Genomic DNA, 44,071 nt, shown 5'->3' with positions numbered 1-44,071 from the left:
GCACAAGGCCTGCAGCCATCAGCGCAAGCGCCTGTACAAGCTCTCTGCCGCCCCCTGACACCGGCACCTCCCCACCCGACGCAACCAGCAGATCCACGGCCAATAAAAATGCCCTGGCCTTGCGACCAGGGCATTTCGCCATCATCGAGCCCCTATATAGATAGAAGCCCAGTGCCAGGAACTTAGTGCGACACCGCCCCACTGGCACCGAGGCCGGTCTGCGAACGCACGAACTGCGGGAAGAACAGCGCCCGCTCATTGGCCGCCGCCGCCGACTTGTCGGTGATGGAGAAGAACCAGATACCGACGAAGGCGATGATCATCGAGAACAGCGCCGGGTACTCGTACGGATAGATCGGCTTCTCATGATGCAGGATCTGCACCCAGATGGTCGGACCGAGGATCATCAGTGCCACTGCGCTCACCAGGCCCATCCAGCCACCGATCATGGCGCCACGGGTAGTGAGTTTCTTCCAGTACATGGAAAGCAGCAGTACCGGGAAGTTGCAGCTGGCAGCGATGGAGAACGCCAGGCCCACCATGAACGCGATGTTCTGGCTCTCGAACAGGATGCCCAGGCCGATGGCCAGCACGCCCAGGGTCACAGTGGTGATCTTGGAGACGCGGATCTCGTCCTTCTCGTTGGCCTTGCCCTTCTTGATCACGCTGGCATACAGGTCATGGGACACCGCCGAAGCACCGGCCAGGGTCAGGCCCGCCACCACAGCCAGGATGGTGGCGAAGGCCACCGCCGAGATGAAGCCCAGGAATACGCTGCCGCCCACCGCATTGGCCAGGTGCACCGCCGCCATGTTGTTACCGCCCAGCAAGGCGCCTGCAGCGTCCTTGAAGTCCGGATTGGTGCTCACCAGCAAGATCGCGCCAAAACCGATGATGAAGGTCAGGATGTAGAAGTAGCCGATGAAACCAGTGGCATAGAGCACGCTCTTGCGAGCTTCCTTGGCGTCGCTCACGGTGAAGAAGCGCATCAGGATATGCGGCAGGCCGGCGGTACCGAACATCAGCGCCAGGCCCAGGGAGAACGCCGAGATCGGATCCTTCACCAGGCCGCCCGGGCTCATGATCGCCTCACCCTTGGGGTGGACCTTGATCGCTTCGGAGAACAGCACGTTGAAGTCGAAGCCCACGTGCTTCATCACCATCAACGCCATGAACGATGCGCCGGAGAGCAACAGCACCGCCTTGATGATCTGTACCCAGGTAGTGGCCAGCATGCCGCCGAACAATACGTACAGGCACATCAGGATGCCCACCAGGATCACCGCCACGTGGTAATCGAGACCGAACAGCAGCTGGATCAGCTTGCCGGCACCCACCATCTGCGCAATCAGGTAGAACGCCACCACCACCAGCGAACCACAGGCCGACAGGGTGCGGATCTGGGTTTGCCCGAGGCGATAGGACGCCACGTCGGCGAAGGTGTACTTGCCCAGGTTGCGCAAGCGTTCGGCGATCAGGAACAGGATGATCGGCCAGCCCACCAAAAAGCCGATGGAGTAGATCAGCCCGTCATAGCCGGAGGTGAACACCAGAGCGGAAATCCCCAGGAAGGACGCCGCCGACATGTAGTCGCCGGCAATTGCCAGGCCGTTCTGGAAGCCGGTGATCTTGCCGCCCGCCGCGTAATAGTCGGCAGCCGACTTGTTGCGCTTGGAAGCCCAGTAGGTGATGCACAGGGTGGCACCGACGAACACCACGAACATCACGATCGCCGATACGTTGAGAGGTTGCTTGTGGACTTCTCCCGTCAGGGCGTCTGCGGCCCACAGGGCGGGAGCGAAAGCGGCCAGGCCGAGCGCTGCGAATAGACGGCGGATCATTGCTGAGCCTCCTTCAGGATCGCGTTGTTCAGCTCGTCGAACTCACCGTTGGCGCGCCGCACATAGATGGCCGTCAGGATGAAGGCCGAGACAATCAAGCCGACACCGATGGGAATGCCCCAGGTGATGGATGATGAAGGACTGAGTTTGCTCCCCAGGATCTGGGGTCCATAGGCGATCAACAGGATGAAAGCCGAGTAAAGCCCAAGCATGATCGCCGAAAGAATCCAGGCGAACCGCTCCCGTTTGCTCACCAGCTCCTTGAAGCGCGGGCTGTTTTGAATCGAGAGGTAAATGCTGTCGTTCATTGTTTTTATCCTCGCAGCACAGATTTTAGGTGGAACCTAATCCACTCTATGCAGCTCTCAAACGCGTTCTAGACGACCTTAGTATTAGAACGACATTAACTCCCGCGCCAATTCTCCCCCACAAAAAAACGGGGGCATCCGCAACGCCGTCGCAGACACCCCCAAGACCCTTGAAATAGACGCCGCGCTACTATTTAGCGGTCCACTCGGCCACCCGCTCCGGGTGCTTGCCCACCCAGTCCTTGGCCGCCGCATCAGGCTTGGCGCCCTCCTGGATAGCCAGCATCACTTCGCCGATTTCGTCTTTGGACGCCCACTGGAACTTCTTCAGGAACGCCGCCACCTCAGGCGCCTTCTTCTCCAGTTCCTTGCTGCCGATGCTGTTGACGGTCTCGGCGGCGCCATACACGCCCTTGGGATCCTCGAGGAAGCGCAGTTTCCATTTGGCGAACATCCAGTGCGGCACCCAGCCGGTCACCGCGATGGAATCCTGTTTTTCCTCGGCGCGGGTCAGCTCGGCGATCATCGCCGCCCCGGAACTGGCCTGCAGCTTGTAGTCCAGCCCATAGTCCTTGATCGCCTGGTCGGTCTTGAGCATCACCCCTGAGCCGGCATCGATCCCGACGATCTTGTTCTTGAAGCTGGCATCGCCCTTCAGGTCAGCGATGGACTTGGCCTTGACGTACTCCGGCACGATCAGGCCGATCTTGGCGTCCTTGAAGTTGGGGCCATAGTCCACCACCTTGTCCTTGTTCTTGGCCCAGTACTCGCCATGGGTCACCGGCAACCAGGCCGAGAGCATGGCGTCGAGCTTGCCGGTGGCCACGCCCTGCCACATGATCCCGGTCGCCACGGCCTGCAGCTTGACGTCATAACCGAGCTTCTTGATCACCTCCGCCGCCACATGGGTCGTCGCCACGCTGTCGGACCAGCCGTCGACATAGCCGATGCTCAGGGTCTTGCTGTCGGCGCTGGCCAAGGTGGAGCTGATGGCAAGTACCATTGCGGCACCTGCGCCTAAGAGTCGTCGCATCTTCATCGTTACTTCCCCGAAAAGTGCAGTGCCGGGCAGCTGCCGGGCACATCAACGTATGGTTATGGTGCTCGGCGCCTCCATCACGCCCGACCGCGAACACGTTCGATCATCAGCGGAGTACTGATGCCTGGATCATCAACCCGCCACCGGCGGCGACCTGCTCTGACTGCGACCTCAAGGCAACAGCCAGCGACATCAGAAAGCCAGTAGCCGTCCCTGCTCCCGCGACAACAAGCCTGCGCGAACTTCGCATGGCAGCCCCAAGGCACAGTCGAATACAGGTAAGATGCCCGGCTTTGCCCCCCTGACGGCCTGACCATGCCCGCCACTCCACGCTTCCCCCTCCTTGCCTACCTGTGCGCCTGCCTGATTGCCCTGCTGGCCCTGTGCAGCTACTGGTACGGCCTCGGCCGGCCGGTGCAGTTGCCCGACGTCGCCAGCGCCAGCCACAAGCTGCAATGCGCCTCCTACACTCCGTTCGACAAGGACCAGTCGCCGTTCGACCAGCCGTTCAAGCTGCGCCCCGAGCGCATGGACGCCGACCTGGCGCTGCTGGCGACCCGCTTCGAGTGCATCCGCACCTATTCCATGAGCGGCCTGGAGGCCCTGCCGGAGCTGGCGCGCAAGCACGGCCTGAAGCTGATGATCGGAGCCTGGATCAACAGCAACCCGGCGGATAACGAAAGAGAGGTGGACCTGCTGATCGCCTCGGCCAACGCCAACCCGGATGTGGTCAGCGCGGTGATCGTCGGCAACGAGGCACTGCTGCGCAAGGAAATCACCGGCGCCCAGCTGGCCCGGCTGATCACCAAGGTCAAGCACAACGTCAAGCAGCCAGTGACCTACGCCGATGTCTGGGAGTTCTGGCTCAAGCACCCGGAAGTGGCCCCGGCCGTGGACTTCCTGACCATCCACCTGCTGCCCTACTGGGAAGACGATCCATCGAACATCGACGTGGCCCTGGATCATGTGGCCCAGGTACGCCAGGTGTTCGGCAACCGCTTCGCCCCCAAGGACGTGCTGATCGGCGAGACCGGCTGGCCCAGCGAAGGTCGCCAGCGCGAGACCGCGATCCCCAGCCGGGTCAACGAAGCCCGGTTCATCCGCGGTTTCGTCGCCCTGGCCGAGCAGAATGGCTGGCACTACAACCTGATCGAGGCCTTCGACCAACCCTGGAAACGCGCCAGCGAAGGCGCGGTCGGTGGTTACTGGGGGCTGTTCGACGCCGATCGCCAAGACAAGGGGATCCTCGAAGGTCCGGTATCCAACCTGCCCTACTGGCCCCTGTGGCTGGGCCTGGGAGCGGCGCTCCTGGGCGGTACCCTGCTGCTGGGTGGCAGGGTCGGCAGCACTCGGACGGCCGTCCTTCTGCCACTGCTGGGTGCCGTGGCGGCCTGCAGCATCGGCACCTTCGCCGAGTTGACGCGAGTCACCAGTCGCTTCGCCAGCGAGTGGGCCTGGGCCGCCCTGCTGCTGGGCCTGAACCTGCTGATCCTGGCCCACGCCGCGTTGGCCCTGGGCTCGCGTGAAGGCTGGCGCCGGCGGCTGTTCAGCATCCTGGAAAAGCGTGCCGGCTGGCTCCTGGCGGCAGCCGGTTTCGCCGCGGCGGTGATGATGCTCGAGCTGGTGTTCGATCCGCGCTATCGCAGCTTCCCCAGCGCCGCCCTGCTGGTGCCGGCCCTGGCCTTCCTCTGCCGACCGGTGCGAGTACCACGGCGCGAGGTCGCCCTGCTGACCTTCATCATCGGTGCCAGCATCGCGCCGCAGCTGTACCAGGAAGGCCTGGCCAACCAGCAGGCCTGGGGCTGGGCCCTGGTCGGCCTGCTGATGGTCGCCGCGCTGTGGCGCAGCTTGCGGGCGCGGGTCGGCTGATCCGCCCGGCTAGGGGCGAGGAGCGCGCACCAGGCGCAGGCTGGCGATCACCAGGGCGAACACCGCCAGGCTGGTGTTATACAGCACCAGGGCCGGGATCCCGGCCGCCATGGCCAGCAGCGCCAGCCCCCAGCCCAGCCGCCCTGGCACGACGAAAGCCAGCAGCGCCGCGCCCAGGGCGCTCCAGCCCAATACCTTGAAATGAATCATCCACCCCAGGCTGGAGCGCAACGAGCACTCCCAGCGGCCGGCCTCATCGATGCATACGCCCACCCAGCGGGCATCCTCCATGAAGCCATAGCGCAGGCCATAGCTGGCGGCCAGCCACAGCACCAGGGCCAACAGCAGCAAGAACAGGGGAAAGCGGCGAGACATGGGGCACTCCAGGCAATCAAAACGGCGCCCAGCATAATCCCCCGGAAACACTTGGCAAGCACCATGCACGCATAGCTATTCAGCCAAGGGTGGCAACGTGTATCGTCCGGCTACTATCACCACTACCCCCAGGCCAGACTGCCACGGACGTTATTTGCGCCCGCACATGGCACTTCGGCAGCAGCACGGTGGTCATAGCCTGCGAACCTCATTCGGCACCTTCCTTCTAGGGATACAGTCATGCTTCGTTCCTTGCGCCTCACCGCCCTGTTCGGTGGCCTTATCCTGAGTGCGTCCGCACTGGCGGTCGATGTCGATCCGGCCAGCTACGGCTACCCGTTGACCAATCCCTTCGAAGCCACCATCGCCACCACACCGCCGGACTTGCGCCCGGAGCTGCCCTCGGACGATGACATCCGCCAGTCCGACTACAGCCTGACCCTGCGCCCGGAACGCGAATTCACCCTGCCGGACAATTTCTGGGCAGTGAAGAAACTCACCTACCGCATCGCCACCCAGGACCACGCCGCCCCGTTGATCTTCCTGATCGCCGGTACCGGCGCGCGCTACGACAGCACCCTCAACGAATACCTGAAGAAGCTCTACTACAAGGCCGGCTACCACGTGGTGCAGCTGTCCTCGCCCACCAGCTTCGACTTCATCAGCGCCGCATCGCGCTTCGCCACTCCCGGGGTGACCGCCGAGGACGCCCAGGACATGTACCGGGTGATGCAAGCGGTGCGCGCGCAGAACTCCAAGCTGCCGGTCACCGACTACTACCTCACCGGCTACAGCCTGGGCGCCCTGGATGCGGCGTTCATCAGCAAGCTCGACGAGACCCGGCGCACCTTCAACTTCAAGAAGGTCCTGCTGCTCAACCCGCCGGTCAACCTCTACACCTCGATCAGCAACCTGGACAAGCTGGTACAGACCGAGGTCAAGGGCATCAGCAGCAGCACCACGTTCTACGAGCTGATGCTGGCCAAGCTGACCCGCTACTTCCAGCAGAAGGGCTATATCGATCTCAACGACGCCCTGCTCTATGACCTGCAGCAATCCAAGCAGCACCTGAGCAACGAACAACTGGCGATGCTGATCGGCACCGCCTTCCGCTTCTCGGCGGCGGACATCGCCTTCACCTCGGACCTGATCAACCGGCGCGGCCTGATCACCCCGCCCAAATACCCGATCCGCGAGGGCACCAGTCTCACGCCATTCTTCAAGCGCGCCCTGCAGTGCGACTTCGACTGCTACCTGACCGAGCAGGTGATCCCGATGTGGCGCGCCCGTACCGATGGCGGCAGCCTGCTGCAACTGGTCGACCAGGTGAGCCTCTATGCGCTGCAGGACTACCTCAAGGCCAGCCCGAAGATCGCCGTGATGCACAACGCCGACGACGTCATCCTGGGCCCCGGCGACCTGGGCTTCTTGCGCCAGACCTTTGGCGATCGCCTGACCGTCTACCCCCATGGTGGCCATTGCGGCAACCTCAACTACCGCGTCAACAGCGACGCCATGCTGGAGTTCTTCCGTGGCTAAACATCTCCTGCTTATCGCTGCGTTGCTCTGCGCAGGCTATGTCCACGCCGACGACGGCCATGCCGGCACCATCACCGCGCCCGACGCCGACGGCTTCACCGAGCCGCTGAAACAGCTCAAGTTCAACCCGGGGCTGGACCAGCGCGAGTTCGAACGCTCGACCCTCAGCGCGCTGAACGTCTACGACCCGCTGGAGTCCTGGAACCGCCGGGTCTATCACTTCAACTATCGCTTCGACCAATGGGTGTTCCTGCCCGTGGTGGACGGCTACCGCTACATCACCCCGAGCTTCCTGCGCACCGGAGTGAGCAACTTCTTCAACAACCTGGGCGATGTACCCAGCCTGCTCAACAGCCTGCTGCAGTTCAAGGGCCAGCGCTCCATGGAGACCACCGCCCGCCTGCTGGTCAACACCACCATCGGCATCGCCGGCCTGTGGGACCCGGCCACCAAGATGGGCCTGCCGCGCCAGAGCGAGGACTTCGGCCAGACCCTGGGCTTCTACGGGGTCCCGAGCGGAGCCTACCTGGTGCTGCCGCTCCTGGGCCCCTCGAACCTGCGCGACACCGCGGGCCTGGCGGTGGACTACAGCGCCGAGTCGGCGATCAACTTCCTCAACGTCGCCGAAGTCAGCAAGAACCATCCGGAGCTCTGGCTGTTGCGTGGCGTCGACAAGCGCTACCAGACCAACTTCCGCTATGGCGAGCTGAACTCGCCGTTCGAGTACGAACAAGTGCGCTACGTCTATACCGAAGCGCGCAAACTGCAGATCGCCGAGTAACCTCCCGCCACGGCGAGCCCGGGTCTCCGGGCCCGCCACACGCCCCGCGAAATGCTCTAGCCCGGCACTTCCGGCCTCGACGGCAGCGCGATTCACACTGCCTGCAACCTGCCGTAATCCAGCCGCCATGGCCGTGGAACCCCGGAAAAACCTAGGCCTCGTAGCGCACAAACGAACTTAAAAAAACAAATGTGAATTTTTTATTAACTTATTGTGACGGTCGGTGTAAGCTCCAGCGCAACACAGCTAAGGAAGCAGTAACGTGTTCTACGATAATCAGGGACTGATGTCGTCCATCCTCGCTATTCCTCCCGGGCGTTCATCCGCCAATCTTCAGCACCAACTACCGCACAGGTCGATCATGGTCAACTTGCGCCCGTGATTATTGCTGTGCAGATGTTTGCCCGCTGAACTGCCGGTAACTTCAGCCAATACCAAACGCATTGATTTCCCCAAGTTCCAGGCCATTGCGTGCCGGTTCCCGGAAAGTGCATCGCTATTGCCCGCTGAAAACCAAACAGGCAAATCCCGGCAACTAACGAGGGCTGGTCGATGTATTCGACCGGGCCAGTATTCCGTCAAGTAATCCAGACATCCGTTACCATGAAACTATCGGCCAGACCCCAGTCCCGCGTGCAGCGTTACTTCAGCGAGTTGCCTCTTTTCATCTGGATCCTGTTCATCGGGACCTTCATTACCCGAGCGACCTCGATGATGGTCTGGCCATTCATCTCCGTGGTGCTCTATACCCGCTTCGACTTCAGCCCGACCTTCATCGGGCTGGTGCTGACCCTTTCGATCGCCATCTCCTCGGCAGTCAGCTTCTACAGTGGCTACATCTCGGACAAGATCGGCCGGCTGAAGATCATCATCCTCGGCTGCGTGGTCGCCACCCTGTCCTACTGCCTGCTCGGCCTGTCCGGCAGCGCCCAGGGCTACATTGCCGGTACCTTGCTGGCCAACCTGTCCTGGGCCCTGGTCAACAACCCGATCAAGACCGTGATCGGCGACATCATCGAGTCCCGCCCCCTGGTGGAGCGGGCCATGCACCTGCGCTACTTCTTCCTCAACGCCGGCGCCGCGGTAGGTCCCTATCTCGGCCTGCAACTGGGGATCAGCGCCGGCTCCCTGGCCTTCGTCCTGGTGACCCTGTCCTATGTCCTGCTGCTGCTCGGCGTGGTGGTGTTCGGTCGTGGCATCGTGCTCAAGGCCATCAACAGCACCAGCTTCGCCAACACCATGAAGGTCCTGTCCCGGGACCACATCTTCCTCGCCCTGGTGCTCAACAACATCCTGATGATGTTCATCTTCGGCAACTTCGACTCCAGCCTGCCCCAGCTGATCACCGCCATCGGCTTCGAAGGCTACCTGGGCTTCATCGCCTCGCTGATCGTCCTGCACGCCACCACCATCGTCCTTTTGCAACTGCCGCTGTCCGGCGCGCTGGCATCCTGGAGCCTGGACGCGAAGATCTATGTCGGCAGCGTCCTGCTGATCGCCAGCGAATTCATCTTCGCCCTGGCCGCCCACCACTATGAAACCAAGGCCCTGTGGTACAGCGCCGTATTACTCATGAGCATCAGCCAGACCATTCTGTTCCCCTGTATCAACATGTTCGTCGACAGCCTGGCTCCCAACAACTTGCGGGGAGCCTACTTCGGTGCCGCTTCTTTGTATGGAGTTGGATTTTCCCTGTCGCCCATCGTTGGCGGGCTCTTCATACAATGGCTCGACGGTACTGCGCTATTCATCTTCCTGGGCATTGCCAGCAGCCTCATGACTTATATCTTCTTCAGCATCTTCAAACATGCCGGCAAGCCCCGCCAAACAGCAGATGACAGTTCCGGCACGGCATCCCCCGTATCCAGCGGCTGAATAAAGTCGGCGCGACAAACGACTTCTATATCAACTCCTAAACTTCAACTGATATCTCAGCGGCCCAGCCTCGCCTGCAACTTCTATCGCTTATATAACTTCAACCAGGAGCATTAGATGCCCATCCAGAACTATGACGTGATCTTGTGCGGTGCCGGCCCAGCCAATATTTCGCTGCTGCCGGAGCTGATTCGGAACGAACAAGCCGGCCGCTGCCTGATCCTGGAAAAGAACCATGTCGTAGGCGCCGGGGAAATCGGCCAGTACCGGATCACCGCCAACTCCCTGGGGGGCGTATTCCTGGAAAAATTCCAGGACCAGGAAGATCGGCTCAGCCGCTTCCTCAAGGACACCCCGCAATGGCGCTATTTGCGCGAAAACCAGGATCGGGCCGTCGAGCTGAGCCAGGTCGGCGCCTTCCTTGAACAGATCGCTGCCTTCGTCATGGCCGACAAGGCCCTGCGCCAGCGCTTCGTGTTCTCCACCGATAGCTGCGTCCAGGCGATCCGCCAATTGCCCGAGGGCGGCTACCTGGTCAGCTACAGCCTGGACGGCGTGCTGATGCAGGCCCAGTGCCGCAAGGTCATTTGCAACCTCGGCGGGCAGCCCCAGCAACGCGGCCCGCGCCACGCCTCTTGCAACATCAACTCCGACGAGTTCATCAAGGGGCTGCACGACCGGCAATTTTGCACATCGGCCCCGGACTCGGTGGCCATCCTCGGCTCGTCCCACAGTGCGGTGTCCTGCCTGATACGCCTGGTGGAGCAACTGGATTACCGGGGCCCCATCACCCTGCTGGCCAAGCGCGACTTCAAGCTGTTCTTCGACTGTGCCGAGAGCGCCCGGGCCCAGGGCTATCACTTCACCGACGCTGACGTGTGCAACGCCAGCGGGCGGATCAACCGCTACTCGGGGCTGCGCTACGACTCCTTCGAGTTCGCCCGCAAGGTGCAGCAAGGGCAGATCGACAACCTCCAGGTGGTGGATATCTCCACCCGGTCCCCGGAGCAGGTCGACGCCTTGATCAACGCCAGCGCCGTCTTGCTCAACAGCACCGGCTACAGCGCCAGGGCCGTGGAGTTGCTGGACGCCGACAGCCGCCCGATCCAGTTGCAGCAGGACGCCCACGGCCTGCTGACCAATGCCCGCCTCAACCCCCTGGCCGCGGATGGCCGGGCGCTGGAGGACTTCCATACCTTCGGCCTCGGCTCAGGCATCAAGACCGGTGGCGACAGTGGCGGCGAAGAAAGCTTTTCCGGGCGGATCGACGGCGTATGGGTCTACCAGCACGTAGTGCCCGGATTGATATTTGGTAAATAAGGAAATTCCAATGAATAACAATACAGCCATCCTGCTTTGCGCGGGCCGAGGCAGCCGCCTGGCCAACCGAACCGAAAATACTCCGAAGCCGTTGGTCCAGACCAACGACATCGCCTTCATCGACAACGCCCTGGCCAACCTGGAACGGCTCGGCGCCGGCAAGGTGGTGGTCGTGGTCGGCTACCAGGCCGAGACCATCACCGCGCACCTGGAGCAGATGAACACCAGCCTTTGCTTCGAGTTCGTCTACAACCCGGACTGGGCCACCACCAACAACATCTATTCGCTGTACCTGGCCCGGGAACATATCGGCCGGGACACGCTGATCATCGAAGGCGACATCTACTTTTCCCAGCAATGCCTGGAACAGCTGATGGCCAAGTCGGCTGACCTGGTCACCCTGGTGTCCGCCCTCGGGCCGAACATGGAAGGCACCTACACCACCATCGAGAACGACCGGCTGCTGGGTTTCGGCTCCACCAAGGAGGCTGGGCACCAGACCCTGGACAGCCACTACAAGACCGTCAACCTGTACAAGATCGGTACGCAGGAGTTCGCCCGCCATGTGGTCCGCCAACTGGACCTGTACATCGCCCGGGGCGACAAGAACACCTACTACGAAGATGTCTTCAAGCAGGCCTCGCTGGACAGCCAGTGGAACATCCAGCCGGTGATCGTCGACAACACCCAGTGGTACGAAGTCGACAACTACTACGACCTGACCATCTGCAACTACATCTCCCACCAGGATCGCCTGGGCTTCGTGCAGAACCGCCACGGCGGCTACTGGCGCTACCCGCTGCGCGACTTCGCGCTGATCTACAACTTCCATTTCCCGCCGCAACAGCTCAAGGACAAGATCAAGGACAACTTCGAGCACATCCTGCTCAACTACCCGGGCGGCCGCCGGCTGATCGAGGAGTCGCTGGCCGAGTTCATCGATGTCCCGGCCCAACGGCTGTGCGTGGCCAACGGCGCGGCGGAGATCATCAAGATCCTGCCGGACCTGTACCCGGGCAAGGTGCTGGTCACCGTGCCCTCGTTCAACGAGTACGCCAACGTCTTCGGCGAAGACCGCACCCTGTGCCTGCACACTCGCGAAGCCGAGGCATTCGCCATCGACACCCAGGCGCTGTTGGCGCTCTGCCACGAACAGCGCCCCTCGGTGGTGGTGATCGAGTCGCCGAACAACCCCACGGGCGCCCTCACCCCGGCGGCCGCGCTCCAGGCCCTGGCCCGCGAGCTGCAGGCGCTGCAGATCGCGTTGATCGTCGACGAATCGTTCCTGGACTTCTCCCGGCATGCCGACCAGACCCTGCTCCACGCCCTGGACGAACACCCCAACCTGGTGGTGATCCGCAGCATGAGCAAGACCTTCGGCATCGGCGGCATTCGCATCGGCTACCTGGCCAGCGCCGACCAGGCGCTGCTCAAGGCCCTGAACGCGCAGTTGCCGATCTGGAACCTCAACGGCTTCGCCGAGGAATTCCTGCTGCACCTGCCGCAGTACAAGGACCAGTACCTGGCAAGTTGCCAGACGGTGATCGGCGACACCCTGGACCTGCAGATCGCTCTGAACGACATCGACGGCCTCAGCAGCTTCGAAACCGAATCGAACTTCGTCTATTGCAAGACTCACTACGCCGACGCCCGGACCCTCTGCCGCCTGCTCCTGGAGCAGCATCACATCTACGTCAAGGAATGCTCGGGCAAACGCAACGAGGGTTCCGACCAGTACCTGAGGATTTCCTGCCGCACCCGCGAGGAAAACATCGAGCTGCTCCTGGCCCTCAAGAACGTCATGGCACAACTGGCCCGTCATCATGGCCATGCCCATCAACAGGAGAACGACCATGCATTCGCCTAAGCGCGTGGTGATCTGCGGCAAGGGCGAACTGGCGATCTTCGCCTGCCGCTACTTCCAGGATCACCCGGACTACCTGCTCAGCCACGTGGTCGCCGACCCGTTCGAACCGGTGAGCAGCGAACAGACGCTGATCGACTACTGCCACCAGCAGCAGATCCCGGTGGTCGAGGACGGGCGTTTCGAGAACCTGCCGGGATACGCCGAGCAGGCGTTCTCCTGCGACCTGTGCCTGGTGATCTTCCACAAGCGGATCCTGCCCAGGGCCTTCATCGATTGCTGCGCCAAGATCCTCAACCTGCACCTGTCCTACCTGCCCCACTACCGGGGCGTGCGTCCGGTGAACTGGGCACTGAAGAACGGCGAGCGGCGCCACGGCGTGACCCTCCACGAAATCAACGAGGGCATCGACGACGGCCCGATCCTCAGCCAGGTGGCGTTCGATATCTTTCCCGAGTTCGAAGAGGTCGGCGACACCTACCAGCGCGCCATGGGGTATGCCCGGCAACTGCTCAGCGACAGCCTGCCGCTGATCTACCGCATCACCCCGGTGCCCCAGGACCATGGGCAGATGAGCATCTACTACGAGCGGGACAATCTGCGCCTTGAGGAGCGCATGACCTTCACCAAGGCCAAGTCCCTGGAGCTGCTGGCCCAGAGCGCCGCGAAACCCGCCTGAGGCGCATGCCGCCCCTCCCGACGGCCGGGTCGGCCCATTGGCATGACCCGGCCCGTGCCAACCGGAGCCTGCGATGTACGACCTGATAGCGTCCGACCTGGACGGAACCCTGCTGTTGCCAGGGGACCGGATCGGCGACTACACCTGCAATACCCTCTGGCAGCTGCACCAGGCCGGCCGCCAGATAGTGCTGGCCACCGGCCGCCACCAACGCGATGTCCGCTCGCTGATCGGCAAGCGGCTACCGCCGGTGCACTTGATCACCGCCAATGGCGCCAGCATCGCCAGCGCCTGCGGCAACCTGCGCCTGGTCCAGGAACTGGACAACGAACTGGTGCGCGAGCTGATCGCCAGCGCCACGGACCGCCAGTGGGTGATCAACGCCTACTGCCAGGCACAGTGGCTGATCAGCGACCACTACCCGAACCTGGACAACTTCAGCCAGAACCCGGCATTCCAACCGACGCTCTGCGCGCCGGCGGATTTTCTCGAGCAAGGGGTACAGAAGCTGTTCTTTTTCCATCACGACCAGGACCACGCGGCGTTGGCGCGCCTGCAATCGCACCTCGACGCCTGCTTCGGCGCGCGGATCAGCAGCGTCTTCTCCTTTCCCTGGTGCCTGGAGGTGATGGCCGGCGGGGTCAGCAAAGGCCATGCCCTGCAGCGCCTGGCGCAGCTGCTGGGGGTTGCCCTCAAGCGCTGCGTGGCCTTTGGCGATGGCATGAACGATGTGTCGATGCTGGCCAAGGCCGGACAAGCGGTGGTGATGGACAGCGCCCACCACGATGTCCGGCGGGCCTTGCCGGAGGCCGCAGTGATCGGTCACTGCGGCGAGGAAGCCGTGGCCCGCTACCTGGCCACGCTGCTGCCGGCCTAGGCCGCTTGGCCGCGGACGGCGCGCCAGGCCTTGCTGGCCAGGGTCACGCCGAGCAAGACCACGGCACCGGCGACGATCCCGGCCACGGCATTGAGCAGGGTCGGCATAAGCAACGAAAAACCACCCACCAGGCTGGCGCTGCGCGCGGTGAGCTCTTCGATCAGGTGGTGGGCCGCCGGCACGCCGTGGGTGAGGATGCCGCCGCCGACCATGAACATGGCCGCAGTACCGATCACCGACAGGCTCTTCATCATGTAGGGCGCGGCCCGCAGGATCGCCCCACCCACGCTCCTGGCCAGTTGTCCCGGCTTGCGCGCCAGCCACAGGCCCAGGTCATCGAGCTTGACGATGCCGGCCACCAAGCCATAGACGCCGACGGTCATCACGATGGCGATACCCGACAGCACCACCACTTGCTGGGCCAGCGGCGCGTCGGCCACGGTACCCAGGGTAATGGCGATGATTTCGGCGGAGAGGATGAAGTCAGTGCGCACCGCGCCCTTGATCTTGTCCTTTTCGAAGGCCACCAGGTCGGTGGCCGGATCCGCCACGGCCTCGATCAGCTGGTCATGGGCCGCCTGGTCCTGGGCCTTGCTGTGGAGAAACTTGTGGGCCAGCTTCTCGAAACCCTCGAAGCACAGGTAGGCGCCTCCGAGCATCAGCAGTGGAATCACCAGCCAGGGAGCGAAGGCGCTGATGGCCAGGGCCGCCGGCACCAGGATCAACTTGTTGCGAAACGAGCCCTTGGCCACGGCCCAGACCACCGGGACCTCCCGTTCGGCGCGAACCCCGGACACCTGCTGGGCATTGAGGGCCAGGTCATCGCCCAGCACACCGGCGGTCTTCTTCGCCGCCATCTTGGTCATCAGGGCCACGTCGTCCAGCACCGCGGCGATATCGTCGAGCAAAACCAGCAAACTGCTTCCTGCCATGGGCCAGGCTTCCCTGCGTGAGATGAGGCGCGCAGCATACCGCGCCGCAGGAGGACCAAGCGAGATGCCGGCAAACGGTCGCCCCCCCTCTCGAATGCTGGCAAGACCACGGCCAATGGGCATTCTTGAGCCTTTCGCGAGCCCGGTGCTACCATGCGCAACCGCCGAACAGGCAAGGAATCCCCCGGTTTATGAGCACCATCCGCGAGCGCAATAAAGAACTGATCCTGCGGGCCGCCAGTGAAGAATTCGCCGACAAGGGCTTCGCCGCGACCAAGACCAGCGATATCGCCGCCAAGGCCGGGCTGCCCAAGCCCAACGTCTACTACTACTTCAAGTCCAAGGAAAACCTCTACCGCGAGGTGCTCGAAAGCATCATCGAGCCGATTCTCCAGGCCTCCACTCCATTCAACGCCGACGGCGTACCCAGCGAAGTGCTCAGCGGCTATATCCGCTCGAAGATCCGCATCTCCCGCGACCTGCCCTTCGCCTCCAAGGTGTTCGCCAGCGAGATCATGCATGGTGCCCCGCACCTGAGCCCGGACCAGGTGGAACAGCTCAACGCCCAGGCCAAGCACAACATCGAGTGCATCCAGACCTGGATCGACCGTGGCCAGATCGCCCCTCTGGACCCGCACCACCTGATGTTCAGCATCTGGGCCGCGACCCAGACCTACGCCGACTTCGACTGGCAGATCTCGGTGGTCACCGGCAAGGCCAAGCTGGCTGACGAAGATTACGAAGCCGCCGCCCAGACCATCATCCGCCTGGTGCTCAAGGGCTGCGAACCCGAATCCGCATAACCCACCCTCATGACGTCGCCCGGTTCACGGGCGCCAAGGGGTTCGTGTGGCCGCTGCCCCAGGCTGCGCACGACCCGGCACGAGCCGCCTGGTGGCTATCGGCAATCAACCCGAGGTACCGCGTCGCCCGGTTTGGCGGGCGCTGCGCACCCGATCGCAGCCTCGCAGGCTCGACAGCGGCTACACGTACTGCGCGACCTAGGCGCTGACACCGGCATCCGCGGCCAGGCCCTGGGCTTCGATGGCGCTGATGGCGCACTGCTCATCGATGTCCGAGGTATCGCCACTGATGCCGATGGCGCCAATCACCAGGCCCGCCTGATCACGAATCAATACCCCGCCCGGTGCCGGCACCACACTGCCCTGCCCCAGGCTGTTGAGCGCGCCGATGAAGGCCGGGCGCTGCTGGGCATCCAGCGCCAGCAGGCGCGAGCCCTTGCCCAGGGCGATCGCCCCCCAGGCCTTGCCGATGGCGATCTGCGGGCGCAGCAGGCTGGCGCCATCCTCCCTTTGCAAGGTCACCAGATGACCACCGGCATCGAGTACCGCGATGGCCAGTGGCGCGGCACTGATGTTGCGCCCCGCCTGGATGGCCTGGTTGGCCAGGTTGACTGCGACTTTCAAGGTTAAAGCGCTCATGGGTGCCGTCCTCATCTTGTTATTGGAAAGCCTGGTGGAGCTCCTTTAAGGAGAAGCTCGATACAACAAATAGAACACAATGAGTTGTATTTTTGTATACAATATTTATTGAAATATAGCCCATGCGACAAAATGACACCGGTTTATCAGGGCTCAAAGCGCAGCCGATAGCTTCCAAGAAAAGCCATTGACCTGTGCTGCTCGCCATGAATACACTCTTCGCAAAGCCACTTGTATACAATTACAAAACGTAAGAGGCACAAAACCATGAGCAAAATGAGAGCAATCGAAGCCGCCGTTCTGGTGATGCGCCGTGAAGGGGTCGACACCGCCTTTGGCATCCCGGGCGCCGCCATCAACCCGCTGTACTCTGCCTTGCAGAAGGTCGGCGGCATCGATCATGTGCTCGCTCGCCACGTCGAAGGCGCCTCGCACATGGCCGAGGGCTACACACGCACCAAGGCCGGCAACATCGGTGTGTGCATCGGCACCTCGGGCCCCGCCGGCACCGACATGGTCACCGGCCTGTACAGTGCCTCGGCCGACTCCATCCCGATCCTCTGCATCACCGGCCAGGCTCCCCGTGCCCGCCTGCACAAGGAAGACTTCCAGGCCGTGGACATCACCAGCATCGTCAAGCCGGTGACCAAGTGGGCCACCACCGTGCTGGAGCCGGGCCAGGTGCCCTACGCCTTCCAGAAAGCCTTCCATGAAATGCGCTCCGGCCGCCCTGGCCCGGTACTGATCGACCTGCCGTTCGACGTGCAGATGGCGGAAATCGAATTCGATATCGACGCCTACCAGCCCCTGCCCCTGGCTAAGCCCTCGGCCACCCGGGTCCAGGCCGAGAAAGTCCTGGCCATGCTGGCACAGGCCGAGCGGCCGCTGCTGGTGGCCGGCGGCGGGGTGATCAACGCCGATGCCAGCGAACTGCTGGTGGAGTTCGCCGAACTCACCGGCATCCCGGTGATCCCGACCCTGATGGGCTGGGGCAGCATTCCCGACGATCACCCGCAGATGGTGGGCATGGTCGGCCTGCAAACCTCCCATCGCTACGGCAACGCCACCCTGCTCAAGTCCGATGTGGTGCTGGGCATCGGCAACCGCTGGGCCAATCGCCACACCGGCTCGGTGGACGTCTATACCGAAGGCCGCAAGTTCATCCACGTGGACATCGAGCCGACCCAGATCGGCCGGGTCTTCACTCCCGACCTGGGCATCGTTTCCGACGCTGGCAGCGCCCTCACCGTACTGCTGGAAGTGGCCCGCGAGTGGCAGGCGGCCGGCAAGCTCAAGGACCGCAGCGCCTGGTTGCACGACTGCCAGCAACGCAAGGCCAGCCTGCAACGCAAGACCCACTTCGACAACGTGCCGGTCAAGCCGCAGCGGGTCTACGAGGAAATGAACCAGGTGTTCGGCAAGGACACCTGCTACGTCAGCACCATCGGCCTGTCGCAGATCGCCGGCGCGCAGTTCCTCCACGTCTACAAGCCGCGCCATTGGATCAACTGCGGCCAGGCCGGCCCGCTGGGCTGGACCATTCCGGCAGCCCTGGGGGTGGTCAAGGCCGACCCGAGCCGCAAGGTGGTGGCACTGTCCGGCGACTATGACTTCCAGTTCATGATCGAAGAGCTGGCGGTGGGTGCGCAGTTCAACCTGCCGTATATCCACGTGGTGGTGAACAACTCCTACCTGGGGCTGATCCGCCAGGCCCAGCGCGGCTTCGACATGGACTATTGCGTACAGCTGTCCTTCGACAACCTCAACGCTCCCGAGCTCAATGGCTACGGCGTGGACCATGTCGCGGTGGCCGAAGGCCTGGGCTGCAAGGCCCTGCGAGTATTCGAGCCCAAGGACATCCAACCGGCCCTGCGCCAGGCCCAGGAACTGGTCGAAACCTTCAAGGTGCCAGTGGTGGTGGAGATCATCCTGGAAAGGGTGACCAATATCTCCATGGGTACCGAGATCAACGCCGTCAACGAGTTCGAGGACCTGGCGCTGGTGGGCAACGACGCCCCCACCGCCATCGCCCTGCTCGACTAACCAGCCAGCACAACTCCCGTAGCCGCCCAGGACCGCGCTCGAGCGCCAAGCCAACGCCGTCTTCGCGAGCCGCCAGGGTCCACCGGACCTTGGCGCCTACTGCCCCGGCGACTACAGGACTTGATAGATCCACAGGAGACCACCATGCCGCGTTTTGCCGCCAACCTGTCCATGCTGTTCACCGAGCAGGATTTCCTCGCTCGCTTCAAGGCTGCCGCCGATGCCGGCTTCAGCGGAGTCGAGTACCTGTTTCCCTATGAATTCAGCTCGGCCGAGATCAAGGCCCAGCTCGACGCCCACGACCTGACCCAGGTGCTGTTCAACCTGCCGGCCGGCGACTGGGCCAAGGGCGAGCGCGGCATCGCCTGCCTGCCCGACCGGGTCGCGGAGTTCCGCGCCGGGGTCGACCTGGCCATCGCCTATGCCCAGGTCCTGGGCAATACCCAGGTCAACTGCCTGGCCGGCATCCGCCCCCAGGGCGTGGACGAGGCCCTGGTGCAAAAGACTTTCGTCGACAACCTCAGGTACGCCGCCGACAAGCTCCAGGCCGTGGGCATCAAGCTGGTGATGGAAGCCATCAACACTCGCGACATTCCCGGCTTCTACCTCAACAACACCGCCCAGGCGCTGTCGATCCGCGAACAGGTCGGCAGTGCCAACCTGTTCCTGCAGTACGACATCTATCACATGCAGGTCATGGAAGGAGACCTGGCCCGGACCCTGGCCAACCATCTGGAGCAGATCAACCACGTGCAGCTGGCGGACAACCCCGGGCGCAACGAACCGGGCACCGGCGAGATCAACTACCGCTTCCTCTTCGAGCACCTGGAGCGCATCGGCTACCAGGGCTGGGTCGGCTGCGAGTACAAGCCGCTGACCACCACCGAAGCGGGCCTGGGCTGGCTCAAGAGCCACAACGCTATCTGATCGGCCACCGCGTCATCGTTCATCTGGGGCCAGTCGGATCGCCGCCGGCTCGCTCCTACGGTAGGAGCCAGGCTGCCCGCGAGACGAATGCCTTGGCACCCGCAACCTTATAGAGCAATAAAAAGAGGATTTTCCCCATGGCTAAAATCGGATTCATCGGCACCGGCATCATGGGCCACCCCATGGCCGCCAACCTGCAGAAGGCCGGCCACAGCCTGCTGCTCTCGGAACACCACGGCAAGGCCCCGGCCGACCTGATCGCTGCCGGCGCCGTGGCCCTGGCCTCCCCCAAGGAGGTGGCCCAGGAAGCCGAGTTCGTGATCATCATGGTGCCCGACACCCCCCAGGTCGAAGACGTGCTGCTGCGCGCCGACGGCGTGGCCGCCGGGATCGGCAAGGGCAAGATCGTCATCGACATGAGTTCGATCTCGCCCACCGCGACCAAAGCCTTCGCCGCCAAGATCAACGAAAAAGGCGCGCAATACCTGGACGCCCCGGTGTCCGGCGGTGAAGTCGGGGCCAAGGCCGCGACCCTGAGCATCATGGTCGGCGGCGACAGCCAGGCTTTCGAACGCGCCCTGCCGCTGTTCCAGAGCATGGGCAAGAACATCACCCTGGTCGGCGGCAACGGCGACGGCCAGACCGCCAAGGTGGCCAACCAGATCATCGTCGCCCTGAACATCCAGGCCGTGGCCGAAGCGCTGCTGTTCGCCGCGAAGAACGGCGCCGACCCGGCCAAGGTGCGCGAAGCGCTGATGGGCGGCTTCGCCTCCTCGCGCATCCTGGAGGTGCATGGCGAACGCATGATCAAGGGCACCTTCGACCCGGGCTTCCGTATCAACCTGCACCAGAAGGACCTCAACCTGGCCCTCAGCGGCGCCCGCGAGCTGGGCATCAACCTGCCCAACACCGCCAACGCCCAGCAGGTGTTCAGCACCTGCAACGCCATCGGTGGCGGCAACTGGGACCACTCGGCCCTGATCAAGGGCCTGGAGCACATGGCCAACTTCTCGATCCGCGACAAACACTAAGCAGCATTCGTAGCCACCGCCCCGGGCTGTGCGAAGGTCCGCAGGAAACGCATCACTGCGGGCCACGGACAGGCCCTGCCGACCCTGACACCGCCCTTGGCGGTGGCTACACCTGTTCCACGCCCCCCATAACAAGAATCCGGGAGCCCGCCATGTCGGTCGATCCGCAACAATTGCTGCGTGAGCTGTTCGCCACAGCCATCGACGCCGCCCATCCGCAACATGTCCTCGAAGCCCACCTGCCCAGCGACCGCAGCGGCCGAGTCATCGTCATCGGCGCCGGCAAAGCCGCCGCGGCCATGGCCCAGGTGGTCGAACGCAACTGGCAGGGCGAAGTCCGCGGGCTGGTGGTCACTCGCTATGGCCACGGCGCCCCTTGCCACAAGATCGAGGTGGTCGAGGCCGCCCACCCGGTGCCCGATGCCGCCGGCCTGGCCGTGGCTCGGCGCGTGCTGGAGATGGTCAGCGACCTGACGGAACAGGACCGGGTGATTTTCCTGCTGTCCGGCGGTGGCTCGGCGCTACTGGCCCTGCCCGCCGCCGGCATCACCCTGGCCGACAAGCAAGCGCTCAACAAGGCCCTGCTCAAGTCCGGCGCCACCATCGGCGAGATGAATTGCGTGCGCAAGCACCTCTCGGCGATCAAGGGCGGGCGCCTGGCCAAGGCCTGCTGGCCGGCCACAGTGCACACCTACGCGATTTCCGATGTGCCCGGCGATTTGGCGACGGTCATCGCCTCCGGGCCTACCGTGGCCGATCCCAGCACTTCGGCCCAGGCCCTGGCGATTCTCCAGCGCTACGCCATCGAGGTACCGTCGGCGGTGCGCGCCTGGCTGCAGAGCCCCGAGTCGGAAACCGTCAAGCCCGGCGACCCGTGCCTGGCCCGCAGCCATTTCCAGCTGATCGCCCGGCCCCAGCAATCCCTGGAGGCGGCGGCAGTCAAGGCGCGCCAGGCGGGTTTCAGCCCGTTGATCCTCGGCGACCTGGAGGGCGAGTCCCGCGAGGTGGCCAAGGTCCACGCCGGCATCGCCCGCCAGGTGGCCCTGCATGGCCAACCCCTGGCCGCGCCCTGCGTGATCCTGTCCGGCGGCGAGACCACGGTCACGGTACGCGGCAACGGCCGTGGCGGACGCAATGCCGAGTTCCTGCTGAGCCTGACCGACAGTCTCAAGGGCCATCCCGGCATCTACGCCCTGGCTGGCGACACCGACGGCATCGACGGCTCCGAGGACAACGCCGGGGCCATCATGACCCCGGACAGCTTCGCCCGTGCCACGGCCCTGGGCCTGAACGCCGGCGACGAGCTGGACAACAACAATGGCTACGGCTACTTCGCGGCCCTGGACAGCTTGATCGTCACCGAGCCGACCCGTACCAATGTCAACGACTTGCGCGCCATCCTGATTCTCGAGACCACCAAACATGACGCCTGACAAAAAGGTCAAGATCCTCGCCACCCTGGGCCCGGCCACCGACGGTATCGAGGATATCCGTGAGCTGGTGCAAGCCGGGGTGAATATCTTCCGCCTCAACTTCAGCCACGGCAGCCATGCCGACCACGCCCAGCGCCACGCCTGGATCCGCCAGGTGGAAAGCGAGCTGAACCAACCCCTGGGGATTCTCATGGACCTGCAGGGGCCGAAGCTGCGGGTCGGCACCTTCAGCGCCGGCAAGGTCCAGTTGATACGCGGCCAGGCCCTGCGCCTGGACCTGGACCCGACCCCGGGCGATGCCCGGCGGGTCAACCTGCCCCATCCGGAAATCATCGCCGCGCTGGAGCCCGGCATGGACCTGCTGCTGGATGACGGCAAGCTGCGCCTGCGGGTCGACGCCAGGCATGCCGAGGCCATCGATACCACGGTGCTGGCCGGTGGCGAGCTGTCGGATCGCAAGGGCGTCAACGTGCCCCAGGCGGTGCTGGAGCTGAGCCCGCTGACCGCCAAGGACCGCCGCGACCTGAGCTTCGGCCTGGAACTGGGAGTGGATTGGGTGGCGCTGTCGTTCGTACAGCGCGCGCAGGATATTCGCGAAGCCCGGGAACTGATCGGCAACCAGGCCTTGTTGATGGCCAAGATCGAGAAACCCTCGGCGGTGGCCCAACTGCGGGACATCGCCGAACTCAGCGACGCGATCATGGTGGCCCGGGGCGACCTGGGGGTCGAGGTGCCGGCCGAAGCCGTGCCGCAGATCCAGAAGGACATCATCGCCACCTGCCGCCAGCTGGGCCGGCCGGTGGTGGTGGCCACGCAGATGCTGGAGTCCATGCGCTTCTCCCCGGCGCCCACCCGGGCCGAAGTCACCGATGTGGCCAATGCCGTGGCCGAAGGCACCGACGCCGTGATGCTGTCGGCGGAAACCGCTTCCGGGGAATACCCGCTGGAGGCCGTGCAGATGATGAGCAAGATCATCCGCCAGGTGGAAACCGGGCCGGACTACCAAACCCAACTGGACGTCAACCGGCCCCAGGCCGAAGCCACGGTGTCCGATGCCATCAGCTGCGCGATCCGGCGTATCTGCAGCATCCTGCCGGTGGCGGTACTGGTGAATTACAGCGAGTCCGGCAGCTCGACCCTGCGCGCCGCCCGGGAACGGCCGTCGGTGCCGATCCTCAACCTGACCCCCAACCTGCAGGCCGCGCACCGCCTTTCCCTGGCCTGGGGCGTGCACTCGGTGGTCAACGACCGCCTGCGCCAGGTCGATGAAGTCTGCAGTACGGCCCTGGAGATCGCCCAGGCCCAAGGCCTGGCGCAGCGTGGGGACACGGTAGTGATCACCGCCGGTGTGCCGTTCGGCCAGCCGGGGACGACTAACTCCTTGCGTGTCGAAACCCTTCTCTGACCTGCCCCCCTGCCGGTGCTGCGGCCCCGGTCCATTCAGAGCTCTCCAGAGAGGGAGCCTGATGGCCCGGACGCAGCCAACCAGCGGCCGCACTGACCGATATCCATCATGCCGTCACAGTCGTTCAACGCTTTCTGCCCCGATTGGGCCACTGCCCTGCTCAATGGCTTCAGCCAGATCTTTCTCCAGCGCGACCCGCTGTGCGGCTTGCTGTGCCTGCTGGCGATCCTGGCCTGCGCCCCGGCGCTGCTCGGTGGCGCCCTGCTCGGCGCCCTGGCCGGGCTGCTGACGGCCCAGCAACGGGGCTACGCCAAGGCCGATCGGCAAGCCGGGCTGTTCAGCTACAACGGCGTGTTGCTCGGGCTGCTGCTGAGCCTGTACCTGCCCTGGACGATCTTGCTGCCGCCCTTGATCATCGCCGCCGGCGGCCTGAGCGCGATCATCACCCAGCAGTGGCTCAAGCGCGCCCGGCAACCCGCCCGGCTGCCGGCCTACACCGCGCCCTTCGTCGGCCTCGGCTGGCTCCTGGCCGGCCTGTTCACGCCGCTGGCCGCCAACCCGGCGCCCACCGGGCTATCGCCCATGGGGCTGCTGGGCGGCCTGTTCCAGGGCCTGGGCCAGGTGATGTTCCTCGGCGACTGGCTGGCGGGGCTGCTGGTCTTCGCCGGCCTGTTGCTGGCCAACCGCCGGGCGGCGATCTGGGCCCTGGGCGGCTCGGGGTTCGGCCTGGGTGTGGCGGTCATGCTGCAGGAGCCCGGCCAGGCGCTCTCGGGACTGGCCGGCTATAACTGCGCGCTGGTGGCCCTGGCACTGGGCCAGATCGGCCTGCGCCCCTGGTGGCCGCTGCTGGGCATGGTCCTGGCGCTGCTGATCACCCCGGGCATCGCCGCGATAGGCCTACCCCCACTTACCGGCCCCTTCGTCCTCGCCTGTTGGCTGGTGCTGGCCTGCAACCGGGTGTTGGGCCGCACCCCGCGCCGCGACGCGCCTTGCGCTAGCGCAACGAATCCACCTAGGCTTCGCTGATCTTCGATTCAGGCGATTTCCATGGGTAACAGCGACAACTGGCGGCAACGCCTCTACGTGATGATCTTCCAGACCGACACCGTGGCTGGAAGACGCTTCGATACCACCTTGCTGCTGATCATCCTCGCCAGCCTGGTGATCGTGATCCTCGACAGCATCGACCAGGTGCACCGCGACTACGCCAACGTCCTGGCGTACATCGAATGGGGCTTCACCCTGATCTTCGCCATCGAGTACGGGCTGCGCCTGTACTGCTCGCCCAAGCCGCTGCGCTACGCCTTCAGCTTCTACGGGCTGGTGGACCTGCTGGCGATCGTCCCCGGGATCCTCGCCCTGTACTACAGCGACGCCCAGTACCTGTTGATCATCCGCATCATCCGCATGCTGCGGATCTTCCGCGTGCTCAAGCTGGCGCCCTACCTCAAGCAGGCCCACTACCTGCTCGACGCCCTGCGCGGCAGCAAGCAGAAGATCCTGGTGTTCCTGCTCAGCGTCTGCACCCTGGTCACGGTGTTCGGCACCCTGATGTACGTGGTCGAAGGTCCGGAGCACGGCTTCACCAGCATTCCCAAGGGCATCTACTGGGCCATCGTCACCCTGACCACCGTGGGCTACGGCGATATCGTGCCCAAGACGGTGATCGGCCAGGTGATCTCGTCCATGGTGATGATCACCGGTTACTCGATCATCGCCGTGCCCACTGGGATCTTCACCGCCGAGCTGGCCAGCGCCATGCGCGGCGAGCAGCAGAAGCACGACTGCCCGGTGTGCCGCAAGAACAGCCACGAGCCGGCCGCCGCCTTCTGCTCACGCTGCGGTAATGCCCTTTTTAAGAAAATGGAATAAGCAAAGTACTTTTCAATCTTTAAAGAGATATAGCGCCCCGGCTATAGTCGGCGGCAAATTGCCTTCACTCTCGAATAAAAGGAAATGTGCAGTGAAAAAACTCTTCAGCGCTTCGCTCCTGGCCGCCGGCCTGGCCCTGGCTGGCGCCGCCCAGGCCGCACCGACCCTGCTCAACGTTTCCTACGACGTGATGCGCGACTTCTACAAGGACTACAACGCCGCGTTCCAGAAACACTGGAAGGCCGAGCATAACGAAAACATCACCCTGCAGATGTCCTTCGGCGGCTCCAGCAAGCAAGCGCGCTCGGTGATCGACGGCCTGCCGGCGGACGTCATCACCATGAACATGGCCACCGACATCAACGCCCTGGCGGACAACGGCAAGCTGGTCCCGGACACCTGGGTCACCCGCCTGCCGGACAACAGCGCCCCCTTCACCTCGGCCACGGTGTTCATCGTGCGCAAGGGCAACCCCAAGGCATTGAAGGACTGGCCGGACCTGCTCAAGGACGGCGTACAGGTGATCGTGCCCAACCCCAAGACCTCGGGTAACGGTCGCTACACCTACCTCTCGGCCTGGGGCTACGTGCTCAAGAACGGCGGCGACGAGAACAAGGCCAAGGACTTCGTCGGCAAGCTGTTCAAGCAGGCGCCGGTGCTGGACACCGGTGGCCGCGCCGCCACCACGACCTTCATGACCAACCAGATCGGCGACGTGCTGGTGACCTTCGAGAACGAGGCGGAAATGATCGCCCGCGAATTCGGCCGCGATCAGTTCGAGGTGATCTACCCGAGCGTCTCCGCCGAAGCCGAGCCTCCGGTGTCGGTAGTGGACAAGGTGGTGGAGAAGAAAGGCACCCGCGCCGCCGCCGAGGAATACCTGAAGTACCTGTGGTCGCCGGAAGGCCAGGAGATCGCCGCCAACAACTACCTGCGCCCACGGGATCCGAAGGTGCTGGCCAAGTTCACCGACCGCTTCCCGAAAGTCGACTTCCTCTCGGTGGAGAAGACCTTCGGCGACTGGCGCAGCGTACAGAAGACCCACTTCAACGATGGCGGGATCTTCGACCAGATCTACACCAACGCCAAGTGATCCCTCGCGGGTGAATGAAAAAAGCGACCTGTGCGGTTAATGCCGATCAGTCAAGGCAATGGCAGAGAATCACCTCTGCTTGACTGACCGGCACCCATCAACCTCCACGGTCGCTTTTTTTATGCTTCAGGTGGCAGTCAGAGGGCCAGCGCCGGATTGAACAGCGCCGCTTCGGCGGCCTGATGCCGCTCCTCCAGCACCGCCTCGGCCTCGACTTCGATCAGCCACTCGGGCAGCGACAGGCCGCTGACGATGATCCATGAAGACGCCGGCGGCTGGCTGGCGAAGCGCTCCAGCAAGACCGCGCTGATGTGCTCCTGCTGATCGCGGGCCGCTTCGGCGATATAGATCCGCAACATCACCACATCCGCCAGCGTCCCTCCGGCCTCGGCCAGCACCCGCTGGATATTGTCGAAGGCCTGCTCGGTCTGCTCCCGCAGGCCCGGGCCTACGGTGCGTTCATGTTCATCCACTCCCACCTGGCCGGACAGCAGCAGGCGCCGCCCGCCCCGCACTTCCACGGCCTGGCTGAAGCCGTACTGCAGTGAATCGAACACGCTGCCGGGATTGAACGTCGACTTTTGCATAAGGACCTCCGCCTCGATGAACGACCGCAAACCCTAAACCAGGGCCCCGCGGACTTCCAGCACCAGCCCGGCGCAGCAACATCCGGCAACGCAACAGCGGATGGCGGACCTACATCGGAGGCGTCACCCCGTCCTTGCCGGCGGAAATCGATTGCGCGATCAGCTTGCCGTCGGCGCCCTGGGTGACGAACATCACCACCTTGACCCCGGTCTTGAGCAAGCTGCGATCCCCCGGCACCAGGTTGACGATGGGCACATCGTCAGGCACCAGGATCTTCTGCTGGCCGCCCTTGTAGTTGACGGTCAGGGTCCGGCCATTGCTCACCACCAGGTCGCCGACGCTACCGTTGGTCATGCTGCTGCCCTTGGCCAGGTCGAAAGGCCGGTGGCCGTCGCCGGTGCCGGCCATCTGCGGCGGGAACACATGCACTTCCAGGGCCTTGAGGGTGCCATCGGCCATGGGCACCGCCGCCGAGCCGATGTAGCTGCCCGGTTTGATGTCCTCGATATTGGCCAGGGTCACGGCACGCACCTGGGTCTGCGGCGTCAACTCGATGCTGACGTTCTCCCCGCTATTGGCATGCACCCGCAGCACATCGCCGCTAATGCCGGTGATTTCCCCCCGCACGCCGATGCGCATGCCGGGCGCATCCTGGGCCAGGGCACTGCCGAGCAGGGCCATCAGGGCGAAGCATTGGATAACGCACAACACACCAGGCAGAGATCGTTTCATGGCAACAAGGTCCTCGGCTGAGCGAAGCGGTACAGGGCCGAGCCAGCAGCCGGCCCGCAAAGACCACCAGCCTGCTACCAGGCGCGAGCCAAGTAAATGCCTGGCCAGCGCCTGGGCCGACTGGCGGCCAGGCACGTCCCGCTTTTGCCGTTGATCCAGATGCCTTGCACCCGGGCTCAGCTCGCATCGATGTCTTCACCGGTTCGATCGCGAACCCACAGCAACACCAGGGTGGACAAGGCGACCGTCACCATCATGTACCAGGCCGGGGCCAGGGGCTGTTCGGTCACCTGCAACAACCAGGTCACGAAGAACTGGGCGAAGCCGCCGAACACCGAGACGCCGATGCCATAAGCCGCAGCCATGCCGGAGGTACGTACAGACTTGGGGAACATCTCCGGCAGCATGGTGATCCCCGGCACGGTCTGCAGCGTCAGCAACACCGACAACAAACCGATGATCAGCAACAGGCTGGCCAGGCTGGGGGCGGCGATCAACCACTGGAAGCACGGGACGATCGCCACCAGGGTCCACAGCCGCGAATGGAAGATCACCCGCTTGCGCCCCCAGCGATCGGCTACCCAGCCCACCAGCGGCGACAAGAGGAAGCACACGGCCCCCACCACCACGCTGGCCAGCAGGCTGGAGGTGGTAGGCAAGCCCAGCACCCGGGCGGCATAGGCCGGCATGTAGAACGCGATGATCTGGGTCGAGACCATCGCGCCCAGCATCAGCAACACGCTCTTGCCCAAGGTGGCCTTGTGCTGGCCGAACAATTCGCGCAACGGGCTGCTGTGGGCGGCCCGCTCCATGGCCTGCCGGCTATGGGCGCTGGATACGCCGGCCACGAGCGTGTCTTCCAGGTGCCGGCGGATGTACCAACCCACCGGCGCGGTGAGCATGCCGATGAAGAACGGGATGCGCCACCCCCATTCAGCCATCGCCGCCTGGCCCAGGCCGGCCACCAGGGCGGCGACCATGATCGCCCCGAGGAAAATCCCCAGGGACTGGCTGCCGAATTGCCAGCTGGCATAGAAGCCCCGCTGCGATGCCGGTGCATGCTCGACCAGCAAGGTGGTCGCCGCCCCCACCTCGCCCCCGGCGGCGAAACCCTGGATCAGCCGCGCCAGGACCATCACCAGCGGCGCAGCCATGCCAACCTGGGCGTAGGTCGGGGCCAGGGCCATCATCGCGCAACCCAGACCCATGAGGAGCAACGTCAAGGTCAACGCCGAACGCCGGCCGAAACGATCGGAATAGGAACCGATCAGCAACGCACCCACCGGACGCATCAGGAACCCCACGCCGAAGGTGGCGGTGGTCAAGAGCAACTGGCCGTAGGAAGAAGCAGCGGGAAAGAACAACGGGCCGATGAACAGCATCAGGAAACTGAACACCGTGAAGTCGAAGAACTCCAGGGCGTTGCCAATAGTGGTACCGACAATCACCCGGCGACGGGATACGGGGAGATCAGGCGCCAGCAGCGGCGCATAGGACTGCTGAACAATGCTCATGACATTCTCCTGGGCACGAGGCAATAGGCACTCACCACCGGCCAGCCCGGGCAGGCCCGGCCGGATCACGGTCAATGGCTACGGATCAGTCGTCCGTCCCCAGGAAAGTGCTCACCAGCTTCACCCAGTAGGTGGCGCCATAGGGCAGGCTGGTATCGTTGAAGTCATAACCGGGGTTGTGCAGCAGGCAGCCGCCCTCACTGCCCTCGCCGTTGCCCATGACCAGGTAGCTGCCGGGGCAGGCCTGCAACATGAAGGAGAAATCCTCGCTGCAGGTCATCGGCTGCATATCGGCCACCAAACCCTCATCGCCCAGCCAATCCTGGACCACCCCCCGGGCCAGCGCGGTTTCGCGCGGATGGTTGTACAGCACCGGAAAGGCATTGGGGCTGACCAGCACTTCGGCCCTGGCGCCATAGGCCTGGGCCTGGGCGTGGGCCAGCTCTTCGATACGCCTGAGCAGCAGGTCGCGGGTGCAGTTCTTCAAGGCCCGGACCGTCACTGCCAGTTCGACACTGGCGGGTACCACCGACGAACTGCTGCCGCCGTGGATCGCCCCGACCCCGACGACGCCCATGTCCAGCGGTGGTACGTTGCGTGCCACCACCGTCTGCAAGGCCATGACCAGTGAAGCGGCGGCGACTACCGGATCAACCGTGTCGTGGGGGATGGCGCCATCCCCACCACGACCGTGGATGCGGATAGTGACGGTATCGGCCGAGGCCATGAACGGCCCGGCCAGGAAACCGAAGCGCCCCACCGGCAGGCCCGGCCAGTTGTGCATGGCGAACACCGCATCACAGGGGAACAGCTGGAACAGGCCATCCTCGATCATCTTGCGTGCCCCCACATGCCCCTCTTCGGCGGGCTGGAAAATCAGGCGCACAGTGCCCTCGAAGTCGATATCCCGAGCCAGACACTGGCCGGCGGCGAGCAGCATCGCCGTATGCCCGTCGTGGCCACAGGCGTGCATCTTGCCCTCATGGCGGCTGGCATAGGGCAAGCCGCTGGTCTCCAGGATCGGCAGCGCGTCCATGTCCGCACGCAGGCCGATGACCCGACCGCTGCGGCCCTTGCGCAGCGAGCCGACCACACCTGTGCCGGCCAGCCCCTGGTGGACTTCGTAGCCCCACTCGCGCAACTTGGCGGCTACCAGGCGGCTGGTTTCGAATTCTTCATAGCTCAGTTCGGGATGGGCATGCAGGTGTTGGCGCAGGGCAATCATGGCGGGGGTCAACGCATGTACTTCAGGCAGGATCGCTTGGTTCGGCATGGGTTACTCCTCAGCGGTGTCGTACGGCCCGATCGTCGGCTCAGACGCTGTCAGGCTCTTGTAGGATGTCGCCGGTACGCCAGGGCGGACCCGGTCGCTACGGCACGCTGACTATCGCCCCAGGTCCTGGGAAAAATAAAATAATATGTTCCGATCTGGCTCCTCGGAATTTCTTATGAAGATCAGCCTGCGCCACCTTCGATATGCCCTGGCGGTCACTCGTCACAACAACATCACCCAGGCCGCCGAACACCTGAGCGTGTCCCAGCCGGCGATTTCGGCGGCGATCAGCGAACTGGAGGGCCACCTGGGGCAGATGCTGTTCATCCGCCAACGCGGGCAAGGGATGACCCTCACCCCCTTCGGCCGCTTGGCGATGGACAAGGCCCGGCAGATCCTGGCCGGCGTACATGAGCTGGAACATCTGGCGGACAGCGGCCATTCGCTGTCCGGCGAACTGATGCTGGCGTGCTTCGAAGACCTGGCTCCCTACTGCCTGCCGCAACTGCTGCGCGGCCTGCAACAGCGCCATCCAGGGATCAAGGTGGGGATCCGCGAGTGCGGGTTCGACCAGATCGGCAAGCAGTTGGGCAACGGCAGCCTGGATGCCGCGCTGAGCTATGACCTGGGCCTGCCGGATGGCGTGCAGACCACCGTGTTATGCGAGCTGGCGGCCCATGCCTTATTGCCGTCCGGGCATCCCCTGGCTGCCCAGCAAGCGGTCAGCCTGGGCCAGCTGTGCAAGCATCCCCTGGTCTTGACCGGGCAGGCCTACAGTTGGCAGCACTTCCTGGACCTGCTGCGCTTCCATGGGCTGCAGCCCCAGAGCCTGACCAAGACCCAATCCTTCGAACTGCAACGCGGGCTGGTGGCCAACGGCCTGGGCGTGGGCTTGGCCTATACCCGGCCATTTGGCGATCACAGCTACGACGGCCAACCATTGGCGGTGCGCCCCATCAGCGAAGCCTTGCCGCTGCAGCGTATCGTCCTGGCGCAGTTGCAGAGCCATAGCGACTCGCAGCTGGTCAACGCCTTGCGGGAACAGGCGCTGCAATGGTTCGGCCAAAGCCCGGTGTTCGGCTGGTAACCCGGGCTTTGGCATGGCCAAGGCTCAGATGCGCTCGCGGATCAGCACCTCGATGTTCGCCGCCGCGCCCCAGCGGCGAACCAGCGCGAGCAGTTGCGGATCGGTTTCGCCCACCAGGTAGAGGGTGTCGATGACCTGGGTGGCCGCCCACTCGACGAACTCGCTGCCATCGAAGTCGGCCGCGCTGGCGAGGTGGAATTCGTTCTCGTAGAAGCCGGCGCTCACCGCCACCGGGGTGTCCTGGGGGCCGGCCGCGGTGATGAAGTCGCAGGCCAGGTGCACCACGCCCCACCCCGCCACCCGCCAGTTGCCCAGCGCCTCGTCGAGCCGGGCCCGTGCGCCCCGGGCAAATCCCAGGCCGTCGAGCACTACACGGCGGTTGACGATCAGCCACAGCTTGCGCCGCTTCGGCACCTTGAGCCGTACTTCGCCGGTGACCTTCGAGGCCCGCAGGGCAAGGGCGAACACCAGCAGCAAGGGGGCGAAGTAGCTATAGATTTTCTCGGCCCGGCTGGTTTCGGTCAGCGCGCGCAGGCGATCGACCTCCTTGCGCTGGCGCTGCTGTTCGGCGAAGTCTTCGGCCAGGCGCTCCAGCCACTGGCCGACCACGGCCGAGGAGTACTCGCCGCGCAGATCCCCCAGGGCCTGTTGTACCCGGGTCACGGCCAGTATCGACAATCGGCCATCGTCCATGCGCGGCAAGCTGGCAAAACGTTCGCACAGGTTGAGCACCTGGGCGGCATCCTGGGGTTCGTGCAGCTGGGTGGCGGCCCGGCAGTGCTGCTTGCCCAGCAGGTCGTCGATATCCGCCGCGACACCCCGCTGCAATCCGGCCTGGGTGCTCTGCGCCAGGCGATAGCCGCTCTGGAACCAATCCACCCGCACCACCTGGGTGGCACTGATCAGGGCCAGGGACGCCAGCGTCAGCCAGCCGTAGTCCACCTTCTTCCAACCCACCTCGGTGAGCGGGAATACCGAGATGAAGGTCCAGCAGCAGAAGTAATAGAAAAACGCGAAGACCACCAGCAAGGACAGTGGCTGCACCGACAGGTAGATCAGTTCCGGCACTTCGGCCGGGCCCAATCCGTAGAGCAGCAACAGCACACCGCTTAGCGCCAGCCAGAACAGCATCGGCAGGAAATAGGGTTTGTTCAGGGATTTTTTCATCGGTCGCTCAACGGCAGCGGCTCAGGAACACCTCGCTGTATCGGCCAAGGCCCACGAGGCTTAAGCATTTGCGACAAAGGCCCTGGGATGGGCCTTGGCGAGGGTCTGGCGGTACAAGCGCCAGCAGCGTTACTGGAACTGGCGGCCGAGCCCGGCGGGCACGCCATGGATATCGGTATCTTCCCAGGGGCCGTCGGGGCTGATGGAGCGGCTCCAGCCGTTGTTCCAGCGATAGTAGGTGCGCTGGCGGTAGAAGGTGTTGTTTTGGTTGTCCAGCACGTAGACCCCCAGTCGTGGGTCCCAGTGGCTGTGCCCACCCGGAGGCGGAGCGAAGCTGGCCGAAGTGCGTGGCAGGGCCTTGGTTGCAGGTGCTGGTGCATGGGGCGTGGCGGGCTTGCCGGAGGGCGCCGTGGAAGGAGCCGGGCGCGTGCTCGGCTCCGCTGGCGGGATGGGCTCGGAACTGGTGGGTACTGGCCGCTGGACCGTACAAGCGCTCAACCCCAGGACCAGGGACAACAGGGTGATGCGAGCGATGGCGGTCATAGTGGTTTCTCTTTATTTATCCGGGCTGTCGATGGTCAGCTGCTGGGCCGTGGTGGTGCTGCTGGCCAGGGGCTGGCTGTGTCCGACCCATTCACCGGCCGTTGGCTGGCCAGCGCGGGAAACACGCGCAACCAGTTGGACTTCAGGGAAGTTCGACAGTTTCAGCTGCGGCATCATCGCGTCGGCATCCCCCAGCTCGACGGTGGCCGGCAAGTCGGCCACGGTCAGGCGCTTGGCCGCCAAGGGCGCCGGTGGTCCCTGGGTGGCGCGGGCGAAGATGAACACGCTGTCGCCCGGCTGGACCTTGGCCTTGAGCTCGGCGGCCAGGTCGACCCGGACCTTGAGCAGCGCGCCCTTGGCCTTGGTCGCCGGCTCGGCGGCCACTTTGCCCCCGCTTGCCACCAGATTCTCGCTGGCCCGGTCGATCCCGCCTTGCAGGGCTGCACGGGATTTGTCGTCCGGCGGCAGTTGCGCCTGCAGGCGCTTCCAGTAGTCGATGGCATCCTGGAACCGCTCGCTTTCAAAGGCGGCGATGCCCAGCAGACCCAGGCTGGTGACCTCGTTGGGATCGGCCTTGAGCGCTTCGTCGGTGAGGGCCTGGACCTTGTCCGACCACTTCTTGTCATCGGCGAAATACTGGGCCTGGGCCCACTGTCCCAGCAGCTCGGGCTGGCGCCCGGCCAGGGCCACGGTGCGCTCGAAGATCTTCGCCGCATCCGCCGGCCGATCCTGGGCCATGTAGGTGCGCCCGAGGAAGTACAGGCCTTCGGCGGAGTCCGGCTGGGCCGCCACCGCACGCTCCAGGCGCTGGGTCATTTCTTCCATGGTCTGCGGCGCCTGGGCGAACTCGCGGGTCAGCTCGACCTTGTCGCTGGCTCCGAAGTGCAGGTACAGGCCCAGGCCCAGGAGCGGCACCAGCACTGCCGCCAGCAGGGGCAGCGGCTTGCCCAGCCGCGAATTGCGCACCTGGCCGTTGCCTTCGGTGTCTGCCAGCAGCTCGCGGGCGGCCTCGGCCCGGCCGCTGTCCAATTGCTCGGCGCTAAGCACGCCCTCCTGCTGCTGGCCCTGCAACTCGGCCAGGCGTTCTTCATACAGCGCAACGTTGAGCGCGGTCCGGTCCTCTTCGCGCTGGGCGCGACGCTCACGCAGTATCGGGATCAGCAGGAAACTCAAGGCGATCAGGAGCAACAGGCCTGCCGCGAGCCAGAAATCAGTCATGGGTGGTTTTTATCCAGCAGTTGGTCGAGGCGCTGCCGCTCTTCGGCGGAAAGCGTGTTCGGGCTATCGCTGCGCTGGGCGCGGCGGCGCCGGACAATCACGGCGATGATCACCATGCCGCCCAGCAGCAGCCCGGCAGGGCCGAACCAGAGCAAGGCGGTCTTGCCGGTCAAGGCCGGGTTGTAGCGCACGAAATCACCGTAGCGATCGACCATGAAGTCGATGATCTGCTGATTGTCCTTGCCTTCGCCGAGCATGCGGAAGATTTCCTTGCGCAGGTCCGCGGCGATGGGGGCATTGGAGTCGGCGATGTCCTGGTTCTGGCACTTGGGACAGCGCAGCTCCTTGGTCAGCTCGTGGAACCGCTCACGCTCGCCGTCATTGGCGAACTGGTAGGTGTCGATGGCGGCCTGGGCCACCCCGACGATACCCAGGCCCAGCAGGGCCGCGATCAACCAGCGCTTCATGGCTTGGCCTCGTCGACCAGGCCCTGGTACTTGGCGGCCAGTTGCTCACGCCAGACCACTTCGTCGATCACCCCGACGTACTTGTCGCGGATGATGCCCTTGGCGTCGATGAAGAAGGTTTCCGGAGCGCCATACACACCGAGATTCAGGCCCAGGGAGCCCTCCTCGTCGCGCACGTCCAGCAGGTAGGGATTGTGGAACTCGGCCAGCCACTTCAGGGCATCGGCGTTGACGTCCTTGTAGTTGATCCCGTAGATCACCACGCCACGCTCGGCCAGCTTGTTCAGCACCGGGTGCTCGACCCGGCAGGAAATGCACCAGGTGCCCCAGACGTTGACCAGCGCCGGCTTGCCCAGCAGGTCGGCGCGGGTCAGGGTCTTGTCGCCCTGCACCGAAGGCAGGGAAAACTCCGGGAACGGCTTGCCGATCATCGCCGACGGCAGCTCGGCCGGGTCCAGGTACAACCCGCGATAGAGGAACACCGCCACCACCAGGAACAGCGCCAGGGGCAACATCATCATCCAGCGTTTCATGCAGTGGCTCCTGTCATGCCCAGCGCTTCACGCACCCGGCTCTTCACCTTGACTCGATAACGCCGGTCCATCGCCGCCAGCACGCCGCCAAGGCCTGTCAGCAGGCCGCCGAGCCAGATCCAGCGCACGAACGGCTTGACGTGCACGCGCACCGCCCAGGCGCCATTGCCCAGGGGCTCGCCGAGGGCGACATACAGGTCGCGGGTGAAACCGGCGTCGATCCCGGCTTCGGTCATCATCGAGCTCTGCACGGTGTACAGGCGCTTTTCCGGATGCAGCACGGCCACTTCCTTGCCGTTGCGCACGACGCGGACAGTGCCCTTGTCGGAGGTGAAGTTGGGGCCTTCGAAATGCTTGGCACCCTCGAAGATGAAGTGGTAGCCCGCCAGTTCCATGGACTCGCCCGGCTCCAGGCGCAGGTCGCGCTCGGCGCTGTTCTGGCTCGACAGCACCACGCCCAGGGCGCAGACCGCGATCCCCAGGTGCGCCAGGTGCATGCCCCAGTAGCTGCGGGTCAGGTTCGGCAGGCCCTTGACCAGGCCCTTGTGGCGAGTCTTGTCGAAGATATCCCGTACTCCGGACAACACCACCCAGGCCGCCAGCAGGAAAGTCGCCAGCACCGCCCAGTTGAAGTCGCCATAGGCGATGCCCGCCACCACGGCCAGGGCCACGCTGCCCAGCAGCACCGGAGCCAGCATGCCCAGCAGCCATTTGACCGGGGTGTCTTTCCAGCGCACCAGCACGCCCACCGCCAGCACCACCATCAACAGGGCCATCAGCGGGATGAACAGCGCATTGAAGTACGGCGGCCCCACCGACAGCTTGGCGCCGCTCAGGGCGTCCAGCACCAGCGGGTACAAGGTCCCCAGGAGGATCATCGAGGCCGCCACCACCAGCACCAGGTTGTTGCCCAGCAACAGGGTTTCCCGGGACCACAGGTTGAAGCCCACCTGGCTCTTGACCACCGGTGCGCGCAAGGCGAACAGGGTCAGCGAGCCCCCCACCACGAACAACAGGAAGAACAGGATGAACACGCCACGCTCAGGGTCGGCGGCAAAGGCATGGACCGAGGTCAGGACCCCGGAGCGGACCAGGAAGGTGCCCAGCAGGCTCAGGGAGAAGGCAGCGATGGCCAGCAGCACGGTCCAGCTCTTGAACACCCCGCGCTTCTCGGTGACGGCCAGGGAGTGGATCAGCGCGGTGCCTACCAGCCAAGGCATGAAGGAGGCGTTTTCCACCGGGTCCCAGAACCACCAGCCACCCCAGCCCAGCTCGTAGTAGGCCCACCAGGAGCCCAGGGTGATGCCGATGCCGAGGAAGGCCCAGGCGACTATCGTCCAGGGCCGCGACCAGCGGGCCCAGGCGGCATCGAGGCGACCGCCGAGCAACGCGGCGATGGCGAAGGCGAAGGCCACCGAGAAACCGACATAGCCCATGTAGAGCATCGGTGGGTGGACGATCAGGCCGATGTCCTGCAACAGCGGGTTGAGATCGCGGCCATCGGCCGGGACCTGGGGCAGGATCCGCGCGAAGGGGTTGGAGGTGACGATCAGGAACGACAGGAAGCCGGTACTGATCATGCCCATGATCGCCAACACCCGGGCCAGCATCACTTGCGGCAACTGCCGCGAGAACACCGACACGGCGAAGGTCCAGCCACCCAGGATCAGCGCCCAGAGCAGCAGCGAGCCTTCGTGGGCACCCCATACGGCGCTGAACTTGTAGTACCAGGGCAAGGCGCTGTTGGAGTTATGGGCGACGTAGGCCACCGAGAAATCGTCATTCATGAAGGCGTAGGTCAGGCAGCCGAAGGCGAATACCAAGAAGGCGAACTGCCCCCAGGCCGCCGGCTGCGCCAGGCTCATCCACAACCGGTCGCCACGCCAGGCGCCCAGCAACGGCACCACCGCCTGGACCAGGGCCAGGCACAGCGCCAGGATCATCGCCAGGTGGCCGAGCTCGGGAACGAACAAAGCGGAACTCATGGCTCAACCCTCCTTGGCCGGCGTCGGTGCCGACTGGCCGCTGTCTTTCAGCGCCTTGGTGACTTCCGGCGGCATGTACTTCTCGTCGTGCTTGGCCAGTACTTCATCGGCGACTACCACGCCATCGGCGTTGATCTTGCCCAGGGCGACGATGCCCTGCCCTTCGCGGAACAGGTCCGGAAGGATGCCGCGGTAGGTGATGGTTACCGACTTGTTGAAGTCGGTGACCACGAACTTGACGTCCAGCGAGTCGGCGGAGCGCTCCAGCGAGCCGGCCTGGACCATGCCACCGGCGCGGATGCGGGTGTCATGGGGGGCTTCGCCATTGGCGATCTGGGTCGGGGTGTAGAACAGGTTGATGTTTTCCTTCAGCGCGCTGAGGGCCAGGCCGACGGCGATGCCGACACCCACCAGGATCGCCAGGATGATCAAAAGACGCTTTTTACGCAGCGGATTCACTTACCGTTCTCCCGGCGCAGACGACGCGCCTCTTGTTGCAGATAGCTCCTGCGGTCCAGGATCGGCGCCACCAGCTCACGCACCAGGACCACCAGGCAGATACCGTAGGCCGACCAGACGTACAGGCCGTGATGGCCCATGGCGAGAAAGTCGCTGAAGGATGCAAAACTCATTGCGCGGCCTCCAGGCTGCGTTGGACTTCGGCCTTGACCCAGCTGGTCCGGGCTTCGCGCTTGAGTACTTCAAGGCGCATGCGCAGCAACAGGACCACGGCGAAGAAACAATAGAAACCCAGTACCGTCAGCAACAGCGGCAGCCACATTTCCACCGGCATGGCGGGCCTTTCGGTCAGGGTGAAGGTCGCCCCCTGGTGCAGGGTGTTCCACCACTCCACCGAGTACTTGATGATCGGGATGTTCACCACCCCGACGATCGCCAGCACCGCACAAGCCTTGGCGGCGCTGTCACGGTTGCTGATGGCGGCGTTCAGGGCCATGAGGCCGGCGTACAGGAACAGCAGGATCAGCATCGAGGTCAGCCGGGCATCCCAGACCCACCAGGACCCCCAGGTCGGCTTGCCCCAGATGGCCCCGGTCACCAGCGCCAGGAACGTGATGGAATGGCCAATGGGCGCCGCGCATTGCAGGGCAACGTCGGCCAGCTTCATTTTCCATACCAGCCCGACCACCCCGCACACCGCCAGCATCACATAGCAAGACTGGGCCAGCATCGCCATCGGCACATGAATATAGATGATGCGAAAGCTGTTGCCTTGCTGGTAGTCCGGTGGCGCGAAGGCCAGGCCCCAGACCACGCCGATACCAATCAGCAACACGGCGGCGACGCTCAGCCAGGGCAGCAGCTTGCCGCTGATGCCGTAAAACCATTTAGGCGAGCCGAGCTTGTGAAACCAGGTCCAGTTCATTCGTTGCTTCCATCACGGTTGCTCTTCGTCTACACGAACAGCCAGGGTCTTTACTGGTCAAAAAACAACCAGACCTCATTATTCGCCGACGCTGATCTTCAGGCCAGCAGCTATTGCAAAGGGTGTCAGGGTCACTGCCAGCGCAGCCAGGCTACCAAGCCACAGCAGGAACCCTGTAGTCGGCAGGCCCTGCAATGCCGCCTGCAAGGCGCCACTGCCGAGAATCAACACCGGGATGTACAACGGCAGGATCAACAGCGCCAACAACAAGCCGCCGCGCTTGAGCCCTACCGTCAGCGCCGCGCCCACCGCCCCGAGCAAACTGAGGACCGGCGTACCCAGCAGCAACGAGAGCAGCAGTACTGGCAGGCAGGCGGCCGGCAGCCCGAGCATCACCGCCAGCAAGGGCGCGAGCAATACCAGTGCCAACCCGGAGAAGATCCAGTGTGCCAGCACCTTGGCCAGCACCAGAAGGGCCAGGGGGTGCGACGAAAGGACCCACTGCTCCAGGGATCCATCCTCGAAATCACTGCGAAAAAGCCCGTCCAGCGAGAGCAGGACGGACAATAGCGCCGCCACCCAGACCAGGCCGGGAGACAAGGTTTGCAACAATTGTGTCTCAGGTCCCACCGCCAGCGGAAACAAGGCGACGACTATCGCGAAAAATACCAGGGGGTTGGCCAACTCTGCCGGGCGCCGGCACAGCAGCCGAGCCTCACGGGCCACCAACAAGACGAAGACACTCATGCGGCCCACCGTCCCAGGTCGATATCGCGGTATCCCGAGGGCATGCGGCCAAGAGTGTGGTGGGTGGTCAGCACCACCGTGCCGCCGCGTTCGCAATGGCCGGCCAGGTGTTCCTCGAGTTGCGCCACGCCCTGCTTGTCCAGGGCAGTGAAGGGTTCATCGAGGATCCACAGCGGCGGGCTGTCCAGGTACAGGCGGGCCAGGGCCACACGGCGCTGCTGGCCGGCGGACAGGGTATGGCAGGGAACGTCTTCGAACCCCTTGAGGCCGACGGCGGCCAGGGCCTGCCAGATCGCCTCGCTCCGGGCCGGCTGGTGCAGGGCACAGAGCCAGCTGAGGTTCTCTTCGGCGGTGAGCAAGTCCTTGATGCCGGCGGCATGGCCGATCCACAACAGGTTGCGGGCCAGTTCGGCGCGCTGGGCCTGCAATGGCTGGCCGTTGAGCAGCACCTGGCCACTGGTGGGCTGCATCAGCCCGGCGAGCAGGCGCAACAGGCTGGTCTTGCCGCTGCCATTGGGACCGCTGATCTGCACCATGTCTCCAGCCGTCAAACGCAACTCGAGGTGTTCAAAGAGCATCCGCCAATCGCGCTCACAAGCGAGTGCAACGGCTTCGAGAAGAGGGCTGGTCAAGGGATAGCGGGCCTTTACGGGTTCAAGTCGGCAGTGGAGCGGCCGTTAAAGGAATGCAGGATAAATGCATTGGCGGCCTGTTCTAGAGAGCTGCGTCAAACAATTGTATTGTTTTTACCACTCCTTAAAAGACGGGCGGCATTATACATGTGAGTCCCTACCTTACAGGGGGTTAATTTCCACAGGTTGTGTCCGAATGACAGGCGAAATGAACATCCCCCCGCTGCCACCGACGCCCGCTCCCGGAGCCTCGCGCGCGCAGTTGCCCAGCGGTGAACTGCTCAAGCTGACGCCGCCGCTGGAGGGGCTGATCGCGCCCGGCCAGAGCGCCCGGGCCGAGGTGCTGTCGCTCAAGCAGACGAACCAGACCTTCGAGCTGCTGCTCAAGCTGACCCTGGACAACGGCCGGCAAACCACCCTGCAAGCCACCAGCAACCAACCCCTGCCCCAGGGCACCAGCCTGGCGGTGACCCAGCCATCGGCAGCCAACCTGGCCATCACCGTGCAACAGGCCATCGCGTCCAGTGTCGCCGCCTTGACCAGCCTGGATACCGCCCAACTGCCTCCGGGCACCCTGTTGCAGGGCAAGGTCCTGACCTCGCAATTGCTGCCCCAGGGCAGTAACCAGCCAGCGCTGTACCGTTCCCTGGTGAGCCTGCTCAATACCGCCCAGAGCGGCAGCACCCTGGACATCGAGAGCCCGCAGCCATTGGGTATCGGCAGCTTGCTGAGCGCCCTGGTGACAGATGCCCGGACCCTGAGCTTCGTCCCCTTGAGCAACCGCCAGGACCAACTGGCGATCGCCGCCCAGTTGGCCAGCCAGCAAAGTCGCCAGGGCTCCCTGGGCGGCCTGCTCAATGCCCTGCAGAACTTGCCCGTCGACGACCAGCCCGGCCCGGCCAGCGACCTGCGCGCCGCAGTCGAACGCCTGCTGGGCAGTCTGCCCAATGCACAGCAAATGAGCACCGCCCGCGGCGTGGCCCAGGCGCTGCTGGGTAGCGGCGTGTTCCTCGAGGCCCAACTGGCCGCAGGCAACCCGGGCCAGGCCACAGACCTGAAGGCCGACCTGCTACGCCTGATCGCCCAATTGACTCCGGCACTGCCCTCCTCCACCAGCTTCAACGCAATCCTCGCCGCCAATACCCTGGCCCAGTCGCTACCCAGCTTTGTACGCAGCGCCCTGGGCACCCTGGGCCAGGTCAGCGCCAAGACCACTGCCGGCGGCTTCCCGCTGCCGGAGCGCCTGCTGCAAAGCCTGGAAGGCTCAGGCAGCCTGGAGCAACTGCTGCGCCTGGCCGCCGCGGCGGTATCGCGCCTGCAGAGCCACCAACTGGCGGGCCTGGAACAAAGCGGGCGTACCGACGATGGCCGCCAGCTGACCACCTGGCAGCTGGAAATCCCCATGCGCAACCTGCAGGACATCGTGCCCCTGCAGGTCAAGTTGCAGCGCGAAGAGCCGGCGCAAGCAGAACAGCAAACCCCGGACAAACGTGAAGAACGCGAGCCCCGGCAGGCCTTGTGGCGGGTCGACCTGGCCTTCGACCTGGAGCCGCTGGGCCCGCTGCAGGTCCAGGCGCAACTGCTCCAGGGCCGCTTGTCCAGCCAACTCTGGGCCGAACGCCCCTACACCGCGAGCCTGATCGAAAGCCACCTGGGCAACCTGCGCGAGCGCCTGCTGGCCTCGGGCCTGGATGTCGGCGACCTGGATTGCCATCTCGGCATCCCGCCCCAAGGCCCGCATACCCGATTGGAACAACGCTGGGTCGACGAAACCGCATGAAGCACTCTGCCCCACCTCGCCAGGCCATCGCCCTCAAATACGATGGCCAGCAGGCTCCGACACTCACCGCCAAGGGCGATGACGAACTGGCCGAAGCCATCCTGAAGATCGCCCGCGACTATGAAGTGCCGATCTATGAGAACGCCGAACTGGTGAGGTTGCTGGCGCGCCTGGAGCTGGGCGACAGCATCCCGCCGGAGTTGTACCGGACCATCGCCGAGATCATCGCCTTCGCCTGGAACCTCAAGGGCAAGTTCCCGGCAGGCCACGATCCACGGCAGATAGAGTCGGAAAAGGACATCACCGAGCGCGGCGACGATTACTAGAAGAGCAACTGCAAGCCATAAACCGCAAGCTGCATGCTTGAAGCTTGAAGCTTGAAGCTTGAAGCTGATGCTCAGCCTTTGTGCAGCTTGCTCACCAGCTCGGCCTCGGCCTGGGTCAGGCCGCAGGATTGGGTCAGCTCGTCGATGCTGGCGCCCATGCCCACCAGCCGTGCGGCCTGGGCAAAGGACAAGGTGGAAGGGTCACGCTGTTCCAGCTGGGCCAGCTTGTCCGGCAACGGCGCCACCACAGCCCGCAGCTCGTGCAAGTCCTCGCCCATGCGCACCGTGCCGTTCTGGTAATGATCGACCCGCTTGGCCAACTCCTTGATTCGCAGGTCGCGCAGGGCATCGCCCTCGGCCTGCTGCGCAGCGATCTGCCGCTGGTTGCGGGCGAAGGACAGGAACAGCGCGAGAGTGGCGACCCAGAGGATCGCCAGGACAATTACCGCTACCTCGAGGATCAATCAGATACTCTCCAGTTCCGACCATTCCTCTTCGCTCATCATCTTGTCCAGCTCCACCAGGATCAGCAGCTCGCCGTTCTTGTTGCAGACGCCCTGGATGAACTTGGCCGATTCTTCGTTGCCGACGTTCGGCGCGGTCTCGACTTCGGATTGGCGCAGGTAGACCACCTCGGCCACGCTGTCGACCATGATCCCGACCACCTGTTTGTCAGCCTCGATGATGACGATCCGGGTGTTGTCGTTGACTTCGGTGGGCACCAGGCCAAAGCGCTGGCGGGTGTCGATCACGGTCACCACGTTGCCGCGCAGGTTGATGATGCCCAGCACATAGCTCGGAGCACCCGGCACCGGGGCGATCTCGGTGTAGCGCAGGACTTCCTGGACGCGCATCACGTTGATGCCGTAGGACTCGTTATCGAGCTTGAAGGTGACCCATTGCAGGATCGGATCTTCGGAACCCTGTGCAGACGACGACTTATTCATACCCTGACCCCTCAAAATACCGTTGGCAACGGCGTGTGTTCTGTATGGCCGCGCCCCATTGGCACGGCCTGTTGTTGGTTCACTTCGGCTTGTGGGCCGCTTGACTGATTGCCAGCTGCTTGGCGCCCCCGGTGGCGATCAATTCCGCCAACTCGGCGACGTCGAGCAACGCGCACATGTGTTCGATAACCGTACCGGCCAGCCACGGACGCTGGCCCCGGTGGCTACGCCACTTGATTTCATTGGGGTCCAGGCGCAGCGAACGGCTGACCTGGTGCACGGCCAGCCCCCACTCATAGCCCTGGACCGAAATAACGTATTGCAGGCCCTGGCGGAAATCGTCGCGATAGCGATCCGGCATGACCCAGCGCGCCGTGTCCAGCACCTTCAGGTTGCCGGCCTGGCTCGGCAAGATACCGAGGAACCATTCCGGCTGGCCGAACAACGGCGTCAGCTCCTGACCCGCCAGGGAATAGATCGACCCCAGGCACACCAGGGGTACCGCCAGGGTCAGGCCAGCGACATCGAACAACAGGCATTCGAAAGGCTCGGCCGCCCATGACGGGCGATCGCTACCGGCGACCGGCGGCGGTGTGTTGCCAG

The 44,071-nt window shown here is 64.2% G+C and carries 44 protein-coding genes (1 of these 44 running past the window's edge); 20 read left to right on the top strand and 24 right to left on the bottom strand.

Annotated elements, in window-relative coordinates; genetic code table 11:
* Positions 1–182 precede the first annotated feature (182 nt).
* The 3 genes from AC3WK8_RS11565 to AC3WK8_RS11555 all read right to left on the bottom strand — a co-directional run bounded on the left by AC3WK8_RS11565 (position 183) and on the right by AC3WK8_RS11555 (position 3,188).
* The gene (locus AC3WK8_RS11565) at positions 183–1,841 is read right to left on the bottom strand and encodes a cation acetate symporter (protein ID WP_022643100.1); all 1,659 of its coding nucleotides are present in this window, start codon (positions 1,839–1,841) and stop codon (positions 183–185) included.
* Positions 1,838–2,149 carry a DUF485 domain-containing protein gene (locus tag AC3WK8_RS11560; RefSeq protein WP_022643099.1) on the bottom strand — a complete coding sequence of 104 codons (312 nt, stop codon included), beginning with the start codon at positions 2,147–2,149 and terminating at the stop codon, positions 1,838–1,840. The genes AC3WK8_RS11565 and AC3WK8_RS11560 overlap by 4 nt, the downstream gene beginning before the upstream one ends.
* 190 nt (positions 2,150–2,339) lie before the next feature.
* Complete coding sequence (locus AC3WK8_RS11555; RefSeq protein WP_053135012.1) at positions 2,340–3,188, bottom strand: glycine betaine ABC transporter substrate-binding protein; 849 nt, start codon at positions 3,186–3,188, stop codon at positions 2,340–2,342.
* Between the two features lie 315 nt (positions 3,189–3,503).
* Between AC3WK8_RS11555 and AC3WK8_RS11550 the strand changes: the two genes are divergently transcribed.
* On the top strand, positions 3,504–5,057 hold the full coding sequence (locus AC3WK8_RS11550; protein WP_103327155.1) for a glycoside hydrolase family 17 protein: 1,554 nt from the start codon (positions 3,504–3,506) through the stop codon (positions 5,055–5,057).
* Between the two features lie 9 nt (positions 5,058–5,066).
* On the opposite strand, the gene AC3WK8_RS11545 is transcribed toward AC3WK8_RS11550, so the two are convergent.
* Positions 5,067–5,432 (bottom strand): hypothetical protein, encoded by a 366-nt coding sequence (locus AC3WK8_RS11545; RefSeq protein WP_053135017.1) that lies wholly within the window; start codon positions 5,430–5,432, stop codon positions 5,067–5,069.
* Between the two features lie 240 nt (positions 5,433–5,672).
* On the opposite strand from AC3WK8_RS11545, the gene AC3WK8_RS11540 reads away from it, so the two are divergent.
* The 7 genes from AC3WK8_RS11540 to AC3WK8_RS11510 all read left to right on the top strand — a co-directional run bounded on the left by AC3WK8_RS11540 (position 5,673) and on the right by AC3WK8_RS11510 (position 14,367).
* Positions 5,673–6,971 carry a serine/threonine protein kinase gene (locus AC3WK8_RS11540; RefSeq protein WP_085595802.1) on the top strand — a complete coding sequence of 433 codons (1,299 nt, stop codon included), beginning with the start codon at positions 5,673–5,675 and terminating at the stop codon, positions 6,969–6,971.
* Positions 6,972–6,993: 22 nt separating this feature from the next.
* Positions 6,994–7,752: an MlaA family lipoprotein gene (locus AC3WK8_RS11535; RefSeq protein ID WP_397429024.1), complete on the top strand. Its 759-nt coding sequence runs from the start codon at positions 6,994–6,996 to the stop codon at positions 7,750–7,752.
* A gap of 603 nt (positions 7,753–8,355) precedes the next feature.
* Positions 8,356–9,627 (top strand): MFS transporter, encoded by a 1,272-nt coding sequence (locus tag AC3WK8_RS11530; protein WP_085595806.1) that lies wholly within the window; start codon positions 8,356–8,358, stop codon positions 9,625–9,627.
* 117 nt (positions 9,628–9,744) lie between these two features.
* A complete protein-coding gene (locus AC3WK8_RS11525; RefSeq protein ID WP_103324814.1) occupies positions 9,745–10,947 on the top strand; it encodes a hypothetical protein in 1,203 nt (400 codons plus the stop codon).
* 10 nt (positions 10,948–10,957) lie between these two features.
* Positions 10,958–12,814 carry an aminotransferase class I/II-fold pyridoxal phosphate-dependent enzyme gene (locus AC3WK8_RS11520; protein WP_103324815.1) on the top strand — a complete coding sequence of 619 codons (1,857 nt, stop codon included), beginning with the start codon at positions 10,958–10,960 and terminating at the stop codon, positions 12,812–12,814.
* On the top strand, positions 12,801–13,490 hold the full coding sequence (locus AC3WK8_RS11515; RefSeq protein ID WP_022643091.1) for a formyl transferase: 690 nt from the start codon (positions 12,801–12,803) through the stop codon (positions 13,488–13,490). The genes AC3WK8_RS11520 and AC3WK8_RS11515 overlap by 14 nt, the downstream gene beginning before the upstream one ends.
* Before the next feature lie 73 nt (positions 13,491–13,563).
* Complete coding sequence (locus tag AC3WK8_RS11510) at positions 13,564–14,367, top strand: Cof-type HAD-IIB family hydrolase (RefSeq protein WP_103324816.1); 804 nt, start codon at positions 13,564–13,566, stop codon at positions 14,365–14,367.
* Here the strand turns inward: AC3WK8_RS11510 and AC3WK8_RS11505 are convergent.
* Positions 14,364–15,299, bottom strand: coding sequence for a DUF808 domain-containing protein (locus tag AC3WK8_RS11505; RefSeq protein ID WP_031321205.1), 936 nt, complete (start codon positions 15,297–15,299; stop codon positions 14,364–14,366). The genes AC3WK8_RS11510 and AC3WK8_RS11505 overlap by 4 nt on opposite strands.
* Positions 15,300–15,490: 191 nt before the next feature.
* Here AC3WK8_RS11505 and AC3WK8_RS11500 point away from each other — a divergent pair, with 191 nt between their 5' ends.
* Positions 15,491–16,102 (top strand): TetR/AcrR family transcriptional regulator, encoded by a 612-nt coding sequence (locus tag AC3WK8_RS11500; RefSeq protein WP_068578516.1) that lies wholly within the window; start codon positions 15,491–15,493, stop codon positions 16,100–16,102.
* Positions 16,103–16,300: 198 nt separating this feature from the next.
* Here the strand turns inward: AC3WK8_RS11500 and AC3WK8_RS11495 are convergent, their stop codons facing one another.
* Positions 16,301–16,741 (bottom strand): GlcG/HbpS family heme-binding protein, encoded by a 441-nt coding sequence (locus tag AC3WK8_RS11495; RefSeq protein WP_031321203.1) that lies wholly within the window; start codon positions 16,739–16,741, stop codon positions 16,301–16,303.
* A gap of 267 nt (positions 16,742–17,008) precedes the next feature.
* Between AC3WK8_RS11495 and gcl the strand changes: the two genes are divergently transcribed.
* The 8 genes from gcl to AC3WK8_RS11455 all read left to right on the top strand — a co-directional run bounded on the left by gcl (position 17,009) and on the right by AC3WK8_RS11455 (position 26,545).
* The gene (gcl, locus tag AC3WK8_RS11490) at positions 17,009–18,784 is read left to right on the top strand and encodes a glyoxylate carboligase (protein WP_103324817.1); all 1,776 of its coding nucleotides are present in this window, start codon (positions 17,009–17,011) and stop codon (positions 18,782–18,784) included.
* Between the two features lie 144 nt (positions 18,785–18,928).
* Positions 18,929–19,711: a hydroxypyruvate isomerase gene (gene hyi, locus AC3WK8_RS11485; RefSeq protein ID WP_085595816.1), complete on the top strand. Its 783-nt coding sequence runs from the start codon at positions 18,929–18,931 to the stop codon at positions 19,709–19,711.
* A gap of 137 nt (positions 19,712–19,848) precedes the next feature.
* Positions 19,849–20,742 carry a 2-hydroxy-3-oxopropionate reductase gene (locus AC3WK8_RS11480; RefSeq protein ID WP_085595818.1) on the top strand — a complete coding sequence of 298 codons (894 nt, stop codon included), beginning with the start codon at positions 19,849–19,851 and terminating at the stop codon, positions 20,740–20,742.
* Between the two features lie 152 nt (positions 20,743–20,894).
* The gene (locus AC3WK8_RS11475) at positions 20,895–22,175 is read left to right on the top strand and encodes a glycerate kinase type-2 family protein (protein WP_103324818.1); all 1,281 of its coding nucleotides are present in this window, start codon (positions 20,895–20,897) and stop codon (positions 22,173–22,175) included.
* On the top strand, positions 22,165–23,580 hold the full coding sequence (gene pyk / locus AC3WK8_RS11470; protein WP_103324819.1) for a pyruvate kinase: 1,416 nt from the start codon (positions 22,165–22,167) through the stop codon (positions 23,578–23,580). The genes AC3WK8_RS11475 and pyk overlap by 11 nt, the downstream gene beginning before the upstream one ends.
* A 108-nt stretch (positions 23,581–23,688) precedes the next feature.
* Positions 23,689–24,606, top strand: coding sequence for an urea transporter (locus tag AC3WK8_RS11465; RefSeq protein ID WP_085595822.1), 918 nt, complete (start codon positions 23,689–23,691; stop codon positions 24,604–24,606).
* Between the two features lie 21 nt (positions 24,607–24,627).
* Positions 24,628–25,452, top strand: a complete 825-nt coding sequence (locus AC3WK8_RS11460; protein WP_022643080.1) for an ion transporter — start codon at positions 24,628–24,630, stop codon at positions 25,450–25,452.
* A 91-nt stretch (positions 25,453–25,543) separates the two neighbouring features.
* A complete protein-coding gene (locus AC3WK8_RS11455) occupies positions 25,544–26,545 on the top strand; it encodes a sulfate ABC transporter substrate-binding protein (RefSeq protein ID WP_103324820.1) in 1,002 nt (333 codons plus the stop codon).
* A 137-nt stretch (positions 26,546–26,682) separates the two neighbouring features.
* Here AC3WK8_RS11455 and AC3WK8_RS11450 read toward each other — a convergent pair whose 3' ends face one another.
* The 4 genes from AC3WK8_RS11450 to AC3WK8_RS11435 form a co-directional block, all read right to left on the bottom strand.
* Positions 26,683–27,132 (bottom strand): RidA family protein, encoded by a 450-nt coding sequence (locus tag AC3WK8_RS11450; RefSeq protein ID WP_085595824.1) that lies wholly within the window; start codon positions 27,130–27,132, stop codon positions 26,683–26,685.
* A 109-nt stretch (positions 27,133–27,241) separates the two neighbouring features.
* Complete coding sequence (locus AC3WK8_RS11445; RefSeq protein ID WP_404942567.1) at positions 27,242–27,814, bottom strand: hypothetical protein; 573 nt, start codon at positions 27,812–27,814, stop codon at positions 27,242–27,244.
* 227 nt (positions 27,815–28,041) lie between these two features.
* Positions 28,042–29,379 (bottom strand): MFS transporter, encoded by a 1,338-nt coding sequence (locus AC3WK8_RS11440; RefSeq protein WP_085595826.1) that lies wholly within the window; start codon positions 29,377–29,379, stop codon positions 28,042–28,044.
* 85 nt (positions 29,380–29,464) lie between these two features.
* The gene (locus tag AC3WK8_RS11435) at positions 29,465–30,652 is read right to left on the bottom strand and encodes a M20 aminoacylase family protein (RefSeq protein WP_103324822.1); all 1,188 of its coding nucleotides are present in this window, start codon (positions 30,650–30,652) and stop codon (positions 29,465–29,467) included.
* A 175-nt stretch (positions 30,653–30,827) separates the two neighbouring features.
* On the opposite strand from AC3WK8_RS11435, the gene AC3WK8_RS11430 reads away from it, so the two are divergent.
* On the top strand, positions 30,828–31,739 hold the full coding sequence (locus AC3WK8_RS11430; RefSeq protein WP_085595830.1) for a LysR family transcriptional regulator: 912 nt from the start codon (positions 30,828–30,830) through the stop codon (positions 31,737–31,739).
* Positions 31,740–31,763: 24 nt separating this feature from the next.
* Here AC3WK8_RS11430 and AC3WK8_RS11425 read toward each other — a convergent pair whose 3' ends face one another.
* The 11 genes from AC3WK8_RS11425 to ccmA all read right to left on the bottom strand — a co-directional run bounded on the left by AC3WK8_RS11425 (position 31,764) and on the right by ccmA (position 40,415).
* Positions 31,764–32,906, bottom strand: coding sequence for a BAR domain-containing protein (locus tag AC3WK8_RS11425; protein WP_103324823.1), 1,143 nt, complete (start codon positions 32,904–32,906; stop codon positions 31,764–31,766).
* Positions 32,907–33,035: 129 nt separating this feature from the next.
* Entirely contained in the window at positions 33,036–33,449 is a 414-nt protein-coding gene (locus AC3WK8_RS11420; protein ID WP_103324824.1) for a hypothetical protein, read from the bottom strand.
* Positions 33,450–33,461: 12 nt separating this feature from the next.
* Positions 33,462–34,667, bottom strand: a complete 1,206-nt coding sequence (gene ccmI, locus AC3WK8_RS11415) for a c-type cytochrome biogenesis protein CcmI (protein WP_103324825.1) — start codon at positions 34,665–34,667, stop codon at positions 33,462–33,464.
* Complete coding sequence (locus tag AC3WK8_RS11410) at positions 34,664–35,134, bottom strand: cytochrome c-type biogenesis protein (protein WP_053135052.1); 471 nt, start codon at positions 35,132–35,134, stop codon at positions 34,664–34,666. Before AC3WK8_RS11410 ends, ccmI begins: the two co-directional genes overlap by 4 nt.
* Positions 35,131–35,667, bottom strand: coding sequence for a DsbE family thiol:disulfide interchange protein (locus AC3WK8_RS11405; RefSeq protein WP_103324826.1), 537 nt, complete (start codon positions 35,665–35,667; stop codon positions 35,131–35,133). Before AC3WK8_RS11405 ends, AC3WK8_RS11410 begins: the two co-directional genes overlap by 4 nt.
* Positions 35,664–37,652 (bottom strand): heme lyase CcmF/NrfE family subunit, encoded by a 1,989-nt coding sequence (locus tag AC3WK8_RS11400; RefSeq protein WP_103324827.1) that lies wholly within the window; start codon positions 37,650–37,652, stop codon positions 35,664–35,666. The genes AC3WK8_RS11405 and AC3WK8_RS11400 overlap by 4 nt, the downstream gene beginning before the upstream one ends.
* 3 nt (positions 37,653–37,655) lie before the next feature.
* Positions 37,656–38,111: a cytochrome c maturation protein CcmE gene (ccmE, locus tag AC3WK8_RS11395; RefSeq protein WP_022643070.1), complete on the bottom strand. Its 456-nt coding sequence runs from the start codon at positions 38,109–38,111 to the stop codon at positions 37,656–37,658.
* Complete coding sequence (gene ccmD, locus AC3WK8_RS11390) at positions 38,108–38,284, bottom strand: heme exporter protein CcmD (protein WP_022643069.1); 177 nt, start codon at positions 38,282–38,284, stop codon at positions 38,108–38,110. The genes ccmE and ccmD overlap by 4 nt, the downstream gene beginning before the upstream one ends.
* Positions 38,281–39,036, bottom strand: coding sequence for a heme ABC transporter permease (locus tag AC3WK8_RS11385; RefSeq protein ID WP_068578478.1), 756 nt, complete (start codon positions 39,034–39,036; stop codon positions 38,281–38,283). The genes ccmD and AC3WK8_RS11385 overlap by 4 nt, the downstream gene beginning before the upstream one ends.
* 78 nt (positions 39,037–39,114) lie before the next feature.
* A complete protein-coding gene (gene ccmB / locus AC3WK8_RS11380; protein WP_022643068.1) occupies positions 39,115–39,783 on the bottom strand; it encodes a heme exporter protein CcmB in 669 nt (222 codons plus the stop codon).
* A complete protein-coding gene (gene ccmA, locus AC3WK8_RS11375) occupies positions 39,780–40,415 on the bottom strand; it encodes a cytochrome c biogenesis heme-transporting ATPase CcmA (protein WP_103324828.1) in 636 nt (211 codons plus the stop codon). The genes ccmB and ccmA overlap by 4 nt, the downstream gene beginning before the upstream one ends.
* Positions 40,416–40,611: 196 nt before the next feature.
* On the opposite strand from ccmA, the gene fliK reads away from it, so the two are divergent.
* Together fliK and AC3WK8_RS11365 are read left to right on the top strand one after the other, a co-directional pair.
* Positions 40,612–42,195 (top strand): flagellar hook-length control protein FliK, encoded by a 1,584-nt coding sequence (fliK, locus tag AC3WK8_RS11370; RefSeq protein WP_103324829.1) that lies wholly within the window; start codon positions 40,612–40,614, stop codon positions 42,193–42,195.
* On the top strand, positions 42,192–42,521 hold the full coding sequence (locus AC3WK8_RS11365; protein ID WP_022643065.1) for an EscU/YscU/HrcU family type III secretion system export apparatus switch protein: 330 nt from the start codon (positions 42,192–42,194) through the stop codon (positions 42,519–42,521). Before fliK ends, AC3WK8_RS11365 begins: the two co-directional genes overlap by 4 nt.
* A 71-nt stretch (positions 42,522–42,592) precedes the next feature.
* Here the strand turns inward: AC3WK8_RS11365 and AC3WK8_RS11360 are convergent, their stop codons facing one another.
* The 3 genes from AC3WK8_RS11360 to AC3WK8_RS11350 form a co-directional block, all read right to left on the bottom strand.
* Entirely contained in the window at positions 42,593–42,985 is a 393-nt protein-coding gene (locus tag AC3WK8_RS11360; protein ID WP_053135067.1) for a DUF2802 domain-containing protein, read from the bottom strand.
* A complete protein-coding gene (locus AC3WK8_RS11355; protein WP_011060011.1) occupies positions 42,986–43,468 on the bottom strand; it encodes a chemotaxis protein CheW in 483 nt (160 codons plus the stop codon). It lies immediately after the preceding gene.
* Between the two features lie 79 nt (positions 43,469–43,547).
* A protein-coding gene (locus tag AC3WK8_RS11350; RefSeq protein WP_103324830.1) for a CheW domain-containing protein crosses the window boundary here: on the bottom strand, positions 43,548–44,071 show its 3' portion. Its footprint extends 373 nt past the window's final position; 524 of the gene's 897 nt are visible here — the last part of the coding sequence; the start codon falls outside the window, past its right edge; its stop codon occupies positions 43,548–43,550.

It is taken from the genome of Pseudomonas sp. FW507-12TSA (assembly GCF_058781435.1).
The sequence above is the reverse complement of the archived record's forward strand: the minus strand, read 5'-3'. Positions and strand labels throughout refer to the sequence as shown.

What these genes read in the sequence shown, in the direction of transcription:
- AC3WK8_RS11565 (WP_022643100.1), bottom strand. Translation starts at nt 1,841, where the DNA reads ATGATCCGCCGTCTATTCGCAGCGCTCGGCCTGGCCGCTTTCGCTCCC.
- AC3WK8_RS11560 (WP_022643099.1), bottom strand. Translation starts at nt 2,149, where the DNA reads ATGAACGACAGCATTTACCTCTCGATTCAAAACAGCCCGCGCTTCAAG.
- AC3WK8_RS11555 (WP_053135012.1), bottom strand. Translation starts at nt 3,188, where the DNA reads ATGAAGATGCGACGACTCTTAGGCGCAGGTGCCGCAATGGTACTTGCC.
- AC3WK8_RS11550 (WP_103327155.1), top strand. Translation starts at nt 3,504, where the DNA reads ATGCCCGCCACTCCACGCTTCCCCCTCCTTGCCTACCTGTGCGCCTGC.
- AC3WK8_RS11545 (WP_053135017.1), bottom strand. Translation starts at nt 5,432, where the DNA reads ATGTCTCGCCGCTTTCCCCTGTTCTTGCTGCTGTTGGCCCTGGTGCTG.
- AC3WK8_RS11540 (WP_085595802.1), top strand. Translation starts at nt 5,673, where the DNA reads ATGCTTCGTTCCTTGCGCCTCACCGCCCTGTTCGGTGGCCTTATCCTG.
- AC3WK8_RS11530 (WP_085595806.1), top strand. Translation starts at nt 8,356, where the DNA reads ATGAAACTATCGGCCAGACCCCAGTCCCGCGTGCAGCGTTACTTCAGC.
- AC3WK8_RS11525 (WP_103324814.1), top strand. Translation starts at nt 9,745, where the DNA reads ATGCCCATCCAGAACTATGACGTGATCTTGTGCGGTGCCGGCCCAGCC.
- AC3WK8_RS11520 (WP_103324815.1), top strand. Translation starts at nt 10,958, where the DNA reads ATGAATAACAATACAGCCATCCTGCTTTGCGCGGGCCGAGGCAGCCGC.
- AC3WK8_RS11515 (WP_022643091.1), top strand. Translation starts at nt 12,801, where the DNA reads ATGCATTCGCCTAAGCGCGTGGTGATCTGCGGCAAGGGCGAACTGGCG.
- AC3WK8_RS11510 (WP_103324816.1), top strand. Translation starts at nt 13,564, where the DNA reads ATGTACGACCTGATAGCGTCCGACCTGGACGGAACCCTGCTGTTGCCA.
- AC3WK8_RS11505 (WP_031321205.1), bottom strand. Translation starts at nt 15,299, where the DNA reads ATGGCAGGAAGCAGTTTGCTGGTTTTGCTCGACGATATCGCCGCGGTG.
- AC3WK8_RS11500 (WP_068578516.1), top strand. Translation starts at nt 15,491, where the DNA reads ATGAGCACCATCCGCGAGCGCAATAAAGAACTGATCCTGCGGGCCGCC.
- AC3WK8_RS11495 (WP_031321203.1), bottom strand. Translation starts at nt 16,741, where the DNA reads ATGAGCGCTTTAACCTTGAAAGTCGCAGTCAACCTGGCCAACCAGGCC.
- gcl (WP_103324817.1), top strand. Translation starts at nt 17,009, where the DNA reads ATGAGCAAAATGAGAGCAATCGAAGCCGCCGTTCTGGTGATGCGCCGT.
- hyi (WP_085595816.1), top strand. Translation starts at nt 18,929, where the DNA reads ATGCCGCGTTTTGCCGCCAACCTGTCCATGCTGTTCACCGAGCAGGAT.
- AC3WK8_RS11480 (WP_085595818.1), top strand. Translation starts at nt 19,849, where the DNA reads ATGGCTAAAATCGGATTCATCGGCACCGGCATCATGGGCCACCCCATG.
- AC3WK8_RS11475 (WP_103324818.1), top strand. Translation starts at nt 20,895, where the DNA reads ATGTCGGTCGATCCGCAACAATTGCTGCGTGAGCTGTTCGCCACAGCC.
- pyk (WP_103324819.1), top strand. Translation starts at nt 22,165, where the DNA reads ATGACGCCTGACAAAAAGGTCAAGATCCTCGCCACCCTGGGCCCGGCC.
- AC3WK8_RS11465 (WP_085595822.1), top strand. Translation starts at nt 23,689, where the DNA reads ATGCCGTCACAGTCGTTCAACGCTTTCTGCCCCGATTGGGCCACTGCC.
- AC3WK8_RS11460 (WP_022643080.1), top strand. Translation starts at nt 24,628, where the DNA reads ATGGGTAACAGCGACAACTGGCGGCAACGCCTCTACGTGATGATCTTC.
- AC3WK8_RS11450 (WP_085595824.1), bottom strand. Translation starts at nt 27,132, where the DNA reads ATGCAAAAGTCGACGTTCAATCCCGGCAGCGTGTTCGATTCACTGCAG.
- AC3WK8_RS11445 (WP_404942567.1), bottom strand. Translation starts at nt 27,814, where the DNA reads ATGGCCCTGCTCGGCAGTGCCCTGGCCCAGGATGCGCCCGGCATGCGC.
- AC3WK8_RS11440 (WP_085595826.1), bottom strand. Translation starts at nt 29,379, where the DNA reads ATGAGCATTGTTCAGCAGTCCTATGCGCCGCTGCTGGCGCCTGATCTC.
- AC3WK8_RS11435 (WP_103324822.1), bottom strand. Translation starts at nt 30,652, where the DNA reads ATGCCGAACCAAGCGATCCTGCCTGAAGTACATGCGTTGACCCCCGCC.
- AC3WK8_RS11430 (WP_085595830.1), top strand. Translation starts at nt 30,828, where the DNA reads ATGAAGATCAGCCTGCGCCACCTTCGATATGCCCTGGCGGTCACTCGT.
- AC3WK8_RS11425 (WP_103324823.1), bottom strand. Translation starts at nt 32,906, where the DNA reads ATGAAAAAATCCCTGAACAAACCCTATTTCCTGCCGATGCTGTTCTGG.
- AC3WK8_RS11420 (WP_103324824.1), bottom strand. Translation starts at nt 33,449, where the DNA reads ATGACCGCCATCGCTCGCATCACCCTGTTGTCCCTGGTCCTGGGGTTG.
- ccmI (WP_103324825.1), bottom strand. Translation starts at nt 34,667, where the DNA reads ATGACTGATTTCTGGCTCGCGGCAGGCCTGTTGCTCCTGATCGCCTTG.
- AC3WK8_RS11410 (WP_053135052.1), bottom strand. Translation starts at nt 35,134, where the DNA reads ATGAAGCGCTGGTTGATCGCGGCCCTGCTGGGCCTGGGTATCGTCGGG.
- AC3WK8_RS11405 (WP_103324826.1), bottom strand. Translation starts at nt 35,667, where the DNA reads ATGAAACGCTGGATGATGATGTTGCCCCTGGCGCTGTTCCTGGTGGTG.
- AC3WK8_RS11400 (WP_103324827.1), bottom strand. Translation starts at nt 37,652, where the DNA reads ATGAGTTCCGCTTTGTTCGTTCCCGAGCTCGGCCACCTGGCGATGATC.
- ccmD (WP_022643069.1), bottom strand. Translation starts at nt 38,284, where the DNA reads ATGAGTTTTGCATCCTTCAGCGACTTTCTCGCCATGGGCCATCACGGC.
- AC3WK8_RS11385 (WP_068578478.1), bottom strand. Translation starts at nt 39,036, where the DNA reads ATGAACTGGACCTGGTTTCACAAGCTCGGCTCGCCTAAATGGTTTTAC.
- ccmB (WP_022643068.1), bottom strand. Translation starts at nt 39,783, where the DNA reads ATGAGTGTCTTCGTCTTGTTGGTGGCCCGTGAGGCTCGGCTGCTGTGC.
- fliK (WP_103324829.1), top strand. Translation starts at nt 40,612, where the DNA reads ATGACAGGCGAAATGAACATCCCCCCGCTGCCACCGACGCCCGCTCCC.
- AC3WK8_RS11365 (WP_022643065.1), top strand. Translation starts at nt 42,192, where the DNA reads ATGAAGCACTCTGCCCCACCTCGCCAGGCCATCGCCCTCAAATACGAT.
- AC3WK8_RS11355 (WP_011060011.1), bottom strand. Translation starts at nt 43,468, where the DNA reads ATGAATAAGTCGTCGTCTGCACAGGGTTCCGAAGATCCGATCCTGCAA.